Raw genomic sequence first — 57,671 nt, forward strand, 5'->3', positions numbered from 1 at the left:
CTACAAGCAAAGCAGCAATCGTCTTCCTGCTGGCCTATATAGACGCAACAACTATCCCGAATATTCCTAAGCTCGGCTTTCAAATCATCTATGAGCTATATATTCTTTTGCTGAATGCCAAACCAATTCAAATAAACCTATCTACCATAGTCAGGTAGAATATCTTCCACATCCCGCAGCAGAGGTACAAAGAAACCTAAGAAACCAACCAGCAACATACATAGCGCACAAATCACATACAACAGCGCAATTCCTGCACCACTACCAGACCCAAATAATCCTCCAAAAATGCCAACTAGAACACCCTCTGATTGCAAGGCAGGTGTAAAAACACGATCTGCTAATGGACCGGCTATTAGGTAGCCTACGGCAGATGCTATCTGTAAAAGTAGCGATCGCGCCGCAAAAACCCTTCCTTGCACATTTGGTGGTACTTTCGCTAACCAAATAGCAGTATCCGAACTGCCCTTTAAAGGGAAAGTTAAAGAAGAACAAAATTGTGCAGAAATCCAAACCCAAGGTGTTTTACCCAAACCGAAAACAATTTTACTTACGCCTGCACCTATCATCCCCAGTAAAACGCCTTTGATTTTCTGTCTGAAACCGCCCCAAGTGCTAACAATAATCGCGCCTGTCACACCACCAAAACCAGCCGCAGAAGCCAAGCTACCTAGCACTAAAGTATTATTATTAGTGCGTGACAAAATCATTGGTGTATATAGGGAATTGCCAATGTCATGGGGTAGCCAAAATAATAAGTTAATGATTAACAATGCCAGTAAGCTTTTATGGGTAGTAATGTAGCGCCAACCACATCCAAAATCTTGCCAAATACTAGCTATTTTTTCATTTTCTGTTGTTGGTGGCGGTTGAGGAATACTTACTAAAAATAAGCTGCTAATTGCTATGACAAATGTAAAGATATCAATCAGCCAAATTCCGATAAAACCAATGACTGTGTAAAGATATCCCGCTAAAGCAGGAGCGATAATTTTACTGCCGTAACCGGATAAAAATTCTAGACTACTAGCGCGGGTATAGTGTTGTTTAGGAATCATCAGTGATACTGATGCCGAGTATGCCAAAGATTGAAATTGATTAAAGGTTCCAACAATAGCACCTGTTAGATAAAAGTGCCAAATTTGTAAATTATTGGTGAGATGCAACAACACAATTATAATTGTGCTGAGAACTGCAACTGTATCACCCACCATCATTAAAAGTTTGCGGTTAAATTTGTCTACAATTACACCACTGATGGGAGTAATAATAATACTAGGTAGCAGACTAAAAAAACCTACCAGAGTAAGTGTTGTTGCTTTACCTGTAATTTCCCATGCCCAAATTTCAATCGCAAAACCGGTCATATTACTACCGATGGTAGACACTAATTGACCAAGCCAAACAATGAGAAAATTACGCATACTGGCTGGGTTTGGTTGTTGTGGCATTTTGATGTGAAGGGAGTGAGGAATAGGGAATGGGGAATTTTCTGGTATTAATATGATTTCAGTCAGTTTATGTCATGTATTGCTTGATTTGTGCAATTCGTTCTTGCGGTTGCATCAGAGGACAGTTTGTGCATTTTTCATTGCATGGAGGAATGAAGGTGTATAAGCAGCAGGTGAGTCGGACTGTGGTTGTAGTTGGTAAACCGGGTTCGTTGAGTTGTTCGGTGCGTACTAAGTTGTAGAGGGGATTGCGTCCCGGCATGACTGAACTGTAGAGTTGTTCATACAAGATGGAATAATCTGTTTGTATTGCTTCTGAATTTGTATATTGGCTGAGTTTGGCAAATTGTCTTTCAGAAGCGTTAACTGCATTACCCCACATAGTTTTTTTGGAGAGTTTGGTTAAGCTATGAACACGGTCTATCATTGGGACTAGATTATGCTGAAATAAGCCAGTAAATACAGCTTGGTGTAAAGCTTCTACGCTATTTACTATTTTTCCTGGGTAGTCTTGGGGAATGAGGATAGGCGATAGCGTACTCCTTCGGGGAAGCAAGCTACGCGCAGCGTGTCGCGCCAGCAACTCAGCTGACTGAAGGTATCGCTGAGGATAAATTACAGTACCACTCAGGTCATGAAACCATAACGCCTTGGGTTTACCGTCTTCCAACACAAAACTCACATTGTCAAGCCCAGCATCTAACCCTACCCCAGCCCAAGTCATCAAGGCTAAAACACCTGGTAATGTTTTCCAGCTATATACTTTGTTCCAGATAGATGCAGTAATGCGAATGTCTTGAGTTTTTTGGTATATATCACTTGCTTGCCATTGAGATAAAAGTCTATTTGGTTGTAGGTAATCATTCAGTGAGATCACCTCAGCACCATCAGGAGGCTCAGTCAAAATAATGCAATCTGTATAGAAACTATCTAAATTACTTTGAGCAAGAGTAAATATTTCCATTAAGAAATTCAGCACACTTTTGTTACCTAGTTGTTGAGACATTTGTTTGCACTGTTTTTCTCTCATTATGATTAACTATCATGAATTTTTCAGTAAATATTTAAACAAATCATCTAAAATAGCATTTGCTGACAGAATATTGCCAAATATCCAGTAACTAGAATCAACGGTATATACTTGGTTATTTTTAACTACATTCAACTTTTGCCATAACTGGCTATTCTGATATTTTTGAAAAGACTCTTCAGCGCCAGGGTCTAATGCTACAAATAAAATATCTGCTTCTAGTAAATCTAAACGCTCTAAACTAACTGAAACTAGAGGCTGATTTTCATTATTAGTAAGTTGATTTTGGGTCTCTGGTAGAGGTATTCCCACCTCCGTAATTAGACTGCCAGGGAATGAATACTTGGTGCGAAATTCTGTAACTTGGTTGCCAGCATAAAAGCGGCTGACGGAAACTGTTGTTTTTTTGAGGTTATGATTTATAATTGTTCGTAATTCTTGAACTCTTTGTTGATATTGCTCAAGTACTTTTTTTGCTTGTTCACTTTTACCTGTTATTTCAGCAATACGTGATAAAGCATCTTTCCAACCAGTTTGAATGTAATCAAGTGTAACTGTCGGAGCTATTTGGGAAAATAACTTATATTCCTCTCCATTAATAGAAAACCCCAAAATTAAATCTGGATTTAACTGTACTATTTTTTCTATATTCGGTTGACTATCCTTTCCTAAAGAAACTATCCCCTCAGCTTTTTGAGCAAACTTTAGTATTTTGCTACCTGCTATATTAGGCTGTGTTGCTGCTATTGGTTTTAAGTCCAGTGCCAGCAATGCTTCCATAGATGTTTCATCTACAGCAATAATGCGTTGAGGTTCTAAAGGAACACAAGTTTCTCCCCAATTATGCTTGATTACTTTGCACTCAGACGCAACTAAATTTGCCTTGGTTAATTCTGTGATTTTAGTGAAATTGCTATAGCAACCCTGTACTAAAATAACACTCAAAGTAATGAGAAAAACAAGTTTGATATAACGATAACGATGTAAGAATTTTCTCATTATCTAAATTACAGTTTAGTTTTTGTAGGGTGTGTTATGCCGGAGGCTAACGCACCGCGATAATTAGTGTTACATATTTACAGTCTCTCAAATAACTCCCTCCTTAACATACTTTTTGTCTTGGCGGTAAGCTGTTGTGCATCTACGTTATTCATCCCTAATTTGGACAACGTTCGATAATGTAAAATGGTGCGTTGCGCTACGCCACAACACACCCTACTGAAACAGGCGAATTAAAATTCCCAGCCCAATGTTAATTTTACAGTGCGAGGTGCGCCATAAAAAACACGCAAGCGATTTTCAGCCAGTTCAAAATACTCAGTATCAAACAAGTTTTGTAGATTAATAGCAGCTCGGAAGTTATTTCTGCGATAAAATAATGCTGCATCAGTGCGTAAATAACCCGGCAAACTAAAGGTATTGTTTAAATCTCCCTCCCTTTCTCCTACATAGAAAAGACCTAAACCCAATCCTAAACCTTGTAGATTACCTTGTTGAATTTCGTAGGTATTCCACAAACTAAAAGCGTGTTCTGGGACGTTATTAATGCGATTCCCCTCTGTAATATTATTGGCTTGAGTCACTTGTGCATCTGTGTAAGCATAACCACCAATTATTTTCCATCCTGGTAATATTTCACCGACAATATCTAATTCAAACCCGCGACTTCTTTGTTCTCCTGTTTGGATGGAGAAATTAGGGTTTATGGGGTCAGGTGTCAGCACATTAGAGCGTGTAATTTGATACAGAGAAACTGTTGATGAAAGTTTATTTGTCCAATCAAACTTAGCTCCTATTTCATACTGTGTTCCTCGCTCTGGTTTAAATAAACCACTATCAAAAGTTGTGCCTGTTACCTGCTGAAATGAACGGCTGTAATTAGCATAAAGTGAAACTAATTGAGTCGGCTGATAAACTATACCAATGCGAGGGCTAAATGCTGTATCTTCCTGAAAAGAAGTAACTGTACCTTCTGAGTTTTCCAGCTTTTGATTAACAATATCGAAACGTCCACCAAGTATTATTTTTAAGTTATCGCTCAGTGCAATTTGGTCTTGTAAGTAAAACCCTAAAGCTTCTGAAGTAGATGGCTCATTAGGGGATGTGGCAATTAAATTAGTGATGCTTTGAGAACCATATTCAGGATTAAATAAATCCAAAGGAGTCAGTTGAAATTGCCGACTGGTTCCTTGTGATACATCTCTAGATAAATCAAATCCCAATAACAGTTTATGTTCTATATTACCTGTTTTAACGTTACCAACAACATTCGTATCTAAGAGAAAAATTTCTCTAATTGAATCATCTGTGTTGATTGTACTACGCTGTACTGTGCGACCGTCTGCTGACAAAGATGTCAGAAAACCTGAATTTTGCTGAGAGCGTTGAAATGAAGAACGAAAGCTATTTTGTATCCGCCAATCTGGGCTAAAACGATGCTCAAGATTATAGCCTACTCGCAATACTTGGCGATTGTTCTTATCAACAGAAGGCTCGTTTACAAACCGATTTCTTGGTATTTTGCCGTTGGGGTTCGGTAAGACAGTACCAACTGCGGGTAAACCTCTGTCATTACGTTGTTGTGTGTCAAAATAATCGGCTTCTAAAGTTAGTTGAGTGTTTTGACCAATTTGCCAAGTTAAAACAGGAGCAATAAAGTAACGTTCAATGTCAACAAAATCTACGAAGGTATCTGAACTCAATGCAGAAGCATTGAGACGATACAATAGAGTTTTACTGTCATTCAGAGGCCCAGTGAAATCAACTGAACCACCAAATAAATCGTAGCTGCCAATTGTTCCTTCTATTCTATAGAAGGGTATTTGAAGAGGTTTTTTGGTGACAATATTGACAGTACCTCCGGCTCCACCTTGACCAAACAGAACCGATGCAGGCCCCCGAAGCACTTCTATCTGCTCAATGTTGGCAATTCCAGAACCAGCAGTAGCGTTAGTATCATCTCTCAAACCATTACGGATAATGTTGCGGTTGCTGAAACCTCGAATGTTGAAAAGATCAAATACATTACGTTCTGAAGAGGTAGTGATTACACCAGCCGTATTTTTTAATGCTTCACTTAATCGCTGTACTTGCTGTTCCTGAAGAACTTGCTTCGGGATTACTTGAATTGCTTGAGGAATATCGCGGATTGCAGTGTCGGTTCTTGTTCCAGCAGAGGCGTTAGGTATTCGATAACTATCCTGTTCACCTGTGACAACCAATTCAATCGGTTCATCACTCTGGGCTGTTGGTTGTTCTGGTTGAGTTAGATTTTCTGACTGGGGCGTTGGTGTGGGTTGGGTTTCTGGTTGAGAAGTGGATGCAGTTGAGGTGACACCAAAAATTAAACCGTCTTCACTATCAAATAGTTCTACTGTGGGTGTACTATCTGTTCCCGTAACCGTAACTCTAATGGTGTTGGTATTAAAGTTACTAACTGTAATATCGCTAATTCCAGCAGTCGGTTGTTTTTGGCTAACTGTATCACCATTAGGTAGATTCAGTTGCGCTGAGGGAATGTCAATAATAAATGTGTTACCGTCTTTTTTCGAGGATACTTGTAATTTGTCACCTTCTGGAGTCGCTAAGATTATTTCTAAGCCATTGGTTGTAGTGTTAAATTTAACTTCACTAATTTTGACTAATGTTTGACTTTGCTGTGGTGGATTGGTAGCAGATGCCACGGGAGCAAGTTCAAAAATTAAGCCTTTATCACCATCAAATAATTCTGCGGTGGGTAGACCTTTTTCACCTGTAACTGTTAGTTGGACGGTGTTAGCGTTAGTTTGGGTGACGCTGATATTGCTTATACCCGCAACTGGATTTTTTTGGTTAAAACTGTTTTGTTTACCCAGTGATAAGACTGTATTAGGTATCTCTACTATAAAATTGTTGCCTTGGCTTTTATTTACTGGCTTGAGTGCTTCTATATTAGGACTTTCTAAAATTACTTCAATTCCTTTATCAGTGGTATTAACTTTAATACCCGTGATTTTAGTAATTAATGTATTGCGGGTTTGTGCTAGTAATTGCGCGGCGCTGGTTGAATAATGTTCTTTGTCTTCAACGCTAGATATTTCTTTTGTTTGCTTTTCTGCATAAGCTGGTTGTACTAAGCTGCCGATAAAAGCTAGTGCTAATCCCGCCGAACGTATCTCATTCATTAACTCAAACTTCATTACCGTTGCTCCTTCCCTTACACCTGTAAACAGAGTTTTCCCTAAGTTTTGTCGTTGTGCGCTTCCACATCCAGCAGAAACTTTCACGCCATTCATCTATGACGCAAGAATTTCTTAATAGTGGATTCTCCCTTATATAGAAGATTTCTCACTAAGTAGCTGCAAGTTATTTGCAGTAAAAGCAATCGCTATTAAGAAGTATTATCATAAAGCTTTTTATAAAGCAAGTATTTTTTCCAACCGTCTATAGCTGTGCTGACTGAAGGGGACGCAATAGTACAGATGGAGAAATTGGGTTATAATCCTTATTTTACAAGGTTTTTATGCGATTGCGTAGACAAAGAACCTGTTGCTTTTAAGTGATAGCACTGTGATATGAGAGTTGATGATTTGTCTACAGAAGCAATATGGGAGGGTGTAAAAAACTTATACTTGACCGGGATAGTGATAAGAGTTATTGATTATTTTCTAGTTGTAATTTTTAGATAATTGCTATAAGGTGAGATCTGTAATTGAAAATTAATAGCAATAAATACTTGCTGACTGCAAGCAACAGACTAACTAGAGGCGAATGAAACGCTGCTAATACCTGCAAGTTGACAAGTCAGCACTGGGGCGATTGCTCTTAGAATCAGGTTTTTCAACTGGCTTCAATTCAATGTTCTTGTGTGCATCAAGGCTGTGAAAGTACAATGACTCAATCTGTCAATGATTTTTCTACCGTTGTAGAGTTACTGCGTTACAAGTGTTTAGAACAACTAAATACTGAGGCTTTTACTTTTCTGCCAGATGGAGAAGCACAAGCAACGTCCTGGACTTATGGAGAGTTGGAGCGTCAAAGTAGAGCCATAGCTTGTCAGTTGCAAGGATTAAATTTAACTGGACAAAGGGCGCTATTGCTGTACCCACCGGGCTTAGATTATTTAGCAGCGTTTTTCGGGTGTTTGTATGCAGGTGTGGTAGCTGTTCCCGCTTATCCACCGCGCAACCATCGCAACACACCAAGAATACTGTCAATTCTCAAAGATGCTCAAGCAGCAATTGTCTTGACCACAACCACGATTTTACAGCAAATACAATCTTTATTAGTCGGCAAAACAGACATTAATCTGCGTTGGTTAACGACCGATGACATACAACCTGATATAGCCTTTGACTGGCACGAACCGCCCATAAATTCAGATACTCTGGCATTTTTGCAATACACCTCCGGTTCTACAGGTACACCCAAAGGCGTGATGTTGACCCATGGCAATTTAATTCATAATGCAACCACGACTTATACTTGCATGGAACATTCCCGCCAAAGCAAGTTTATAACTTGGCTGCCTATTTATCATGATATGGGATTAATTGGTGGGGTATTGCAACCTTTATATGGTGGGTTTCCTTGCATCATGATGTCGCCGGCTGCTTTTCTCCAGCGTCCCTATCGGTGGTTAAAAGCAATTTCTGATTACAGAGGAACTACCAGTGGCGCTCCTAACTTCGCTTATGAATTGTGTATTGAAAAAATTACTCCTGAACAACGCTCTACTCTAGATTTAAGTAGTTGGAGTGTGGCTTTTAATGGTGCTGAACCAATTCGGCAAGAAACGTTAGAGCGGTTTGCTCACACGTTTGCTGAATGCGGTTTTCGTCCAGAGGCTTTTTATCCTTGTTATGGCATGGCAGAAGCAACTTTGATGGTATCTGGTACTGTTAAATCGGCCTTAGTAACAACAAAACAATTACGGAAAAACGCTTTAGAAAGTAATCATATAATTGATGCTGCTATTAATGAAGATGATTCAATTGCATTAGTAGGTTGTGGTCGAGTTGTACCGCAGCAGCAGATTGTTATTGCTGATCCAGAGACCTTAACTCGTTGCGCTACAGACGAAGTTGGGGAAATTTGGGTTTGTGGACCTAGTATTGGTCATGGTTATTGGAATCGCCCAGAGGAAACAGCACAGACCTTCCACGCATATCTGCAAGATACAGGAGAAGGGCCATTTTTGCGGACTGGAGACTTGGGCTTTTTGTATAATGGCGAGCTTTTTATTACTGGTCGAGCTAAAGATTTAATTATCATCAGAGGACGCAATCTTTACCCCCAAGATATTGAACTCACAGCAGAACGCAGCCATAAAATGTTGCGTGCGGGAAGTGTTGCGGCCTTTGCGGTGGAAGTAGAAAAAGAAGAACAGTTAGTAGTAGTACAAGAATTAGAATTTCGTGCTAAACCGAATATAGAAGAAGTTACGGCTGCTATTCGTCAAGTAATTACAGAAGAACATGAAATACAAGTTTATGCAGTTGTTTTAATTAAAGCTGGTACTATTCCTAAAACATCCAGTGGCAAAATTCAACGTCGTGCTACAAAAGCCAGATTTTTAGAAGGTAGATTAGAAGTTGTTGGTAGCAGCATTCTGGAAATTAACCAGACAATAGAACCAGAAACAGTTCTCACCCGCAGCGAATTACTAGCAGTAACATTAGAACAAAGACAACTATTATTAAATTCTCACTTACAAAAATTAGTAGCTAGGGTTTTGAGGGTAAAACCTGAGCAAGTAAATTATCAACAACCTTTGAGTAGTTTAGGTTTAGATTCTCTCAAAGTTTTTGAGTTGAAAAATCGCATAGAAGTTGATTTTGATGTAGCTATAGCTGTAGCTGAATTCTTTGATGGTGCTGGTATTGCTGAGTTAACAAACCAAATACTCAACCAAGTTAATAGCAATCGTACTCATGTATACTTGCCTATTTCTCAAGTTGAGAGAAATACTCATCAATATCCACTGACCTTTACTCAACAACAATTATGGTTTATCAATCAACTACAACCGGGTACAGCTACATATAACATTCCTGTAGCGGTTCACATTCAAGAACATTTGAATTTATCAGCATTGGTTAATAGTATTAATGCAATTATTCAAAGACACGAAATTTTACGAACCAGCTTTGAATTAGTAGATGGTGAACCTGTGCAAAAAGTTGTAGATGTTGTTAACTTAACTGTACCGCAAGTTAATTTACAGCATCTTGAAAAGCAACAGCAAGAAATTGAAATCAAAACATTCTCTTTGCAAGAAGCTCAGTCATCTTTTGATTTAGCAGTAGCACCGTTATTGCGGGCAAAGCTGCTGCACTTGCAACCAGAAAAATCCATATTAATTTTGACCCTGCATCATTTAGTTGGTGATGGTTCGTCAATCAATATTTTAGTTAAAGAACTATCTGCAATTTATCAAGCTTTCTGTGCTGGTAAACCTTCTCCTTTGTCAGAACTGCCTGTACAATACACAGATTTTATTTATTGGCAAAGGAACTACTTACAAGGGGAAGTTTTAGAACAGCATTTAGCTTATTGGCAGCAACATTTAGGCGGAACTTTGCCTGTATTACAACTACCTACATCTCGTCCTAGACCGCCTATACAAACTTTTAGAGGAGCGCAGCAGAAGTTTGTATTGTCAAAAGCTTTAACTGAAGAAATAAAACATTTCAGTAAAGGGGAAGATGCTACTTTATTTATGACCTTGTTAGCAACATTTCAAACTTTGCTATACCGCTACACAGGTCAAGAAGATATTCTTGTTGGTTCACCAATTGCTAACCGTAACCGTGCGGAACTACAACAGTTAATTGGCTGTTTTGTCAATACTTTAGTATTGCGTACCAATTTAGCGGGAAATCCCAGCTTTAAAGAATTGTTGGCACGAGTGCGGAAGGTGGCAATTGAGGCATATACTCACCAAGATTTACCTTTTGAAAAGTTAGTAGAAGCCTTACAGCCGAATCGGGATTTAAGTCATAACCCATTATTCCAAGTAATGTTTGTTTTGCAAAATCAAGCAACAGATAATGTTTGGCAAACTGAGGAACTGGAGACGGGAACTGCTGAGTTTGACATCTGTCTATCCATGATTGCTAACGGAGAAGGATTGGTAGGGACACTAGAATACAACACTGACTTATTCAATGCAGATACTATAACTAGGATGCTTGGGCATTTCCAAACATTACTAGAGAGTATAATTTGTGATTCCAACCAGCGTATTTCAGAGTTAGCAATATTAACACCTTCTGAACGCCAGACGCTACTGTGGGATTGGAATAATACTAAAGTCGATTATCCCCAAAAAGCTTGTATTCATCAATTTTTTGAAGCACAGGTAGAAAAAACACCGGATGCGATCGCGGTGAGCTTTGAAAACCAAAAACTCACCTACCAAGAATTAAACAAGCGAGCGAATCAACTGGCGTATAAGCTACTAAATTTGGGCGTGAAACCAGAAACCTTAGTTGGTATCTGCATGGAACGCTCTTTAGAAATGATTGTTGGCATACTCGCAATCATGAAGGCTGGCGGTGCTTATGTACCCTTAGACCCAGCTTATCCCCCAGAAAGGTTGGCATTCATTTTCAAGGATGCCCAGATATCAGTGCTAGTTACTCAAGAGCAATTAGTCAACAAATTAGTCAACAAACTACCCAACCACACAGCAAAGATTGTCTATGTGGATACTAACAGTTTACAGTCTGAGGTAGATGAGTATTACAACAACCCACTCAGCCAAGCCTCATCAGAAAATCTAGCTTATGTGATTTATACCTCTGGTTCTACTGGCAAGCCCAAGGGGGTAATGATACAACACAAATCCTTGGTTAACTTCACTCAAGCAGCAATTGACCACTATGAACTCAAAATTAGCGATAGCATTTTACAGTTTGCCTCTATTAGCTTTGATGCCGCTATAGAAGAAATTTTTCCTTGCTTAAGTATCGGTGCAACTCTAGTCATTCGTAGCAATGAAATGCTCGGTTCAATACCCGACTTTCTCGAAAAATGTTATCAGCAGTCAATCACAGTATTAGACTTACCCACCGCATTTTGGCATCAACTGACTTCTGGATTATCAACATATAACTTATCCTTACCAGAAACAGTAAAATTAGTAATTATTGGTGGTGAAAAAGCTTCACTACAACAACTAGCAATTTGGCATCAGAAAGTAGATACGCAAAAAGTGCGTTTGATAAATGGTTATGGACCTACTGAAACAACAGTTGTTGCAACAATCTGTGATTTATCGACAGTAAATAATCAGAGTGTTACACAGCAGGAAGTACCAATTGGCAAAGCGATCGCTAATTATCAGACTTATATATTAGATCGGCATTTACAACCATTACCAATTGGTGTAACAGGAGAATTACATATTGGTGGTTTAGGAGTAGCTAAAGGTTATTGGAATCATCCAGAGTTAACCAAAGAAAAATTTATTCCCCACCCCTTTAGCAATCAACCAGAAGCAAAGTTATATAAAACAGGAGATTTAGCTCGTTATTTACCTAATGGAAATATTGAGTATTTGGGACGGATTGATAATCAAGTTAAGATTCGTGGCTTCCGTGTTGAAATCGGAGAAATTGAAGTTAGTTTGGCACAATATCCTCATGTCCAAGCAGCGGTAGTTATTACTAGTGAAAATCGCCTAATTGCTTATGTAGTTCCTGCTCACAAAGCAGATATTTCTGTCAGTGACTTGCGGTATTTCCTGAAGGAAAAATTGCCTGAATATATGATACCTGCTGCCTTTGTATTTTTAGCAGCACTACCTCTGACTCCCAATGGAAAAGTAGACCTTCGTGCTTTACCTATACCAGAAAATTTATATCCTGAGTTGTCAGCTAATTATCAAGCTCCGCAATCTGAAATAGAAAAAACCATAGCTAAAGTTTGGAAGCAGGTACTAAAGCTAGAAAAAGTAGGTATTCATGATAATTTCTTTGACCTGGGTGGACATTCTTTGTTGGCAGTACAGATAAACAATAAACTGCGGGAGATTTTGCATCGGGATTTATCAATTGTAGAAATTTTTCAGAATCCAACTATTAAGTCACTGGCGGAACATTTAAGCCAACCATCATCAGCGCAAAAAACTTTAGAGAGAATGCGCGAAAGAGTTGATAAACAAAGAGAATCTCTGAACAACCGCAATCAATTATTAATGAAGCAACGGAAGAATATTAAGTAATTTAAAAGGTAAGTTGTCAGTCATGGAAAGTATTGCCATTATTGGTCTAGCTGGGCGTTTTCCTGGAGCTAAAAATATCACAGATTTTTGGCAGAATTTGTGTGATGGAGTTGAAGCAATTTCTCAATTTAGTGATGAGGAATTAATTGCTGCGGGAGTAGATCCATCATTACTAAGAAATCCTCACTATATAAAAGCAGGGGCTGTTTTAGAAGATATTGATTTATTTGATGCTGGTTTCTTTGGCTTTAACCCCAAAGAAGCAGAAATGACTGATCCACAACATCGTTTATTTTTAGAATCTGCTTGGGAAGCTTTAGAAAATGCGGGTTATGATGTTCAAAGATGTGAAAGTAGAATTGGAGTTTATGCGGGTTCTAGCTTCACTAACTATTCAAGTTTTGATATCAATAATGACCAAATTGGCTCGGCTCATAGTTTTCAAAAGCTAATTGGTATTGATAAAGATTTTTTGTCTACTCGCGTTTCTTATAAATTAAATCTCACAGGACCGAGTTTAACAATACAAACTGCTTGTTCTACTTCTTTAGTTTCTACTGCTTTAGCTTGCCAAAGCTTACTCAATTATCAATGTGATATGGCTTTGGCGGGTGGTGTTTCAATTCGTGTCCCCCAGAAAACAGGGTATTTACATCAAGAAGGAGGAATCCTATCACCTGACGGTCATTGTCGCGCCTTTGATGCTAAAGCCCAAGGGACAATTATTGGTAATGGTGTGGGAGTGGCGTTGTTAAAGCGTTTATCCGATGCGATCGCAGACGGTGATCATATTTATGCTGTGATTAAAGGTAGTGCCATCAATAACGATGGTTCTGGTAAAGTTGGCTACACTGCGCCTAGCGTCAACGGACAAGCAGAAGCGATCGCTGAAGCAATAGCTTTAGCAGACATTGAAGCAGAAACTATTACCTATATTGAAACCCACGGAACAGGAACAGCTTTAGGCGATCCCATTGAGATATCTGCATTAACAAATGTTTTTCGTGGGGAAACTGAGAAAAAAGGTTTCTGTGCTATTGGTTCAGTCAAAACAAATATTGGACATTTAGACGCAGCCGCAGGAGTGACAGGTTTAATTAAAACTGCTTTGGCTTTGCAACATAAATTAATTCCTCCTAGCTTAAATTTTGAACAACCTAACCCAGAAATTGACTTTGTAAATAGTCCTTTTTATGTCAATACTAAATTGACAGAATGGAATGCAACTTCTACCCCGCGTCGTGCTGGAGTTAGTTCTTTAGGTATTGGTGGTACTAATGCTCATGTGATTTTGGAAGAAGCACCCTCTTTAAGAGAGCAGGGGAGCAGGGGAGCAAGGGAGCAGGAGAGAAATTATCAGTTGTTGGTTCTTTCAGCTAAAACTGATTCTGCTTTAGAAACTGCTACCAAAAATTTGGTTCAACATCTCAAACAAAATCCTGAGTTGAATCTGACAGATGTAGCTTATACATTGCAGGTAGGAAGAAGCGTTTTTAATTATCGTCGGTTTGTAGTTTGTCAAAACATTGAAGAAGCAATAAACGTCCTAGAAAATCCAGATCATCAACAAGTATTAACTCACTTTGAGGAACCAATTCAACGCTCTATTACCTTCATGTTTCCTGGACAGGGCGCTCAATATGTGGAAATGGGTAAAGAACTTTATCAAACTAAGTCCACTTTCCGGGAACAAGTAGATAATTGTTGTTTGCTACTCGAACCATATTTAGGTTTAAATTTACGAGCAGTTATTTATCCACAAGAATCTGAAAAACAAGCAGCAACAGAACAACTAAAACAGACATCTTTAGCACAACCAGCATTGTTTGTAATTGAGTATGCTTTAGCTCAACTGTGGATCTCCTGGGGTATTTCTCCCCAAGCAATGATTGGTCATAGCATAGGAGAATATGTAGCTGCTTGTTTAGCTGGTGTCATGTCTTTAGAAGATGCCTTAGCTTTGGTTGCTGTGCGAGGAAAATTGATGCAGCAAATGTCTACAGGTGCAATGCTTTCTGTTTCTGCATCAGCCAACGAAATTAAAAATTTACTGCCTGAAAATTTAGCTTTAGCTGCTAGTAATGCACCTTCTTTGTGTGTAGTTTCAGGAAGTTATGAAGCGATAGATGAACTTCAAAAAAAGTTAACTGCATTAAAAATAGAATATCGTCGTTTGCATACTTCCCATGCTTTTCACTCCTTGATGATGGAACCGATGTTAGAACCATTTATTGCGGAAGTGAACAAAGTAAAACTTAATCCTCCTCAAATTCCTTTTATTTCTAATTTAACGGGGACTTGGATTACAAAAGAACAAGCAACATCTCCAAATTATTGGGCGCAACATTTACGGGAAACAGTACAGTTTTCATCTGGTTTATCAGTTTTATTGCAAGAAACTGAACGCATTTTATTAGAAGTTGGACCAGGACGTACCTTGTGTACTCTCGTTAAACAACATACCCAACAAGCAGCAGGACAGGTGGTTTTACCTTCTTTACGTCATCCCCAGGAAGAAAAATCAGATGTTAATTTTTTACTCAATATTTTAGGGCGGTTGTGGTTAGCAGGAGTTGAAATAAACTGGTCTAATTTTTATAATCATGAACAGCATTACCGCGTACCTTTACCGACTTATCCCTTTGAGCGTCAACGTTACTGGATTGAACCAGAAATACAAACTCAATTATCCGGTAAAGGTGAAAGCAAGCAGGGTAAAAAGCCGAATATTACAGACTGGTTTTATATTCCTTCTTGGAAACGAGTTCCTATTGTCAAAACCAAAGATATTAACTCTAGTTGCTCGTTAATTTTTGTAGACGAATCTGGTGTAGGTTCAGAACTTGGGCAGATATTACAACAACTTGGGCAGGATGTAATTACTGTAAAAGTAGGAGAAAAATTTAATCAACTTGATAGCAATACCTACACTATCAACCCAAAACAAGCAGATGATTATCATCACTTGCTGCGACAGTTACCGGAAGGTAAAATTCCGAGTACAATTATTCATTTGTGGAGTCTTACCCAATCACAAACTTTATCTTGGGAAACTACGCAAAATTTAGGTTTTTATAGTCTTGTTTACCTCGCGCAAGCTATTGGACAACAACAGATAAGTGATAAAATTCAATTTTTTGTTATTGCTAATCATCTGCATGATATCACAGGTAAGGAAGAATTATATCCTGAAAAAACAACTATCTTGGGTGCTTGTAAAGTCATTTCTCAAGAATATCAGAATATAATTTTTCGTCTGGTTGATATTGTAATACCAATATCAGCACGAGAAGATTGTATAGAGCAATTACTGGCAGAATTAAAAGCAGAATCACAAGATTCAATCATTGCTTACCGTAATGATTACCGTTGGTTGCAAACTTTTGAACCTATTTCCCTAGAACCAGCTACCACAGAGAAAATTAGATTTCGACAGAACGGAGTTTACCTAATTACAGGTGGTATGGGAGGCATGGGTTTCACTTTTGCTGAATATCTAGCCAAAACCATACAAGCTAAACTGATTTTATTAGGACGTTCTGTAACATCTGGAACTGATAAAATTAAGGAATTAGAAGCTTTAGGTGCGGAAGTATTGGTACTGGCTGCTGATGTGACAAATTATGAGCAGATGCAGAGTGCGATTGCTCAATCTTTAGAACGCTTTGGGACAATTAATGGTGTGATTCATGCTGCTGGGGTTGCTGGTGCTGGGATGATTCAACTCAAAACCCCAGAAATTGCCGAAAGTGTTTTTGCTCCTAAAGTGCAAGGAACAATAGTTTTAAATAATGTCCTCAAAAATCAGGATTTAGACTTTTTAGTTCTTTGTTCATCCTTAAGTTCAATTCAAGGAGGATTTGGACAAGTAGATTATTGTGCTGCAAATACCTTTTTAGATGCCTTTGCTCATTGGAATACACAAACAAATAACAGATTGACAATTTCTATTAACTGGGATGCTTGGCAACAAGTTGGCATGGCAGTTAATACTACTGTTCCTAATGAAATCAAAAACTGGCGCGAAACAACTTTAAAAAATGCTATTCTTCCAGTAGAAGGAATTGATGTCTTTAGCCGCATTTTAGCCAACTCTCTACCGCAGGTTATAGTTTCTACCCAAGATTTACAAACAGGAATTAAGCAGCTTAACAAATTACTTTTATCCTTATCCTTTTCTCAAAAGCCAGCAAATTCTTGTCAAGCATCTGCTAGTAGACATTCACGCACACTGCAAGAAAATACATACATAGCTCCTCGCAATGAAATTGAAGAAGCTATTGTCAACATTTGGGAAGAACTCATCGGTATTGAAAAAATAGGAATTCACGATAACTTCTTTGAATTAGGTGGACATTCTTTACTAGCAGTGCAAACAATCTCCCGAATTCGAGAAGTTTTTCAAGTCGAATTGCCACTGCATACCCTGCTCTTTGATGCTCCTACAGTTAACAAACTAGCTAATGTGATTGTCGAAAAACAACCGCAATTAGATGACAATGATGAAATAGCACAACTATTAGCAGAAATTGAAAACCTTTCTAGTGAAGAAATCAAAATACAACTTAGTAAATGAATTACGAATTAACATTAGCAATAAACTTAAATTTATTGTCTACAGTGTGAAAAGTCAATATTTATCCTTAGAGTCAGGTGAATAATGGTGAAAGATATAAATGGAAGAATAGCTGCTTTGTCTCCAGAACAACGAGCCTTATTAGAAAAGCGTTTAAAACAACAAAAAAGCCAAAATAATTTCAGAAATAATCTGAAAATCGCTCAAAGAAAAACGACTGATACTTTGTGTTTATCTTTAACTCAAGAAAAATTCTGGCTTCTCCAACAATTACAACCAGATTTGACTTTATATAACGAGTCAAATATGTTGCGGTTACAGGGAAAACTTAACATAATTATTTTAGAGAAAAGCCTTAACGAAATTATTAAGCGTCACGAAATTCTTCGCACTGCTTTTCAAGTTATAGATGAGCAAGTTTTACAAATAATTGCGCCTACTCTAACAACAGAGTTGCCAATTATAGACTTAAAAGGATGGTCAAAAACTGATCAAGAGGCAAAAGTAAAACAGCTAGCGATAGAGTATTCTAGTCAGACATTTCATCTAGATAAAACTCCACTATTCAAAATTATTATCATTCAATTACAAGAGGAAGAACATATCTTATTGTTTACCATACATCACATTATTTTTGATGGTTGGTCTAGCGGAGTTTTTTATCGAGAATTAGCAGCACTATACCAAGCATTCTGTCAGGATATTTCTACCAAATTGCCAGAATTACCAATTCAGTATGCAGACTTTGCACTGTGGCAAAGACAATATTTACATGATAAATCCCACCAGCTTAATTACTGGAAGCAGCAACTAAAAAATGCACCGCCAATTCTCAACTTACCAACAGATTACCCCCGTCCTGCACAGCAAAGCTTCCAAGGTGCGCGTGCAACTGTCATCATTCCGCAAATACTAACAGATGCACTCAAGTCTTTAAGTCAACAGGAAGGCGTTACCCCGTTCATGGTATTGCTTGCAACGTTTAAAACCTTGCTTTACCGTTATACAGGACAGACAGATTTATTAGTTGGAACTCCCGTTGCAAATCGCACTCACGGCGAAATTGAGAATTTGTTGGGATGTTTTGTTAACACGTTAGTTCTCAGAACTGATGTATCTGGAGAACTAAGTTTTCAAGATTTACTGAAACGAGTACGTGAAACAGCCTTAGCTGCTTATACTCATCAAGACCTTCCCTTTGAACAGCTAGTAAAAGAACTACAACCGGAACGGACATTAAGTCATACTCCTCTGTTTCAGGTTATGTTTGTGTTCCAAGATGCTCCAACGTTAGCCCTACAACTTCCGAATTTAACCTTGGCTCCTCTGATGATATACAACGGAACTGCTAAGTTTGATTTGAGCTTGTATGTGGAAGATACAAAGCAAGGGCTAATAGGGTTTTTGGAATACAACACCGACTTGTTCCATGCCGACACCATTAACAGGATGGTGGGACATTTTCAAACTTTATTAGCGGGTATAATTGCTAATCCCCAGCAGCATCTGGGTGAGTTACCATTGCTCACAGCTACCGAGCGTTATCAGTTATTAGAAGAGTGGAATAATACACAAGTTGATTATCCGCAAGACCAATGTATTCATCAGCTATTTGAGGCACAGGTTGAGAAAACCCCTGATGCTGTGGCTGTGGTCTTTGAGAATCAGCAATTGACCTATCGGGAATTGAACGCCAAAGCAAATCAACTTGCCCACTATCTGCAAAAACTGGGAGTAAAGCCAGAGGTATTGGTGGGGATTTATGTAGAGCGAAGCTTAGAAATAATCATCGCTCTGCTAGCAATTCTCAAAGCTGGAGGAGCATACATACCACTAGATCCTACATATCCTCAAGAACGTTTGGCATTCATGCTGGAAGACTCCCAAATCTCAGTCTTATTAACCCAGCAACATTTATTAAAAGCTCTTCCACCTAACTACGCCCAAGTTGTCTGTTTAGATAGCGACTGGGAAAGCATTGCCGCACATCAAAAAAACTCAGTTAACAGCAACGTTAATCCGAGTAATCTCAGTTATACAATTTACACTTCTGGTTCTACAGGTAAACCCAAAGGCGTACAAATTACCCATCGCAGTGTAGTAAATTTCCTTACGGCTATGCAGCAGCAGTTGCAGTTAACAAATATAGACAACCTGCTGTCAGTAACTACCCTGTCTTTTGATATTGCGGTTTTAGAAATCTTCCTTCCCTTAACAACAGGAACTAAATTAATTTTAGTCAGTCCGGAGGTAGCAACAGACGGCGTACAGTTATTACAACAACTGAATAATTCTGCTGTAACTATTATGCAAGCCACCCCTGCAACTTGGCGAATGTTATTAGATGCAGGTTGGGAAGGAAGTTCACAACTAAAAATTCTCTGTGGTGGTGAAGCCTTATCACAAAACTTAGTTCATCAATTATTACCAAGATGTTATGAATTTTGGAACTTATACGGTCCTACAGAAACAACTATTTGGTCTACAATTCATCAAATTCATGATAGTCAAAAAACAGTTTCTATCGGTCGTCCCATAGCTAATACCCAAATTTACATCCTTGATAAGCATTTACAACCATTACCCGTAGGAATTTCTGGTGAACTGTATATTGGTGGTGCGGGATTAGCACGGGGTTACTTTAAGCAGTCGGAATTAACTAAAGAAAAATTCATTCCTAACCCATTCACCCCAGAAACATTACTCTACAAAACCGGTGACTTAGCCCGTTATCTTCCTAATGGAGAAATTGAATATTTAGGACGCATTGATTATCAAGTTAAACTCCGAGGATTTCGCATTGAGTTAGGCGAAATTGAAGCGGTGTTAGAACAGCATCTCGCAGTACGTCAATGTGTGGTGATAGCGCGGGAAGATGTACCAGGAAATCAGCGTTTAATTGCTTATTTAGTTGCTGAAAACGCCGTTACTGATGAACTGCGCCAGTATTTACGGACAAAGCTACCAGAGTATATGATACCCAGTGCTTTGGTCATCTTGGATTCTCTACCTTTGACCCCTAACGGCAAAGTAAACCGCCGCGCCTTACCCGCACCAGAAAATACTGGTGGAGAATTAGCAAGCACTTTTGTTGCTACCCGCAATCCAGTCGAAGAAGTATTGGCAGGAATTTGGACTCAAGTTCTGGGTGTTTCCCAAGTTGGTATTCACGACAATTTCTTTGAATTAGGCGGACATTCTTTACTAGCAACTCAAATCATTTCTCGTATTCGCAAAACCTTTGGGGTGGATATACCGCTTCAGCGTTTATTTGAATTCCCAACCATCGCAGAACTAGCTAAGAATATTCAAGAAGCCAGCCATCAGGGTATTGCTGCCATTACACCTGTTCCCCGTGATGGGAATTTACCACTATCCTTTGCCCAAGCTAGATTATGGTTACTAGAACAGCTAAACCCTGAAAGTGATATTTACAATATGCCCGCAGCAGTTCGCTTTGTGGGTGAGTTGAATGTAGAGGTGTTAGAAGAAAGCATTAACGAAATTATTTGCCGTCATGAAGTTTTACGTACTATCTTTACTTCCGTAGATGGACAACCATTACAGGTAATTACTCCCAATGTGCAGTTACAAATACCTGTAGTTGACTTGCGGGAATTGCCGAAAGCTCAACAAGAAGCAGAAATTGAGCATTTGAGTATTAAGGAATTCCAACTCGCCTTTGATTTTACCCAAGCACCGTTGCTCAGATGTACACTTTTGCAGCTAGGGGAACAAGAACACATCTTACTATTCACTATCCACCATATCGTTTTTGATGGTTGGTCACAGGGTGTATTAATTAGTGAGATAGCAGCACTTTACTCCGGCTTTGTTGTTGGAAAACCTTCTCCTTTGCCAGCATTACCCATCCAATATGCAGACTTTGCAGTTTGGCAACGTCAATATTTACAAGGTGAAAGACGAGAAACTTTACTCATCTACTGGAAGCAGCAATTAGCAAACTTACCTGTTTTGCAACTACCCACAACCCGTCCCCGTGCAGAAGTGAAAACTAACCGGGGTGCTAGTCATACATTTTTAATACCTGTCACAATATCCCAACAATTAAAACAACTATCCCAGCAAGAAAATGTCACCTTATTTATGACACTGCTGGCAAGTTTTAAAATCTTACTGCAACGCTACACCAACCAAGATGATATTGTAGTTGGTACGGATGTTGCCAACCGCAATCAAGCAGAAATTGAACAATTAATAGGCTTCTTCATTAACTTATTAGTTTTACGCACTGACTTAACTGGTAATCCTACTTTTATAGAATTATTGCAACGGGTTCGCACCCAAACATTATCAGCTTACTCTCATCAAGATTTACCCTTTGAAGAATTAGTTAGAGAATTACAACCTGATCGTCATCTAAGTAATACAGTTCCATTATTCCAGGTGTTATTTGTCTTGCAAAATACACCAAACTCCGCCTTGGAGTTACCAGGACTCAAATTAAATTTACTGGAACTAGAAGAGAGAAATGCCAGATTCGATTTAGCCATATTCCTCACAGAAACAGAGCAAGGTCTAGAAGGTAAATGGCAATATAACGCTGATTTATTTGCTCCAAATACTATCACTAAGTTAACTAATCATTGGCAAACATTAATCAATAGAATTGTGATTCAACCTCAGAGCCGCATAAATACATTAGAAATTTTCACAGAAGCAGAAAAGGCACAACAGACCATGCAACAACAGGAACGTAAAACTGCCAAAAGACAAAAGTTTATGAATATTGCTCCAAAAGCAGTAAGTTTATCAGTAGAGCAATTAATTAAAACAGATTATCTGCAAGAGGGGCAAAAATTTCCTCTCGTGATTCAGCCTAATAATTCAGAAGTTGATTTAATATCATGGGCTGAGAATAATCGAGAATATCTGGGAACAGAATTATTTAAACATGGAGCGATTTTATTTAGAGGTTTTAATGTAAAATCAGTTTCAGAGTTTGAAAATTTTGCTCAAACAATTTGTCCCAATTTATTTGCTGAGTATGGGGACTTACCTCGCACTGGAGAAGGTGGCAAAGTTTATGGCTCCACTCCTTACCCAGCAGATAAAGCTATACTTTTCCACAATGAAAGTTCCCATTTACATTGCTTCCCCTTAAAGATTTGGTTTTACTGTGTTCAACCTGCTGAGAAAGGTGGAGAAACCCCAATAGTTGACTGTCGTAAAGCTTATCAAATACTTAGTCCTCACCTGCGAGAAAAATTAGCCACTAAACAGCTAATGTACACAAGAAATTATGCTGAAGGCTTAGATGTGAGTTGGCAGAACTTCTTTCAAACCACAGATAAAAAAGAGGTAGAAAATTATTGCCGTCAAGCAAAAATTGACTTTGAATGGTATGATGATAGTGGCTTAGTTACTCGCCAAATTCGTCCAGCTTTAGCAGTACATCCCAAAACTGGCGAACCTGTATTTTTCAACCAAATTCAATTACACCATATCTCATATTTAGATACAGATGTTAGGGAATCACTGCTATCTATATTTGGAGAGTCAAAATTACCCCGTAACGTTTACTTTGGTGACGGTACAGCAATTACAGCAGAAGAAATTGCCGAAATTAATGCAGTCTATCAGCAATCACAAACTAGCTTCCTTTGGCAAAAAGGCGACATCATCATGCTAGATAATATGCTGGCTGCTCATGCTAGAAACCCCTATTTTGGACAGCGTAAAATCGTTGTTGCAATGGCAGAAATGACTAATGGCACGGATATCAATAGTCCCTAAAACTTTGTATGGAATTCTGGTAGATACATACTCTGCGTTTACTCCGCGCTGACCTGCGCTCCTTTGCGTTTCAAAAAAAACCTCACTCAATATGCAAACTGAAACTATTAGCGGATTTCAACTCGCACCTCAACAAAAAAGACTGTGGATTTTACAAAAAAATAGTTCTGCTTTCTGCTCGCAAGCTAGTATTTTGATTGAAGGCAATCTCCAACTAGAGATTCTTCAAAAGGCTATTGAGCAAGTTGTCAATCATCATGACATCCTGAAAACAAGTTTTTATCACCCACCTGGAGTAAAAACCCCAATCATGGTAGTTGCAGATGGCAGTTACTATAATTGGGAATATCTAGATTTAAGTGATTCCTCTCAGGAAGATATTTCTGGGAAACTTGAAGAATTATTTTGGCAAGCCAGACAGGAATATCAAAATATATCTCCAGATTCACTACTGCATTTATATTTAGTTAAGCCGTCCAATAATCAGCATATTTTAATTATTTCTCTACCTGCTTTGTGTGCAGATAATAGAACAATCAAAAACTTGGTTAATCAAATTAGTCAAGGTTATGAACAATGCTGCCAAGGTAAAGAAGTAAGCGGAGAATATGTGCAGTATGTTCAATTTTCTGAATGGCAGAATCAATTACTTACAGATGAAGATGCAGAGGAAGCACAAGCATATTGGCAACAACAAAAAATCAACTCTTTATCAGCATTAAAATTACCTCATGAACGACAAAGAAAGAATCAGCAATTTGTCACTGAGCGTTATCAGTTAGTTATTAGCCAGGAATTATTTACTCAAATTGATGCTTTTGCCCAAAAGTATGAAAAAACCCCTGATGTGGTTTTACTAGCTTGTTGGCAAATATTAATTTGGCGACTCACAGGAGAGTCAGAAATTGTCATTGGTACAGCAAGCGCTCGCCGTGAATATGAAGAACTTAATGACGTACTTGGTTTGTTAGCAACTTGGCTACCAATCAAAACTAAATTTACCCCTAATTTAAACTTTATAGAAGTCTTAACAGCAGTAGCACCAACATTAGAAAATGCTACTGAATGGCAAGATTATTTTGTCCCTGAAGCTGTAGACGCTGATGGTTTTCTAGCTTTCCCTATTGGCTTTGAATTTGACAATATTTCTGCTCACAACTCTAATGATACAGAAGTTAAATTCACCTTACAGGAAATTTACAGTTTTATTGAACCTTTTAAAGTTAAACTCTCTTGTTTACAACGCAATCATAGTTTAATTGCTGAACTTTACTATGATATTAATTACTTTGATCAAGCAACAATTCAAAGACTAGCGAAAAATTTTCAAAAATTATTGATAAATGTTATCAATAATTCAGATATACCTATCAGTCAATTAGAAATACTCAGCGCCAGTGAACGTCAACAATTGTTATTTGAATTTAATCAAACAAAAGTTGATTATCAGCAAGGAAAATGTATTCATCAATTATTTACAGAACAAGCAGAAAAAACACCTGAACAGATCGCTGTAGTTTTTGAAAATGAAAAAATCACATACCAAGAATTAAACTATAAAGCGAATCAATTAGCACATTACTTACAGAAATTGGGAGTAAAACCAGAAGTAGTAGTAGGAATTTGTGTAGAGCGATCGCCAAAATTCATCATATCCTTATTAGCCGTTCTCAAAGCTGGCGGTGCTTACCTCCCACTCGATTCCACTCTTCCCCAAGAGGCGTTACAGTTCCGCTTACAAGATGCTCAAGCCTCCTTTTTAATTAGGGACTGGGGATTGGGGACTGGGGACTGGAAAAATGACGTAAATCTAGATTCTGATTGGGAAAAAATCTCTCAGGAGAGTACAGAGAACCTCATTAACAATACCAAGCTGGGAAATCTAGTTTATATCATCTATACTTCTGGTTCTACTGGTAAACCTAAAGGTATTGCGGTTGAGCATCAACAACTGCTTAATTACCTGTACGGGATTTTGCCAAAACTGCAACTTGCTACGAATGCTAGTTACGCAAGCGTTTCCACCTTCGCCGCAGATTTAGGTAATACCGTCATTTTCCCCTGTTTGTGTAGTGGTGGCAGTCTGCATATTGTATCTTGGGAACGTGCCTCTGATCCGATAGCATTAGCTGATTATTTCCGTCGTCATCCTATTGACTGTTTGAAAATAGTTCCTTCTCATTTAGCAGCTTTGTTAAGTTCCGAGTGTTGGGGAATTTTACCCCATCAGTTACTTGTTCTTGGTGGTGAAGTTGCTGATTGGAATTTGATTGAAAAAATAGAAAATAATGCACCCCATTGTCGAATACTTAATCACTATGGACCTACAGAAACAACTGTTGGTGTACTGACTTATTCAGTCAGTGGAAAAAATCAGGAAGCGGCAACAGTTCCTATTGGTAAACCTCTGGCTAACACCCAGGTTTATGTATTAGATGCACACCTACAACCAGTTCCTTTAGGTGTAGCGGGAGAACTGTATATTAGTGGTGAATCCTTAGCGCAGGGATATTTAAACAGTCCTGAATTAACGGCGGAAAGGTTTATTACTAATCCCTTCAGTGATGGTGAACAGCGATTGTACAAAACAGGCGATCGCGTCCGCTATCTGTCGGATGGTGACATAGAATTTCTCGGCCGTCTTGACGATCAAGTGAAAATTAGAGGCTATCGCATTGAATTAAGCGAAATCTCAACAGCCCTGAGTCAACACCCAGGAGTACGGGAAAGTGTAGTGATTGCTAGGGAAGAGACATCAGGAGAAAAGCGTCTTGTCGCTTACATAGTCCCTACATCTCATTCAGTATCGGATCATGATTTCCGCAACTTCCTGAAAGCAAAGTTGCCGGAGTACATGATACCCACATCCTTTGTCATCCTCAAAGCTTTACCTCTCACCGCTAACGGTAAATTAGACCGTAACGCCCTACCTACACCAGAAGAAGTAGTTAGCAGAGAAACAACCTTTATTGCTCCCCGTACTCCTGTTGAAGAAGTATTAGCAGGTATTTGGGGGCAATTATTAGGTATAACACAGATAAGTATTGACGATAATTTCTTTAATTTAGGTGGACATTCTCTCTTAGCTACTCAGGTAATTTCTCGTATTCGTACCATTTTTGGCGTAGAAATTGCCTTAGCAAAACTATTTGAATCTTCAAGTTTAGCTGCACTAGCAGCAGAGATTCAAACCGCAATGCAGGGAGAAAAACAGGAAATTACAACTATTATACCTACTCCTAGAAATCAACAATTACCCCTATCTTTTGCTCAACAAAGACTGTGGTTTTTTGATCAGTTTGAACCAGGTAGCCCATCTTATAATCTACCTAGAGCAGTGCTTTTACAGGGAAAACTGAACATAGAAGCACTTTCATCTAGTCTCAACAAAATTATGAGACGACATGAAATTTTGCGGACAAGTTTTGTCATAGCTGATGGGCAACCAATCCAGGTAATTTCTGATTCTGTAAATTTAGAATTACCAGTTGTAGATTTACAAAATCTTCCAAAAAAACAGCGAGAAACAGAACTATATCGCCTTGTTAAAGAAGAAGCACAAACAGGATTTAACCTCACCCAATCGCCATTATTACGGGCGAAACTGCTGCAATTGGATGTAGAAGAATATGTAATTTTATTGACCCTACATCATATTGTTTCTGATGGTTGGTCAACGGATATATTAATTAAGGAAATAGTTGCACTATATACAGCTTTTAGTCTTGCTAAACCTAATTTTTTGCCACAATTACTTATACAATATGCCGACTTTGCAGTTTGGCAACGACAATGGTTAGCGGGAGAAGCATTAAAAAATCAATTGGCTTATTGGCAGCAGCAATTATCAGGTGAACTCCCCATATTACAATTACCTACTGACCGTCCTCGTCCCACAGTTCAAACTTATGCTGGCAAAACCCTATCTTATATATTGCCAAAAAGTTTAGGTGAGGATTTAAGAAATCTGTCAAAACAAGAAGGTGTCACTTTATTTATGACACTGTTGGCAGGATTTAAAACTTTGCTGTATCGCTACACAAGTCAAACTGATATTTTAGTTGGTTCGCCTATCGCTAACAGGAACAGAGCAGAAATTGAAAATTTAATAGGCTTCTTTGTTAATACTTTGGTATTGCGAAGTAACCTGTCTGGTAATCCTACTTTTCGTGATTTACTCAAACAAGTGCGGGAGGTAGCGCTGGGGGCGTATGCTCATCAAGATTTGCCCTTTGAGAAGTTAGTAGAAGAAATACAACCGGAACGAAATTTGAGCCATAATCCTTTGTTCCAGGTAATGTTTGTGCTGCAAAATTCGCCAATGAAACAATTGGAGTTGCCTGGATTAAGGGTAAAACCTCTAGAAAATAACGGTACAACAGCGAAGTTTGACCTAACTTTATTTATAGAAGATGTAGAGCAGAGATTAATTGCTAATTTTGAATACAATACAGATTTATTTGATGAAATAACTATTTCGCGGTTGGCTGCGAATTTTGAAGTTTTACTGAAAGGAATTGTTGCTGAACCTGAGCGGCAGCTTGGGCAGTTACCTTTATTAACCACTACTGAAGAACAGCAGTTATTAGAGTGGAGCCAGGGTGAAATTATTGTACAACCGGAATTATGTTTGCATCAATTATTTGAAGCACAGGTAGAAAAAACCCCTGATGCTATAGCAGTAGTATTTGAAGATAAGCAACTAACATACCGGGAATTAAACCGGCAAGCTAATCAACTTGCACACTACCTGCAAAAACTGGGAGTAGGAAAAGAGGTATTAGTCGGGATTTGTGTTGAACGTTCCTTAGAAATGGTAGTCGGACTTTTAGGGATTCTCAAAGCGGGTGGTGCTTATGTACCTCTAGACCCCACCTATCCCCAAGAAAGATTATCTTTCATGTTAGAAAACTCTCAAGTTCCAGTGTTGTTAACCCAGCCAAACTTACTTGAAAGCCTACCGAATACCCAAGCTAAAGTAGTTTGTTTGGATAGCAACACGGAACCTTTAAGCCACGAAAGTATAGAAAACCCTGTTCAGAGTGTAACGCCTGAAAATTTAGCTTATGTCATCTATACTTCTGGCTCTACGGGCAGACCAAAGGGAGCGATGAATACCCATCGGGCAATCTGCAACCGCTTACTGTGGATGCAAGACTATTGCCAATTAACACCAGCAGACAGAGTTTTGCAGAAAACCCCTTTCAGTTTTGATGTATCAGTTTGGGAATTTTTCTTACCTTTGTTGGTAGGTGCGCGTTTAGTGGTAGCTCAACCAGATGGGCATAGAGACACTAATTATTTAGTCAATATAATTACACAGAAGCAAATTACCACGGTACATTTTGTACCATCAATGCTGCAAGTATTTCTGGAACAACCAGGTGTTGAGGATTGTAACTGTCTCAAACGGGTGATTTGCAGTGGTGAAGCATTATCAGTTGAACTGCAAAAACGTTTATTTACCCGCTTGGATGCTGAATTACATAATCTATATGGGCCAACAGAAGCTGCTGTAGATGTCACATTTTGGAAATGTGAACAGTATAGCTCATTAACTACAACAGTTCCCATTGGTCGTCCTATTGCCAATATCCAAATTTATCTGCTGGATAAGCATCTTAACCAAGTTCCTGTAGGAATTACAGGTGAAGTCTACATTGGCGGTGTGGGAGTGTGTAGAGGCTATTTAAATAATCCAGAACTAACAGCAGAGAAATTCATTGCTAACCCGTTTAGTAATCAACCAGGAACACGCTTGTACAAGACTGGAGACTTAGCCCGTTATCTAGCCAATGGAGACATTGAATATCTGGGACGCATTGACCATCAAGTAAAAATTCGCGGTTTCCGCATTGAACTAGGAGAAATTGAAGCAGTATTAAATCAACACCCCAGCGTGCGAGAGACTGTAGTCATAGCTCAGAAAGACAAAATGGGCAACCAGCGACTTGTCGCTTATTTTATAGCTCAGGGCTACAGACCTACCATTGATGAACTGTATAGCTTTTTACAAGAAAAGTTACCGCAATATATGGTACCTTCTAGTTTTATGCTACTAGAGGCAATGCCTTTAACGCCTAATGGTAAGGTAGACCGTAAGGTATTGCCAGTAGTAGAGTGGCAAAATTTAGAACTAGAATCCACTTTCGTAGCACCTCAAACTATTGTTGAAGCACAGTTAGCTGATATTTGGTCAAAAGTACTAGGCTTAGAAAAAGTAGGCGTAAACGATAACTTCTTTCAATTAGGTGGAGATTCTATCCTTAGCCTTCAGGTAATAGCTAAAGCCAATCAAGCAGGGCTGCATCTGACTCCTAAGCAATTGTTTCAGTACCAAACTATCGCTCAACTAGCCACCGTAGTTAGCACAAGCGCACCTATTTTAGCTGAACAAGGTATGGTCACTGGTTCATTTCCCCTGACACCTATTCAGCATTGGTTCTTTGAGCAGAATTTCCTTGATCCTCATCACTGGAATCAATCTGTAATGTTGGAAGTGAAGGAAATGCTTAATCCTCAACTATTACAGCAGGCGGTAGAGTCTTTGCTTGAGCATCACGACATTTTGCACGTGCGCTGGCAGAAATTAGAATCAGGTTGGCAACCCATAATTGATCATGTAGAAAATCGAAAATTATTCGCAGAAATTGATTTTTCTACATTACCTCCAGATGAATTAGATTGTGCGCTCGCCTCCACAATCGAGAGATTTCAAGCCAGCTTAAATCTGTCCGAGGGACTACTTTTCCGAGTTGGCTTTTTTAATCTTGGTAAACATAGGCATAGTTACTTGTTTGTGACTATTCACCACTTAATTGTAGATGGAGTTTCTTGGCGCATTTTATTAGAAGATTTGCAAACAGCTTATCACCAGATAGCACAAGATAAAGCCATTAAATTACCATCAAAAACAACTTCTTTTAAACAATGGGCTTACCGGATACAAGAGTATGCTCAGTCACCATCTGCAAGAGCAGAACTAGATTATTGGCTAACAACCTTGCGTCAACCAATTGCAAACTTACCAATAGATTATCCTGGTGGAGACAACACCGTAGCTTCAGATCAAACTGTTGCAGTTAATCTCAGCCAAGAAGAAACTCAAGCATTACTCCAAGAAGTTCCATCTGTTTATCGCACTCAAATTAATGATGTCTTACTAACAGCATTACTGTTGACATTTGCTCAATGGACAGGACAGAACACACTGCTATTTAATTTGGAAGGACACGGCAGAGAAGAACTTTTTGAGGATGTTGATTCATCGCGGACTGTAGGCTGGTTTACCTCTTTATTTCCAGTAGCCCTGAGTTGTGAGAAAACTACTGATTTAGGAGAAGCTTTGAAGACTGTTAAAGAGCAATTGCGAAGTGTTCCAAATCGGGGTATTGGCTACGGAATGCTGCGATATCTCACCAAGGATAAAGACACTTCTGAGTTATTTGATTCTTTACCCCAAGCGGAAATCAGCTTTAATTATTTAGGACAGTTTGACCAAGTTTTACCCGAATCATCGCTCTTTAAATTAGCAAACCAGTCCAGCAATTCCAACAAAAGCCAGCGCAACCATCGGTCTTATCTGCTAGATATTTACGGTGGCGTTGAATCAGGCAAGCTGCAATTCAACTGGACTTATAGCCAGAATTTACACCACAAGTCCACTATAGAAGGTTTGGCTCAAGGGTTTATTGCAAATTTGCGATCGCTTATTCACCACTGTCAATCCCCTGAAGTAGGCGGCTTTACTCCTTCTGATTTTCCTCTAGCACAGCTAGATCAAACACAACTCGATACACTTTTTGGACAAGTTTCTTTTTAAGGGAGATAAGTAAATGGTAGTGACAAAAAACATTGACGATGTTTATCCTTTATCTCCCATGCAAGCAGGGATGCTGTTTCACAGCCTTTTGGCTCCCGAATCTGGTGTTTATTGTGAACAAACCAGCTTTGAATTGCATGGAGCATTAAATGTACCTGCATTTGTTCAAGCTTGGCAGCAGGTAATAGCACGTCATCCCATCTTGCGAACAGGCTGTGTGTGGGAAAATCTAGAAAAACCCCTACAAGTCGTCGGTCGGCAGGTCAAGTTCCCTTGGCAAGAAGAAGATTGGTGGGGAGTTGAGCCAAAAGAACAACAGCAAAAATTAGCAGCTTTATTAATAGCAGATCGTCAACGAGGGTTTGAACTCTCCCAGGCTCCACTTATGCGCCTGCTCCTGATTCGGCTGAGTGAACAAGTGTATCACTTTACTTGGAGCCATCACCATATCCTACTGGATGGTTGGTCAGTACCGATAATATTTCAGGAAGTTATCACCTATTACAAGGCATTTTGCCAAAGTCAAAATATTTACTTAGAATCACCTCGTCCTTATCGAGATTATATTGCTTGGTTACAACAGCAAAATCTCAGTCAAGCTGAAGTTTTTTGGCGCAATATACTCAACGGTTTTACTACTCCTACTCCCATTGGTATTAAACCAATTACTCAGCACTTGACCGACAATGGGGAACAGGAAATTAAACTTTCTGCGGTGACAACATCCGCCCTTGAGTCTCTAGCGAAACAACATCAATTGACCCTCAACACCTTAGTACAAGGTGCTTGGGCGTTGTTGTTGAATCGTTACAGTAGTGAGGAGGATATTGTTTTTGGGGCTACAGTTTCCGGTCGTCCCCCCTGTTTACCTAAAGTTGAGGCAATGGTTGGATTATTCATTAACACATTGCCCGTGAGAGTACAAATTGACCCCGAACAATTCTTGCTTTCTTGGCTGAAGCAGCTTTTAGCTCAACAAGTAGAGGCACGTCAATACGAATATACCCCACTGTCAGAGATTCAGAAATGGAGTGATATTCCTCCTGGTTCTCCTTTGTTTGAGAGCATAGTGGTATTTGAAAATTATCCTGTAGAAGCTTCATTACTAGAGCCAGATATAAACCTGGAGATTAAAAACCGACGTAGCTTTGAAAGAACTAACTATCCTCTGACTATGAGTGCTGTACCTGGTGAAGAATTATTGCTGAAGATTGCTTATCAACAGAGCGATCTGCTTGCAGCAGCGCTTCGCTATCGCCTTGACTCTGCCACCATTAAAAGAATGCTGGGACATCTTCAGACATTGCTGGTAGGTATGGCTACTAATCCTCATCAGCGCCTTAAAGATTTATCCCTGTTAACAGCAGATGAGCAAAACCAATTATTAATAGAGTGGAATAATACTCAAATTGATTACCCTCAAGACCAGTGCATTCATCAATTATTTGAAGCACAGGTAGAGAAAACACCTAATGCTGTAGCAGTGGTATTTGAGAATGAGCAACTGACTTATCGGGAACTCAACACCAGAGCAAATCAACTCGCACACTACCTGCAAAAACTGGGAGTAATACCAGAGGTATTAGTGGGGATTTGTGTAGAGCGATCGCTTGAAATGATCATCGGACTTTTAGGCATTCTCAAAGCGGGTGGCGCTTACGTACCCATAGATCCAGCCTATCCACAAGAACGCTTAGGCTATATGTTGACAGATGCCCAGGTTTCGGTGCTGTTAACCCAAAAACATCTATTAGAAACATTACCTGCACACAACGCCCAGACTCTATATCTAGACCAAGACAAAAATTTATTCATCACGCAAAGCACAGCTAACCCAATTAGCAATACTACATCTGAAAACTTAGCTTATGTAATTTATACCTCTGGTTCCACAGGAAAGCCCAAAGGTGCAATGAACACTCACAAAGGCTTGTGTAACCGTCTATTGTGGATGCAAGATACATATCAACTAACAGCAAGCGATCGCGTTTTACAGAAAACACCATTTAGCTTTGATGTTTCGGTTTGGGAATTTTTCTGGCCATTATTAACAGGTGCGAGTTTAGTCATAGCTAAACCAGGAGGACATCAAGATAGTAGATATTTAGTTGAACTAATTGCCCAAGAAAAAATTACTACACTTCACTTTGTCCCCTCAATGTTGCAAGTGTTTTTAGAAGAAACAGACCTAGAGAAATGTGGTACTATTAAACAGGTGATTTGTAGTGGTGAAGCTCTATCTTTTGACTTACAAAAACGCTTCTTTGAACGATTAAACGCCGAGTTACACAACCTTTATGGCCCAACAGAAGCCGCAATTGACGTAACTTATTGGGCTTGTCAACTTAATAGTAATCAGAAGATAGTCCCTATTGGTCGTCCGATTGCTAATATACAGATATATATCTTAGATAAACATTTACAACCTGTTCCTATAGGTGTAAGTGGTGAGTTACATATTGGTGGAGTGGGATTAGCCCGTGGTTATTGGAATAAACCTGAATTGACTCAAGAAAAGTTTATTGCTAGCCCATTTGAATCAGCACAGTTTTTATACAGAACAGGTGATTTAGCTCGTTATTTACCTAACGGGAACATTGAATATCTTGGACGCATTGATCATCAGGTAAAAATTCGTGGTTTTCGGATTGAAGTCGGTGAAATTGAGACACTACTAGCTAAACACCCAGAGATACAGGAAAGTGTTGTTGCCCTTAAAGAAGATGATTTAGGTGAAAAACGTTTGGTCGCTTATATTGTTTCTAAGCAAAATAAGTTAACTACCAATGAATTAGCATCAAAACTACAGAAATTTTTGCAACAAAAGCTGCCAGATTACATGATACCTTCAGCTTTTGTGTTGCTAGAAGCATTACCCTTGACCCCCAATGGCAAATTAGACCGTAGGGCGCTACTTACACCAGACTGGTCACAAAGAAATTTAGAGCAAAATTATATTTCTCCCCGTACTCCAGTTGAGGAAATTATCGCCAACACCTGGACTCAAGTGCTTGGTGTTGAACAAGTAGGAGTGAATGATAACTTCTTTGAATTAGGAGGTCATTCTCTATTAGCAACTCAATTAATTTCTCGACTACGCCAAGTTTTCCAAATAGAATTACCCCTCCAGAAAATCTTTGAATTTCCCACAGTCGCAGATTTAGCAACGGCTGTGGAAGCTATCAAACAAGCAGAGGATAGTCTTTTAGCCCCTCCTATTGTGCCTGTTAGTAGAGAAAATCATCTGCCTTTATCCTTTGCCCAACAAAGACTTTGGTTTCTAGAACAATTACAAACCAATAACGCTGCATATAACATTACTAGTGCTGTCCGTGTTCTTGGTGATCTCAATATCACAGCACTCGAAGCCAGCTTAAACGAAATTATTAAACGTCATGAAGCTTTACGTACTGCCTTAATTGCGGTAGAAGGTTTGCCGATGCAGGTAATTACTGCAAATCTGCAATTATCTCTACCTATAATCGATTTGCAAGCACTTTCAAAGCCAGAACAAGAAACTCAAGTACAGCAACTTATCAATCAAGAAACTCAACAGCCATTTGATTTGAGTCAAGTACCCTTATTACGGGTAATTATTCTCAAACTAAGTTCAACAGAATATGTGATCATATTCACAATGCACCACATCATATCTGATGCCTGGTCTATGAGTGTGATTATTCGAGAAATAGTAGCCCTCTATCCAGCTTTTGCTGGGGGTAAACCTTTTGCTTTGCCAGATTTACCAATTCAATATGCAGATTTTGCTGTTTGGCAAAGACAATGGTTGCAAGGACAAGTATTAGAAAATCACCTTGCTTATTGGAAACAAAAACTAGGTGCTGCTTTACCAGTTTTAAAGTTACCCTATACCCAAAATCAAGCAGCCACTCCAAGCAATCAAGCTGGTGTCCAAACCTTCAGTTTATCAGCCGAATTATCGGAAGCACTGAAGACACTTAGCCGTCAAGAAAATGTCACTTTGTTTATGACAATGGTAGCTGCTTTAAAAACATTGTTATATCGCTACACAGGGCAAGATGACATTGTAATTGGAACAGATGTTGCTAACCGTAATCGAGGTGAAACGGAAGGTTTAATTGGCTTTTTTGTTAACTTGCTGGTATTACGCACTGATATATCCGGCTATCCCACTTTTAGAGAATTATTACAACGGGTCAGAAAAGTAACTTTAGAGGCTTATGCCCATCAAGATTTACCTTTTGACAAGTTAGTTGAAGAACTACAACCAGAACGCCATTTGAGTCATACACCTTTGTTTCAAGTGTTGTTTGTCATGGATAATGTTCCGACGCAAAACTTGCAACTACCAGAACTAACGTTGCTACCAATAGAGGTAGAAGCTAAAATAGCTAAGTTCGATTTAGCTTTATTTATATCAGAAACAGAATCGGGAATTAAGGGTGGTTGGTATTATAAAACAGACTTATTTGCGGCAAAAGAAATTTCTAGTTTGTTTGAGAATTTTCAGGAATTACTTGCAAGTATTACGACTCAATCAGATGCCCGAATTAACACTTTGGACTTGCTGACAGAAACGCAAAAACAAGAACAGTTAATTACCGAGGTTAAACATGAGCAAGGTAAACTCAAAAAGTTGATGCAAATTAAGCCCAAGGCTATGAAGTTATCTTAGAGGATGTTTGGAAAGTCATGAAGGATACTAAAAACCCCTCTCCAAACCTCTCCCCTACAAGGAGAGAGGCTTTTAAACCCCCATTCCCTTGTAGGGGGGGTTAGGTTTGAGAGACCTTGGTGTTAATAACAATACTTTTCAAACAACCTCTTAGGAACCAGCAAAAAAATTTGGAAGATTGATTAAAAACACAGAAGCACAGAGAAAAAGGAAGAAGTAATATATGACAATTTCAACTATTGAAGGTTTTCGCTTATCTCCGCAGCAAAGACATCTTTGGTTACAGCAAAAAAACGATGCCGATTATGCGGCTCAAGCTGCATTTTTAATTGCGGGTAATCTTAACGTTGAAGTATTACAAGAAGCTGTGCAAACAGTTGTTAATCGCCACGAAATTCTGCGTACAAATTTCCACACTTTACCCGGTGTGAAAATACCTGTACAAGTAATTCAAAATCATAATTTACTCGTCTGGCAGAATATCGATTTAAGTAAACATGATAGTCATGAACAGCCAACAAAAATAGAGAATTATTTAATTGCCGACAGACGATTAATAAACGAATCATGCAATGATTCTCTTTTGCGTGTGAGTTTACTTATTTTGTCAGCTAACCAGTATCTTTTAGTTTTAACGCTACCGTCTTTATGTGCTGATGTTTGGACACTGAATAATTTATTCTCGGAAATTAGTCAGACCTATGCTTTATGCTTGAAAAATCAACAGTTATTAGATGAACCAATACAATATATCCAATTTGCTGAATGGCAAAATCAATTGTTAGAGGATGAAGAAGCAGAGGAAGGAAAACAATATTGGCAACAACAGGACTTTACAAATCAACAACCGTTAATTTTCCCTTGGGAAACTAATTTAACTGGAGAAAGTAAATTTGCATCCGCAATTTATAATCAGAATATTCCTCCAGAGTTATCTGCTAAAATTTCCGGTATTGCTACTCAGTATAATACTACAACTTCTAACTTTTTACTTGCTTGTTGGCAAACACTGATATGGCGGCTAACCAAGCAGTCTAATATAGTTGTTAATACTGTATTTAATGATAGAAAATATGAAGAGTTGCTGGAACTAATGGGATTAGCTGCTAAATCCTTACCTGTGCAGTGTGTGTTTCAGAAAGACTTTAAATTTTTAGAAGTTTTAAATCAAATTAGTGACAATATCCGCCAGATTAATAAATGGCAAGAATATTTTATTTGGCAAGACAATGTAGAAGGTGTAGCGAATTACCAAGAGTTACCCATCGGGTTTGAATTTCAAGAGTTACCTGAAGATTGTTTAGCTGGTGATGTATCATTTTCTTTATTCCACCATTTTTCTTACTTTGCTCCTTTTAAATTAAAACTTAGTTGTCTGAAAAAAGAAGCCGAGATAATTCTAGAACTGCAATACAATGAAAGTTTATTATGTCATGACAATATTCAACGGTTATTTGAATATTTTTTGACTATAGTAGCAAGTGCTGTTAATAATCTTAACGCTACTGTTTCTGAATTAGTAATTATCAATAACCAAGAACGTCATCAGTTATTAATTGAATTTAATAATACGCATAAAAATCATCCAAGTTATCAATCTATTCATCAACTATTTGAGCAGCAAGTTGAAAAGACACCTGAAGATACTGCTGTAGTTTGTGAGAATAAAAAGCTGACTTATGCCCAACTGAATGCCAAAGCGAATCAGCTTGCTCATTACCTCAAACGCTTAGGGGTTGGTGCTGATGTTTTAGTAGGGTTGTATGTCGAGAAGTCTGTTGATATCATCGTTGGTATATTGGGCATTCTCAAAGCTGGTGCTGCTTATCTACCATTAGACCCAAAATTACCAGCAGAAAATCTAGCTTTTCGTTTACAAGATGCCCAAGCACCCATCTTATTAACACAGCAGTCGTTAGTGGAAAAACTTCCCCAAACGACAGCGCAAATTATCTGTTTAGATACTGACTGGGAAACTATTGATCAAGAAAATCAGGAAAATCTACAAATTTCTGTACAACCAGAAAATTTAGTTTATGCTATCTTTACTTCTGGTTCTACTGGTAAACCCAAAGCTGTAGCGATAGAACATCAACAACTTCTCAATTACCTCTACGGCATTTTAGACAGACTCAATTTACCAGCAGCAGCGAGTTTTGCCACTGTTTCCACCTTCGCCGCAGATTTAGGTAATACAGTTGTGTTTGCTGCCTTGTGTACGGGTGGATGTTTACATATATTGTCTCAAGAAAGAGCATCTGATGCACAGGCGATCGCAGATTATTTTCAACAATATCCTATAGATTGCCTAAAAATTGTTCCCTCTCACCTCACTGCACTGTTAACAGCTTCTTCCACCCAATCAATTTTACCCCGTCAATGTCTAATTTTAGGTGGTGAAGCCAGCACTTGGGATTTAATTCAAACTATCAAAAAACAAGCTCCCAACTGCCAAATATTCAACCACTATGGACCAACAGAAACTACAGTTGGTGTACTCACTTATCCAGTGGAAATTCCTCCTTCTCAAGCCAAAACAGTCCCTCTGGGACGACCTCTACCCAATACTCAGGTTTTCGTACTAGATGAACAATTACAACCTGTACCTATAGGCGTACCTGGAGAACTTTACATTGGTGGTGCTTGTTTGGCTAGAGGTTATCTCCATCGATCTGAATTAACACAGGAAAAGTTTATTCAAAACCCCTTTGTAAATTTACAATTACCAGCAGGCAAATTCAGCCAGAAAATCTATAAAACAGGTGACTTAGTTCGTTATTTACCAGATGGTAATCTAGAATTTTTAGGGCGAGTCGATAATCAAATAAAAATTCGTGGCTTCCGCATTGAATTAGGAGAAATAGAAGCCACACTCAAAGAACATATTGAGGTACAATCGGCTGTAGTTATCGCTGAAGAAAATCAGCGCTTAGTAGCATATCTAGTTCTTAGTTCTGAATCAAACCGCAACCAGAATCAGCAGTCAGAAAGCATCAATAAATTACGCAGCTTTTGTCTGCAAAAACTACCTGATTATATGGTGCCATCGGCTTTTGTGTTGCTCAAAGCATTACCACTGACACCCAACGGTAAAGTGGACATTCAAGCATTACTAGCGCTAGAAAAAACCCGTCCTGAAGTTAATCAAATTTACGTAGCAGCACGTACTCCTATAGAGAAACAGTTAGCTGAAATTTGGCTGCAACTTTTAAGATTGGAACGAGTAGGTATTCATGACAACTTTTTTGATTTGGGTGGACATTCTCTGCTAATTACGCAATTACTAGCCAAGGTAAGAAAAGTTTTCCAGATAGAATTACATTTACGTGATTTATTTGATGCACCGACTATTGCTGATTTAGCTCAAATTATTGAGGACAAAAATGCAGGTATTGTGGCTCACACTGCCAATGTAAATCTGTTAAATGAAGCTGTCTTAGATCCAAGTATTCAAGTTAACTTAGCGGTTGAATATCCGAGCAGTCCCCAAAGTATATTGTTAACAGGAGCGACTGGTTTTATTGGTGCATTTTTACTGTACGAACTATTGCAACAAACAACGGCAGATATTTATTGTTTAGTCCGTGGTGAAAATAATATTGCAGCGCAAGAAAGACTGAGTAATAGCTTAAAATCTTATTTACTCTGGGATGAAAGCTTTAGCCACAGAATTATTACTGTGAACGGAGATTTGGCTAAACCATTGTTGGGACTCAGTGAAGAGAAATTTCAATCGATGGCTAGTCAAATTGATGTTATCTATCACAATGGAGCATGGGTCAATTTTACTTACCCTTACTCTGTTCTCAAAGAAGCAAATGTACTAGGAACACAGGAAGTTTTACGTTTAGCTACACAAATTAAAGTTAAGCCAGTACATTTTATCTCCACAATTGGAGTGGCTCAAATACAAGATAAACTTGACAAAGGAGAAAAGAGTGATACTGGTTATACCCAAAGTAAATGGGTAGCTGAAAAGTTAATTAAAATTGCTGGAGAACGAGGAGTTCCGATTTCTATTTATAGACCAGGACGGATTTCTGGCGATAGTAAAACAGGTGCTTGTAATCCTGAAGATCATACTTTTAGATTGATTCGTGGCTGTATTCAATTAGGAAGTGCGCCCAAGCAAGATGTGATGGTAAATTTAACTCCTGTAGATTATGCCAGTAAAGCCATTGTTTATTTATCTCGGCAAAAAGCCTCTTTTGGTCAAGTCTTTGATATAACCAATCCTCAATCAATTTCTTGGTATGAGATGGCTAACTTAATTTGTGCATTGGGTTATCCCATAAAACAAATTTCCTACGAAGCTTGGCGAGATAAATTACTGCAAATTTCTGAAATAGAAAACGATAATGCCTTATATCCACTAATAGGAATTTTTGCAGAAAGTTCTAAAAAATCTAGCAATAAGAATATTGCTAAACACAACTCTCACAATCACCATACCCTAGCTGAGTTAGTGGAATCTGGTCTTACCTGTCCACCAGTTAATCATCAGTTGTTACAAACCTACTTTACGTATCTAATTCGTACTGGGTTCCTCAACCAACCACAATTAAGTCAAAAAATTTGACATAAATAATCTTGCTCAAATACTCATCAGTAAATAGAACAATGCCCAACCTACACACTGAAACTACCAATCCAATAACTTTACAGCGACATATGTACATACATTTGCTATTTCAAAAATAAAAATTTTCTAATTAATTAGACTCATCAAAATTGTTGACGAACATCGAAATATCACTATCACAGCCATAGAATCATGAAAATTTCAGGTAAAGCCACCTTGGAAGGAACAAAAAATTACCGAGATAAGCATATTGATAAATGTGCGCCAGAGCATTTCAGAACAAATAAAGAATTAATTGCTAGTTCTATTGGTATAGGAACTTATCTCGGTCAAGTTAATGAAGAAACTAATTACCAAGTTACCCAAGCTATAATTGAATCTGTTAGGCAAGGGATAAACTTAATTGATTCAGCAATTATTTATCGTGAACAGCAAGGAGAACGTAGTATAGGTGAAGCATTACGATATCTGATAGAATCGGGATATATATCGAGAAACGAATTAATTATCTGTACTAAAGGTGGTTCTCTTACTGAAAAAACAACAGAATATCTAAATTGGTTTAACCAAAATTACATTGAAAACAATAATTCTCAAGTCAGCACAACAGACTTAGTACAAAATTCCCACTGTATACACCCAGAATATCTACAAGACCAAATTAATTTAAGTTTAGATAATTTGGGAGTAGAAACAATCGACGTTTACTATATCCATAATCCCGAAATACTGCTTTCAGAAATTTCGCTAGATGTTTTTTACAAACGTTTGTATGCAGCATTTGAAGTGTTAGAATCAGCAGTTGAATCAGGGAAAATCGCTGCTTATGGTATTGCTACTTGGGATGGTTTGCGTATATCTCCAAATAGTCCTCAACATTTAGATTTAGCAAAGATAAAGTCAGTAGCTGCTGAAGTAGGTGGTAATAAAAATGATAGATTTCGTTTTATCGAATTTCCTTTGAATATGGGTATGCCAGAAGCTCTAATTGCTCCTACTCAAAATGTCGCAGGAGAGCTAGTTCCTGTTTTGGAAGCTGCTTATCGTTTAGGATTAACTTCAATAGCTAGTGCTTCTTTATATCAAGCACAAGTTATAGGCAGAATACCTGAAAGTGTTGTTAATGCTATTGGCAAAAATTTTAATTCTGATTCTCAACGCGCACTACAATATACTCGCAGCGCACCCGGATTGCTCTCAGCACTTGTAGGTATGAAGAAGTTAGAACATATAGAGGAAAATTTAAAAACTAAGAGTTATCCGTCTTTAACAAAAGAAGAAATTCAAGAAGTAACTTATAGAATTGTAGAAGCTTTAAAATCTATGCAATTGATTAGTGAAAATTGCAATTTTGATATATCTCGTTTATCTTCTGTAACAAATGTGTTTACTGGATGAGATTTTAATCGCAAACAAAAAAGTTTTGAATAGAAATTGTAAGGTGATTAATAATGAGTAGAGAAAATCCTGAAGATACTACAATTTACAAAGTTGTAGTTAACCATGAAGAGCAATATTCAATTTGGCCTGCTGACCGAGAAAATGCCCTTGGCTGGAAAGATGCAGGTAAAAGTGGACTCAAATCAGAATGTCTAGAATACATCAAGGAAGTCTGGACTGATATGCGGCCTCTAAGTTTAAGGAAGCAAATGGAGGAGGCTGTTAGTACAAATTAATCATCACTAAGTTCTCAATTGCTATTTGTAAAGAGGGTTAACTTATCCACAATAATTGTATTTAGGAAAAAGGCTGATTTTAATTTACATATGTTTTCTGGAGACCACTTTTTTCTGCATTCTGCCCAATCTCTTTTACTAGAAAATTTGGCTCAATATTTGCCGTATAGCTTACTAGTATAAATTTCGTATTTTCTGAAAAAACTCTCAAAAAACTGAATGAATAATAGACTCAGAAACAGCTTGATTACCAGTTCAGAATCCTTTGCTCATAACCCGATTTTATCAGGACAAAATCTAGGTAAACAAATCCAAAATCAATGGTTATGGCGAAATTTAAATTTTGAACTTTTATCAGGAGAACAAGTTGCTGTGGTTGGTGCTTCAGGTTCTGGTAAGAGTTTGTTATTAAGAGCGATCGCTCATCTTGATTCTATCCAATCAGGACAATTTTTGTTTCAAGGAAAATCTATTGATTCTCAATATATACCCCGCTATCGTTCACAAGTAATCTATCTCCATCAACGTCCTGCACTTTGGGAAGGAACTGTAGAAGATAACCTCAAACAAGTTTATCGTTTAGCAATCCATCGTCACCAAGTTTATAACCAACAATTAATTCTTGACTATTTACAACTTTTACATAAACCTATTGATTTTTTACAACGTCCTGTGAGTGCAATTTCTGGAGGTGAAGCGCAAATCGTTGCTTTTTTACGTGCTTTGCAACTTTCACCCCTAGTTTTATTACTCGATGAACCTACCGCTTCATTAGATGCAGAAACAGTCCATTGTTTAGAAGCTTTAGTAACAGCTTGGCAAAGGCAAGATCCCCAAAGAGCATATCTTTGGACAAGTCATGATTCAACTCAGTTAAAACGTATTACCAATCGTCAAATTCAGGTAAAAACTAAAGAATAATGACTAAAAGTTATATTGCTATTAGTTACGGTCAACTAGGATTATCAGCTTTATTTATTCTCATTAATATAGCTCTTTCATGGATTTTAAATTTAGGGCTGGGAAAAAATCTATTAATTGCTTCCCTGCGAATGGTAGTACAATTACTTATGGTGGGATATATACTACAATGGGTATTCACTTTACGTAATCCAGTATTAATAATATGTGTAGCTTTGGCTATGACAATTATGGCGGTGATATCGAGTGTTAATCGTACTCGTCGGCGCTTTAATAGTATTTACTGGAATAATTTTATTTCTTTATTGTGTGGTTCATTTCTAGTTACAGGCTTTACTGTTAGCGGCATTATTCAAGTCAAACCTTGGTATGATCCTCAGTATTTAATTCCTCTATTGGGGATGATTTTAGGCAATGCTTTAACAGGAACTTCTCTCACATTAGAACGCTTTACAGAAGATTTAATTAGTCGTCGTGAACAAATAGAAGCACTACTAACTTTAGGTGCAACTCGTTGGGAAGCTGCCCATCAAACCATCAGAGAAGCCTTGAGAGTCGGGATGATTCCTACTATTAATTCGATGATGGTGATGGGATTAGTAAGTTTACCAGGAATGATGACAGGACAAATTTTAGCCGGTGCGAGTCCATCTGATGCTATCCGCTACCAAATTGTGATTATTTTTGCCCAAGCATCAGGAACAGCTATCTCGACAATGGGGGTTGTATTATTGGCATTTTTGGCATTATTTAATCAAAAACATCAGATGACAGATGCTTTATCGAAACAAGGTTAGACAAAATTTTGATGGTATATATGTAAAAATCTGGCGAGGTTTAAAATTATTTAACAGACAACAAAATTGTTTTTTTAATCATTATTTTTTATCTCTACTAACAGTTCTGATAGTTGGTTATTCTTTGCCGACGATGGCATCAGCAGAAAAGTCTAATGTCGGTAACGAATTAGAACTATTACAAACCGAGATTACAAAAAATGACCTCAAAATTATCCAACAGTTAGTCAGCATTGCCGAGCGTAAGTCTTCTCAAGTTTTGGAAGCAAAAACAGCTATGGGCTGGCGTGCATTTCAGGATGTTATATCTATCGAATTATCACCCTCTCTGACTACGACAAATTACAACTCATCTGATGATCCTGAAGAAAGGGAAAGTAGTTTTTATCTGAGTATTTCTATTGATCCGATTAAGTTAATTAGTGCTTTTGAACGAAAACCGATATTGAAATCTCGTTGGCAAGAAGCCAAGCAGCAAAAAAGATTATCCGTAATTCAGAGCTACTTAGCTTATATCCAAGCTCGTCAAGCGACAAAAATCGCAGCTTATCGAATGCAAAATTTGACAAATAATGAGCGTATTGCTAGTCTTAATTCTTCAAAAATCTCTGTGGAAAAAGTTAACAGTCTTAACAATCCTGAATATGTAGCAGCAGCTACTCAAATGCTTAACACTAACGCACAAGAACAAATAGCCTTGGAAGAACTAGCAGCTTCTGTTGGTTTATCCACGCTAGCAATAATTACTATCCTCAATGGAAAATAAACCATCAAGGGGTAATTCGCAATTAATAAATTCAGATTTTATTTAGGGTTCAGGGTTTCAATCTATTGCCGAATTTTATTGAGGTTTTTATACCCTCAACACCTTCGACTTGGCAGGTTTTTTAAAGATTCCGCCACTCCATTAAAAATAGATTTTCATCACCACCCACCACTCTAAATCCCAGACGCTCATAATGTGAAGATAAAAATTTAAGCGTTTAGGGTGTGCATCCCATTTAATTTTGAATCCAGGAATTAATTTTCTCCAACCAGGCTACAAGATGATGCCAGTAATGCTGAGAATAAATAGTAGGAGACCGACTTTCTGGCTTATTAATTAAATACTTTTCGTCCTTCTAAATAAGCCTTAATTTCCTGTTTTGTTCGCCACACAGGACGCAATTTTTTATCAGCAAATAATGGCAATTGGTCGCTAATATGAGACGAACCCGGTTGAGTTGCATTTCCATAACTATTTAGCGTCATTGCGCGGACTGGTTGAGAAAATTCTACTGCTGCTACAAAAGAATCCCCACTCACAGCTTGAAAACGTCCTTCTGATGCGGGAGCAAAATCAACAACTCGAAATGTTCCCAAATATCCCTCAGCACCGTTAGCTAGTAAGTCTAAATTACCAACTCGCAGACGAAAAACTTCTCCCCAGCTAATATCTAAACTACCGTAGGTCTTTTTGATTTCCTGTGCAACTTTTTCTAATAGTTCTACAGCCTCTTGGGGGTTAGCTAAACCATCGGGGGTGGTGCGTGGTTGGTTTTCATTCCAAGGTTGACTAAATGCTTGATTAAAGTCTAATTTGTCTGCCCAAGCAGCAAACAATACCGCACCTTTACTATTAGCATTTGCTTGTCTATCCCATTTTTCTAAAACCTCAGATGCTTGTTTTGCTAATTCATTTCCTTGTTGTGCTGCCGGGATTAAATCATCAAGAATTCGGTCTGCTAATTCCATGCGTGTAGAATGCTTGTAGGTAATCATTTCCTCAAAGGAAATACTCTCATCCTCTGCTAACATTCTGGCAGAACGCTGGGCGCGGAAATTTCTTGAACCCCGTGGTGCCATATATGGTGGATAATTATCTGCTTTGATAGCGGTGGGAAAAGTAGTTGTCCAAGGTGCATCATTAGCATTTTGTAACCAACCACTGGGCGGATCAATTACTTTTGGTAAATCTTGATAAGGATGAAATTTAGTCCACAATGTTTTGGATGTGTCCCCAGGAATAATGCCTTGCCAATATTTAAAGTCTCCCTCTTTCCGCACGGGAACTAGACCGTTAAACAGGTGCATAATATGTCCTTCTCGGTCAGCATAGATGATAGTAAACATCGGCAGTTGCAACCGTTGTACTGCTTTTTCAAAGGCGGTGAGATTTTGGGATTTTGCCATATCCCACCATTGTTCTAATATGCCTGTACTCTCTTGACCGACTACCCGTAGCGCCACGGCTTTACCGTTTTTCTCGCTGACTACAGGCCCGTGAATAGAGTTTTTGACTGACAATATTTGCTCTTGGAAGGAGCCATTTTTTTGTTTGACTTTTAGTAAAAAGTTTGTTGTTTTAAAAGGGAGAACTTTGTTATCGAAAAGATAACCATCTTTTTGTAATTTTAGTTCGTAGGCATCCCAGCCATCATGGGTATTAACGGTGTGAGTCCAACCTAAATGATCATTGAAAGCGATCGCTAATACGGGAATACCCACGAGTGTTGCCCCATAAGCATCAATACCTGGTGCGGTAATTTGGGCTTCGTACCATAAAAATAAATCACCCCAAGGCAAGTGGGGATTTGCCAACAACATTGCTTTACCATCAGCAGAACGTTTTGGTGCGATCGCCCAACCATTAGAACCAGGAGCAGACTTTGTATCATTAATATCTGCCACTCTTCCAGGATCAACGACAAACGTATACAGCAGTACCCTTTGCAGGTGACTGAGTACATCCTGCGGTGTAACAGGTAGCACCACTTTTACTTGCTCGTCAATTAAATCAGGATGTTCTTTAGCATAGGCATTAATCCCCGCCGCAAAGGCATCTATATCTCTGCGAAACTCAGAATTTTGTTCTTGATACCAGGAATTAGCACGTTTGGGTACACCCATTGTCAATACCCACTTATCTGAGTCTAAATACTTCTCTCCCCAATATTCAGCCGCCCTTCCTCGTGCTTGTCCATAAAGACGTAAAAGCAAGTTACCGTGGCTTTGCATCTGCGCCCAACCAAATGCCTGAAAAGCACCCTGATGGTTATTACCGTAAATATGTGGAATGCCGTAAGTATCCCAAAGAATTTCTGTGGATTTGGGAACTGCACTAAAACTTTGACTACTCACCACCAAAGTAAAGATAATACCAAGTAAAAAAGGTAAAAATCTGCGTGATTTTTGTCGCCAGTCTAGAGAATAATCAAATTTAGTTTTTACAGCAATAAACATTGTATTCATTTGTAATAAAGCTCTCCAGATTCTTCTAGTTAATTCCTTTACCCTTACGTCCTATTGGCACACACATTGGTGTTCCCACAACCGGGTCAGCAACAACACGACAATCTAAGCCAAACACCTCTTTGACCATTTCCTCAGTCATCACCTGTTGTGGTTCTCCAGCAGTAAAAATTCTTCCTTCTTTCACAGCAACTAAATAATCAGCATAACGACAAGCTTGATTTAAATCATGCAACACCATGACAATAGTTCTGTTCTGAAATTGGTTCAAATCATACAACAAATCTAAAACTTCTATTTGATGTGCCAAATCTAAAAAAGTAGTCGGTTCATCTAATAGTAAAATATCTGTATCTTGTGCTAATGCCATGGCAATCCAAGCTCGTTGTCTTTGTCCACCTGATAAAGTATCTAATGGTCGTTCAGATAACTTGAATAAATCTGTAATTTCTAGTGCCTGGCGAACAATTTTTTCATCTTTTTCTGACCATTGCTGCAACCAACTTTGATAAGGATAACGTCCTTGAGCTACTAAATCTCTGACTGTTAAACCTTCAGGTGCTACTGGACTTTGAGGCAAAATTCCCAATTGCTGGGCTACTTCTTTTGTGGAAAGTTGAAAAATAGATTCTCCATCAAGATATACAGCACCATTACTAGGTTTAAGCAATCTTGCTAAACCTCTTAATAATGTTGATTTTCCGCAACCGTTAGCGCCAACTAAAGCAGTAATTTTTTCGTCAGGAATTGCCAAATTCAAATCACGGATAATGGTAGTACTATCGTAAGCTAAAGATAAACTTTTAGTTGATAAACCTTTCATAAAAATTTTAGATTTTAGATTTTAGATTTTAGATTTTTAATTAATAATTGGTTTTTCTCCTCCTCTCCTCCTCTCTTCACTGTCATCTGTCATCTGTTGCCTGTCACCTATTTTTCCGATTACGAATTAACAAATACAAAAAATAAGGAGCGCCGACAGCAGCAGTAACAACTCCACAGGGAATTTCAATAGGTGCAAATAGAGTTCGTCCTAATAAGTCTGCCACCACAACAATCATTCCTCCTAACAGTGCGGAAGTGGGAATCAAACCTTGATGATTTGTACCTACTAACTGTCTTCCTAAATGGGGTGAGATTAAACCGACAAAACCGATCATTCCCGCAGTCGCTACTGATGCACCTGCTAAGGCTACTGCTACCAAAAGCAGTAAACTACGCTGCCATTCCACGCGACTACCTAAACTTCTCGCTACATCATCTCCTAAATTTAAGGCGTTCAAGTGCCTGGCTAATGTCAACGCCATCGGTACAAAAATAATCAACCAAGGTAAAAAAGAAAATACCTGTTCCCAGGTACGTCCGTACACACTACCAGCCAACCACACTAAAGCATCACTAACGCTGTAAATGTCACCGAAGGTAATCATTAAACTGGTGAAGGCACTAGCGATCGCAGATAAACCCACACCCATTAAAATTAATAAAATCGGCGAACTCCCATTATTCCAAGCTAACCAGTAAATTAAACCCGCCATTAACAAAGCACCAACAAAGGCAGATAAAGGCAAGATGTAAATAGGTACTGAAGGAAATAAGACAATAACTGTAACTGCGGCTAGACTTGCGCCAGAATTGATCCCAATAATACTAGGGTCAGCTAAGGGATTCCGTGTTAAACCTTGGAAGATAGTTCCAGAAATTGCCAGCGCCACTCCCACCATAAAAGCGACAAGGGTACGAGGTAGACGCAGGGTATTAATCACGAAGAGATGGTCAGGATTTCCCGTATTTACACCCAATATAGTTTTAATAATATCTAGGGCAGAGATAGGATATTCACCCCTACCCACATTCATCACCATTGCTACCCCAATCACTGCTAGTAAAAATAACAGCATCACTGGTACACGCCGGTCTATGCGAAAAGATATTGCTGAGGAACGGATCACCAGTATTTTAGATTTTGGATTTGGGATTTTGGATTGCCAAGAATTTTCTGTATAGTCTTTTTGTTGTTCCATCTATTTGGATTTTAGATTTTGGATTTGGGATTTTGGATTGCTAAGATGTTTCTGGATAAAAGTAAACCTTCATTTTTTCACCTTTGATTTAGCCAAGTAGACAAAAAAGGGAGCGCCAACCAGTGCAGTCATCACACCTACAGGTAATTCCTGGGGTTTAAGGAGAACACGGGCTGTAATATCTGCTACTAACAGTAAAGTTGCCCCGACAACGGCGGAATAAGGCAAAATCCAGCTATAATCGGTTTTAATGAAAAATCGAACAATGTGAGGAACGACTAAACCAATAAAACCGATGGGGCCAGCAAGGGCTACGGAACTTCCTGCTAGTAAAACTACGCTAATGGCAGTAAGAATTTTTATCCAGGCTGTTTTTTGACCTAAACCTTTAGCCACATCCTCACCTAGACTCATGGTGGTAATTTGTCTACCCAAAGCCAAGGCAATTACTAAACCGATGATGACAAACGGTAGTGCGGAAAAGAGAATAGTGGCATCTCTACCAGCTAATGAACCGGCTAACCAAAATCTAATTTCTTCTAATGTACGTTGACTGATAATTAAAATGGCAGTGGTGAGGGAAGAAATTAAAGCTGTCAGTGCTGCTCCTGCTACTGTGAGATTAAGCGGGGTAGCGCCTCCCTTTCCCAGTGAACCCAGGAAGTATACTAAAATCGCTGTGATTCCTGCACCCAAAAAAGCCGCAATTGTCAAAGTAGAAATGGATGAACTACCAAACACAAAAATTGTGACAACTACGGTGAGTGCTGCTCCAGACTCGATACCCAAAATACCTGGATCTGCTAAAGGGTTGCGTGTTAAACCTTGCATCAAAGCTCCAGATACTGCCAGGGCTGCACCAACTAAAATGGCAATGAGCGATCGCGGTAATCTGATAGTTTGAATAACCAAGTGTTGATATGAACCGTCAAAGCTGACAAAGGATGTCAAAATTTGATCTAATGGTATTTCTGCTGCTCCCAAAGTGACACTAGATACCAAACAAATTAGCAGCACCACCACACACACAACCAAGCTGAATACAGGTTTAGCTGCTGAATTAATCAAAATATTAGCCTCCCACTGGTGGCGTTATCTGCCCGTTAAAAATGAAATTTATACTGTTTTATTTTTATGCTTCCTTCTTCTTTCTTCCTCCTTGACTCCTGACTCCTGACTCCTGACTCCTTGATTATTTCCGTGTGGCTATACCTAATTTCACTCCTTCTACCTGTCGCACTTTATCCATGACAGCTACCACTTGTCCGTGATTAACACCTTCATCTGCATTTAGTACCACCATCAACTGTGTTTGCGGTTCTAACTTTTCTCTCACTCCTGTTTCTAATTGTTCTAAACTAATTGCTTTTTTGTTCAAAAATATCTCTCCATTCTTATTAATTGTCACCGTCACCTGTGCAGGACGATCTGTTTTTCCCGTAGCAGCTTGAGGTAAATTAACTGGTAAACCCTCGGAACGAGTTAAATACAAAGTTGACATGATGAAAAATGTCAAAATTGCAAAGATAACATCAATCATCGGCACAATGTTAATCTGTGCTGGTATTTCCGGTTCATCTTGTAGACGCATAAGCTTTTTCTCCTCTTTCGTAGCGACGACGGTATAGTAGTTCTAACTGTCCACCATATTCTTGAATCAAAGCCATTTGCCGTTGATAAAATCCCCGGAAGGTATTAGCAAAAACAAGGGTAAAAATTGCCACAATTAACCCAGCAGCTGTAGAAACTAAGGCTTCACTAATACCGCTAGTCACCCCCGCAGTTTTTGTTCCCCCAACATCACCAAGATTGAGTGAAGCAAAAGAAGTAATTAACCCCAATACAGTACCCAGTAATCCTAACAAGGGTGCGAGTGCAATAATAGTATCAAAAATCGTATTAAACCTTTTGAACAAAGGTATTTCAGCTTGTGCTTCACTTTCTAAAGCCAAGCGAAATTCTTCTGGATTTGGTTCTTCTAACTCTAAAGCCGTCAAAAATATCCGCGCAATGGGTAAATCTGCATTCTTTCGCAGTGTATCAATTGTACTGACCACATTATCCTGACGATAGAGATTCAATACATTTCTGACTACCAGTTGCTGACGGGTACTGATTTTTACCCAAAATTTGATCCGTTCGATAATTAACCCTACCGCCAACACAGAAGAACCCAGCAGGGGCCACATTACCACACCACCTGCGATAAACAGATTTTTAATATCCATGTACGCTACTCAAGCCTTTCGGTTAAATTTACTGACTAGTTCAGCAAGATAGCTGATATAAGTTCTCAATTTAAATTAGAGCAAATGAGAATATCTGTCAATCTTTTGATACCTTTTAGGGGAAGTATACAGTCTGCCCTGGGGTCAAAATCGCTGTAATTATTGTCTAGCAAGAAATTTAGGCTAAAACTCGTAAATGCAAAAGCTCAAATTTATTGATTGACATTTGCAGATTATTTCTGTTACTCTACCAAAGCTACTGAAAATATGTAGCAACAAATATGAGTTTTTCCAGCACAGCCATAGTAGTCTGTCAACCCAAAAATGACGGGTGAAGGCAGGCAGGGGGAGCGCTTGAGGTAGAGCAAGCAGGGGAAGAATAGAATTTTTTTTCCTAGTTGCAGAACTTACAGCAGAATTCAGGAGTCAGGAGTCAGGAGTCAGGAGTCAAACTGGCTTGGTGTCTAGGTTTCAATTTAGATTCTGTACCTCATTGATCTGCAATCTGCTGTAATTACGAATTACGTATCCCTAACGGGACCGGAGGCATTATTACGAATTATTTTGAACGTGGTCATCTTTTTGTAACTTAGTTCCGCACCTTTTACAAAACACTGCATCTGCATCATGAAAAGCTAAACTGCAACCTGAACAAATTGTTTCTACCTGATTTGCAGTCTTTACTAATCGCTTAATTAAATCTCCCACTTGCCAAGGAATCAGGGCTACTCCTGTTAGAATCATCAAAACCGTGAGTAAGCGACCCAATTCAGAAACTGGTATGACATCACCAAAGCCGACAGTTGTCATCGTCACAACTGAAAAATAAAATGCATCTAAAAAAGTGCCAAAGTTTTGCGGATTAACTGGATGCTCAACTTGATAAATTAAGCCAGAATAAACAAAAATAATTGCAAATAAAGTAAATAATATCCGCGCAAAAATTACACCATCTTCGCTGCTAATACTACCAAATAAGAATTTTTTGTCTATAAACCTGATTAATCGCAAAATTCTGAACCATCGTAATAAGCGGATAAAACTGATATCTACTAAACCAATAAAAGATGGTAATATCGCCATTAAGTCAATAATTGAATAAAAACTAAAAATATACTTGATTTTGTCTTCTGCACTCCATAAACGCAGTAAATATTCGACAGCGAAAATTATTAATATGCAAGTATCTAATGCTTTTAGCTCTAGGTGAGCATCATCAGAGATATTATAAGTTTCCGCCACAAAAATTCCTGATGATAATAAAACTAGAGTTGCAATGGTTAAATTAATTGCTTTACCAATTGGTGTTTCTAGGTCTGTTAAGTAAAATTCAATTTTTTCTCGATTTAGTAACATATATAACCAAAATAAATGAACTACTTCACAGCAATAACAGCAAAAATGCGCTATTGTAGGAGATTATTCTGTTAAAATCTCCTGTAAAGATGAACCAAGAATATTTTATGCGTCTAGCGCTAGAAGCAGCAAAAAAAGGAGATGCCCTTTATGGTGCAGTGATAGTTAAAGATATTGAAGTAGTTGCAGCAGCGTATAATACCGTAAATAGAGACAGTGATCCATCTGCCCATGCGGTTATTCAATATATACGACTGGTGAACCTTGTCCAATGTGTGCTACTGCTTGTGTATGGACTGGAATATCAGAAATTATCTATGGTGCTTCAATTCAAGATTTAATTTCGATTAATCAAGCTCAGGTGAATATATCTTGCGAAGAAGTAATCGCTAAATCCTTTAGAAAAATAAAGGTATAGCAGGAGGCAGGAGGCAGAGGGCAGGAGGCAGGAGGGAAAGCCTTATTATATCTAAGTTTCAAGGATTAATAATGTCCTAATTATCCTGGCTACAGCTATAACAAAAGGGATTTTAAAGAATGAATGTCTACAATTATTTGCATAAAATAAAGCCCCGTTAGATATCCAGGGCTTGTGTATATTGCTAAATGCAACAAGTTTTCAGAACTCAGCACTAAAAACTCAGCACTGTTTTAGTCATGAATGTTGAATGCTTGCACTTACATACTAGATGCACCAGTAGCAATGAGACGTTTGAATAAAGCTTCTGACCAACCAGTTTCTCTGAGTACAGCAGAGGAAGAAACTTCTACATAAGCCTGCTCAATAAAAGCTAAATCAATCATACAAATTCTGCCCAATGCATATTGCAATTCCTCTGACTTGCCATCAACTCTGAGCTTTTTACCAACTTCATGGACGACAACTGCCATAGCTGGAACTACGTGCTGAGGGGCAATTCCAATCTTCACATGAACAAGCCCAATATGCCAACGACAATCAGCATAGTCTTTACCCCAATCATCAATTCCTGTAAACATTTGATGAAACCATTGAATAAATGTTTCATGTAGGCGGTGAATTCGTCCCTCACTTTTATTTAAAATGGCATTCATTTCTTCATCACGTCCTAGATAAGCATAGAAGTGATCAGCCATTGTTGAAGCAATTTCTTTTCCCCAATCTGCACTGGATTTAAGAATGGTTTTATCTTCGGGAGTTAAACCAATTCTTTTTTCCATTGTTGCCATAAAAACGGTAGGTTCAATAGTCATAATTAACCCTTTAAAAAGATAGATGTGGTTGAATAAACTATCAGTTATTACTGTTTAGTCTTTGTTGAATTAAGTAAGTCTTTTGTATGCTCTGTAAAAGAGTATAGTGTAAGATTACGCTCTTTGAGCAGAGTTGCAAGAATATGCACCTTGTATTATTAATTTTTTCCTAAGATAAGACACCAAAATTGCTTTTAAAATTATGAGGTTTTATTGCGTAGAAAACCAACTAAATTTTTGAGGAATGATTGACTAACAGCTGGCTTTTCTGCTGGCTTTTCTGCTGGCTTTTCTATAGGTTTAGTTGCTGGTACAAGTTCCTGCACTGGTTCTGCAAAAGTGATGGTGGGTGTAGAAGTAGAAATAGGCTCTTCTACAGTGAATGTGGGTGTAGCAGCAACCATAAAATACTCTTCTGCTAAACCAACTACGATCAGTCGGAAAGCAATTTGCTGCACAGTTGCTATGGGTATTGTCAGTTGATTGGCAATGTGCTGTAGAGAAACCTGTCCGTTGACAAATTCCCACACTTGCCATTCTTGAGCATTTAACTGCATTCTGGGTTGTTTCACCATAAACCCTGACAAACCGGAAGTTGGATCTGGGAGCTTTTCTTCTAAAGCCGTCCAATCTCGCAGCGCACGGAGTCCAATTAATATCACCTCAGTTGCAGACATACTCAAACCAGTCATTTCCCTCAAAGGCAATGATGATGTTGGCTCAAATCTAAACAGAGCATCTTTGACTTGGAATAAGGAACATACTGGACGTAGCACTTGGCTATTAAATAGCAGTTTCAATTGTTCTGGTTGTACCAGTCCTTGGGATTTTAAGCATAGCCCCAATGGTGAGTTGATAAAACAAGAAGAAATTTGAGTGACTCTAGAGATTACTCGCTCACTTATCCACCCCCTTTGGGCAATCATTGATGTTAAGCCTTGTTGGTCTAAGCGATCAGCTGCGGTGACTATACGACCTTGATGCAGCCACATATAATAAACTTGTTTTTTCCGATTTTCATCCCCTTCAGGCAAAAACTCAATATAAAGTAGTCCTGTTTTTTTTCCTTGGTCTAAAAACTGAAGTAGTTCTGGCAAGGAAAAATCGGCAAAGTTACCAGTAATAGTCATAATTTACCTCCTTCATAAAAGGATCTAAATATTAAACAAATCAGAATAAAAATATTCCGAAATTTAACCTCAAAAAATTCTTATTTAATTTAGAGAATATTCCTAAATTAACTAGGATTGATGAGATAGATTACACTGCACAACTTTCCATCAAATACTGTACTAGGGCAATGACTGCTTCTGCTACAGAGTCTCCTTCGTTGGGATTGACTCTAATCATAGGAGGTCTTTCGGCTTCATTAACGTATCCAATGGCAAGATATACATCTTCTTCAGACCAGGCTCCTGGACAATCGGTATGTGTTAGACCAATGATCATCGGAATCTGAGCGCGTTCCTGCATAAAGTTGAGAATTTTACGTGCCTGACGGAATTCTCTAGCTCGATGTGCTGCTATCAATAAAATATAAGCGTGAGCTTTGCGGATCAAAATATCCCACATGAAATCAAAGCGAGACTGACCAGGTGTTCCATAAAGGTGCAGTGCCATATCAGGGCCAAATTGCAGCCGACCAAAATCAAAAGCTACGGTGGTTCTTTGTTTCAGCAATGCTGTTTCATCAGTTGCACGGGTATCTGTATCTACGACCTCAATTTCACTAACAGAACGGATAAAAGTGGATTTACCAGATCCTACTGATCCCGTGACAATTAAGCGCATAATCTCCATGTTTATTTACTCCATAAATAAACAGATAATGAGTGATTATTCACTAGTTTAAACAAACTCCTTAATGGTTTTGATAGTTGTTTAGTATTGGGTAGAAAGTTCCCTCGCTTGACCTGTATTTTCTCTACAAGGGAACTTGTATTGAGTTGGCTTTAGTATGGATCATTTAGCTTAAAACTAGTTTTAGTTCTGCAAGAACTCGTTTGATTTCTAGCATGAGTAATCCCTGTTTTGCAGTTTCACTAGCCAATACCAGCAATACCGCATCTTCACCACAACCTGTCAAGATACCAAAGCCTTTGTTACCTTCTACAAAGATTCGGTCTACGTTTCCCCTAGCTAACTCAACCCCAATCCGTTCACCTAGGGACAGCATAGATGCTGACATTGCTGAGACACGTTCTTCATCCATCCCACCTGGTAGACTTGCGCTCAAAGGTAGACCATCGGGAGTAACAAGTGCTGCTCCTTGAACGTCAGTAGTAGCAGTCACAAAGTGCTGTAAAATCATGCTCAGTTTTTCTGTGTTGATTGCCATAATAATTTCTGCTCCAGGTTGGTTTATATTTGGGACTGAGTCAGGAATTTTTATCAATTCCTAATTCATTAAATTCTTGATCTGTAATTCAAGTTAGAGACTTTTTAGTCTAAAGGTGTAAATTCAAATACGTCGTGATTACTGCCCCTTAACACAGAATCGGTATGCACTCCTCTAAAACGCTTACCAATTACTTGTTCTAAAGCGCCCCAAACTGCACCCATTGTAAAGGTACACTTGCGTTGTGAATTTTGTGGTTCACCTGCTGAACAAACGGTTTCAGATGTGTATACTCTAATAGTCTCACCATGTGTAACAATTTTCTCAATAATACAGAGTTTAGTTCCTTCTTTACCTAATGCGTGGGACAATTTAGCTGCTACATCATCTAAGGTATTTACTGTTCCCACTAAACCCAAATCTGTCGCTAGTTTTTTCCCCCGCGATCGCCCTGCTGTGGTTAAAGCAATAGCTGTGGCTTTTTCTCCTAAGGCATCTTCCATGCCGACAATTACTGCTTTGAAGCAGACAATGCTATTGAAATCTCCTAGTTGTGGCCTTAATAAATCTGGCATATATTTACCCCGATTTTATTTTGAGGACTACAGTGTTTAAACAGGGGGAAAATTTTAACTTGGCTGTGTTTATAGCTCCTCTTTTTATTTTCACTAGAGTATGACTGTGTAAATGAATGCGTCTGGCTCAGTTCCCTATTGACTCAATTATGCTGAAATAATGGTTAATATAATACCGAGAAATTACTGAATTTAGTTTTTGTTATATCAGTCATAAGTTAAGCAAATATAAGGGATTACTATTTTTGGCTTAGGCTTTGAGACTTATACAGGGTAAAGAATGTGGGATTTAAGCTAAAGCCTACTACCGCTCTCTCGGAATTAAAACTTAAAAATTAAAACAGCAGATTACACAGGTTTTTTAGTAATTCTTAATGGTAGTTTTATTTCCGCCCTTGTGTGAGGGACTTGCAGATTCTAGTCTGTCCTTAATTATTGCGTATTAATTTAATTCAGTAATAATGCTACTACGTAAAATATAGGACGTATCCTAAGTAACTGAAATGGCAGTAATTTTTAGAAATACAGGTAATACTGAAATCAAGTATCTTGTTCCAAGTAGGATGAGAATGTATTGGCAAGAATAGCGGCTTGAGTGCGATCGCGCAAATTTAATCGGTTTAAAATATTGGTGACATGATTTTTGACTGTTCCCTCAGATATGTAGAGTTCCTGGGCGATTTCTCGATTACTAGCACCTGTAGCAATTAACCGCAAAACCTCTTTCTCTCTGGGTGTCAGTTCAGCTAAACTCGGTGGTACAGATGTTGTCGGCTTGGATAAACTGGAAGGAAATTGAGTCAACAGTTTTTTAACTATTTCTGGATCTAGTTGAGAATAGCCTTTATCAACAGCGCGAATGGCAACAGCTAACTCTTCTGAGGGTGTATCTTTGAGTAAATAACCCATTGCACCATTCTGTAAAACTGCTTTCACATATTCATCATCGTCAAAAGTTGTCAATACTAAAACTTTAGTATTAGGAAAGCGTTTTTGAATTTCTTTTGTAGCTGCAACTCCATCCATGATCGGCATTCTGATATCCATTAAAACTACATCTGGCTGTAATTGTTCAACCAAATTAATGGCATTTTCACCATTTTCTGCTTCTCCAACTATTTCTAAATCGACTTCTAATTCTAATAATGCTCTTAAACCTTGACGAATTAAACTTTGGTCATCTACAAGTAAGACTTTAATCATTATTTTG

General features: G+C 38.4%; 29 protein-coding genes and 2 pseudogenes (1 of these 31 cut by a window edge). 12 read left to right on the forward strand and 19 right to left on the reverse strand.

The features are described 5' to 3' along the window. Positions 1-137: 137 nt before the first annotated feature. From H6G68_RS01660 to H6G68_RS01675, 4 genes are all read right to left on the reverse strand, one after another. A complete protein-coding gene (locus H6G68_RS01660; RefSeq protein WP_190905034.1) occupies positions 138-1,451 on the reverse strand; it encodes an MFS transporter in 1,314 nt (437 codons plus the stop codon). 67 nt (positions 1,452-1,518) lie between these two features. Then, positions 1,519-2,457 (reverse strand): ferric iron reductase, encoded by a 939-nt coding sequence (locus tag H6G68_RS01665; RefSeq protein WP_190905035.1) that lies wholly within the window; start codon positions 2,455-2,457, stop codon positions 1,519-1,521. A 36-nt stretch (positions 2,458-2,493) separates the two neighbouring features. Then, a complete protein-coding gene (locus tag H6G68_RS01670; RefSeq protein WP_190905036.1) occupies positions 2,494-3,480 on the reverse strand; it encodes an iron-siderophore ABC transporter substrate-binding protein in 987 nt (328 codons plus the stop codon). Between the two features lie 233 nt (positions 3,481-3,713). Further along, positions 3,714-6,746 carry a TonB-dependent siderophore receptor gene (locus tag H6G68_RS01675; protein WP_190905037.1) on the reverse strand — a complete coding sequence of 1,011 codons (3,033 nt, stop codon included), beginning with the start codon at positions 6,744-6,746 and terminating at the stop codon, positions 3,714-3,716. A 605-nt stretch (positions 6,747-7,351) separates the two neighbouring features. On the opposite strand from H6G68_RS01675, the gene H6G68_RS01680 reads away from it, so the two are divergent. The 11 genes from H6G68_RS01680 to H6G68_RS01730 all read left to right on the forward strand — a co-directional run bounded on the left by H6G68_RS01680 (position 7,352) and on the right by H6G68_RS01730 (position 44,242). Next, the gene (locus H6G68_RS01680; RefSeq protein ID WP_190905038.1) at positions 7,352-12,688 is read left to right on the forward strand and encodes a non-ribosomal peptide synthetase; all 5,337 of its coding nucleotides are present in this window, start codon (positions 7,352-7,354) and stop codon (positions 12,686-12,688) included. Between the two features lie 22 nt (positions 12,689-12,710). Beyond that, a complete protein-coding gene (locus tag H6G68_RS01685) occupies positions 12,711-17,264 on the forward strand; it encodes a type I polyketide synthase (RefSeq protein ID WP_190905039.1) in 4,554 nt (1,517 codons plus the stop codon). An 84-nt stretch (positions 17,265-17,348) separates the two neighbouring features. Continuing rightward, the gene (locus H6G68_RS01690; protein ID WP_190905040.1) at positions 17,349-23,021 is read left to right on the forward strand and encodes a non-ribosomal peptide synthetase; all 5,673 of its coding nucleotides are present in this window, start codon (positions 17,349-17,351) and stop codon (positions 23,019-23,021) included. 91 nt (positions 23,022-23,112) lie between these two features. After that, positions 23,113-30,843, forward strand: coding sequence for a non-ribosomal peptide synthetase (locus tag H6G68_RS01695; protein WP_190905041.1), 7,731 nt, complete (start codon positions 23,113-23,115; stop codon positions 30,841-30,843). 13 nt (positions 30,844-30,856) lie between these two features. After that, entirely contained in the window at positions 30,857-35,500 is a 4,644-nt protein-coding gene (locus H6G68_RS01700) for a non-ribosomal peptide synthetase (RefSeq protein WP_190905042.1), read from the forward strand. A gap of 223 nt (positions 35,501-35,723) precedes the next feature. Then, positions 35,724-40,079 carry a non-ribosomal peptide synthetase gene (locus H6G68_RS01705; RefSeq protein ID WP_190905043.1) on the forward strand — a complete coding sequence of 1,452 codons (4,356 nt, stop codon included), beginning with the start codon at positions 35,724-35,726 and terminating at the stop codon, positions 40,077-40,079. A 195-nt stretch (positions 40,080-40,274) separates the two neighbouring features. After that, on the forward strand, positions 40,275-41,480 hold the full coding sequence (locus H6G68_RS01710; RefSeq protein ID WP_190905044.1) for an aldo/keto reductase: 1,206 nt from the start codon (positions 40,275-40,277) through the stop codon (positions 41,478-41,480). A 53-nt stretch (positions 41,481-41,533) separates the two neighbouring features. Further along, complete coding sequence (locus tag H6G68_RS01715; protein ID WP_190905045.1) at positions 41,534-41,758, forward strand: MbtH family protein; 225 nt, start codon at positions 41,534-41,536, stop codon at positions 41,756-41,758. Positions 41,759-41,977: 219 nt separating this feature from the next. Then, positions 41,978-42,679 carry an ABC transporter ATP-binding protein gene (locus H6G68_RS01720; protein ID WP_190905046.1) on the forward strand — a complete coding sequence of 234 codons (702 nt, stop codon included), beginning with the start codon at positions 41,978-41,980 and terminating at the stop codon, positions 42,677-42,679. After that, positions 42,679-43,476 (forward strand): ABC transporter permease, encoded by a 798-nt coding sequence (locus tag H6G68_RS01725; protein ID WP_190905047.1) that lies wholly within the window; start codon positions 42,679-42,681, stop codon positions 43,474-43,476. The genes H6G68_RS01720 and H6G68_RS01725 overlap by 1 nt, the downstream gene beginning before the upstream one ends. Positions 43,477-43,609: 133 nt before the next feature. Next, a complete protein-coding gene (locus H6G68_RS01730) occupies positions 43,610-44,242 on the forward strand; it encodes a hypothetical protein (RefSeq protein WP_242045098.1) in 633 nt (210 codons plus the stop codon). A 195-nt stretch (positions 44,243-44,437) separates the two neighbouring features. On the opposite strand, the pseudogene H6G68_RS27015 reads toward H6G68_RS01730, so the two are convergent. The 8 genes and pseudogenes from H6G68_RS27015 to H6G68_RS01765 form a co-directional block, all read right to left on the reverse strand. After that, positions 44,438-44,560: pseudogene (locus H6G68_RS27015) on the reverse strand (PepSY-associated TM helix domain-containing protein); the annotation flags it as partial. 14 nt (positions 44,561-44,574) lie between these two features. After that, complete coding sequence (locus H6G68_RS01735) at positions 44,575-46,698, reverse strand: acylase (RefSeq protein WP_190905103.1); 2,124 nt, start codon at positions 46,696-46,698, stop codon at positions 44,575-44,577. A gap of 34 nt (positions 46,699-46,732) precedes the next feature. Then, a complete protein-coding gene (locus tag H6G68_RS01740) occupies positions 46,733-47,530 on the reverse strand; it encodes an ABC transporter ATP-binding protein (protein WP_190905048.1) in 798 nt (265 codons plus the stop codon). A 103-nt stretch (positions 47,531-47,633) separates the two neighbouring features. Beyond that, positions 47,634-48,731, reverse strand: coding sequence for a FecCD family ABC transporter permease (locus H6G68_RS01745; RefSeq protein ID WP_242045099.1), 1,098 nt, complete (start codon positions 48,729-48,731; stop codon positions 47,634-47,636). A gap of 69 nt (positions 48,732-48,800) precedes the next feature. Next, a complete protein-coding gene (locus H6G68_RS01750; protein ID WP_190905105.1) occupies positions 48,801-49,796 on the reverse strand; it encodes an iron chelate uptake ABC transporter family permease subunit in 996 nt (331 codons plus the stop codon). 127 nt (positions 49,797-49,923) lie between these two features. After that, positions 49,924-50,322, reverse strand: a complete 399-nt coding sequence (locus tag H6G68_RS01755) for an ExbD/TolR family protein (protein WP_190905049.1) — start codon at positions 50,320-50,322, stop codon at positions 49,924-49,926. Further along, the gene (locus H6G68_RS01760; RefSeq protein ID WP_190905050.1) at positions 50,306-50,959 is read right to left on the reverse strand and encodes a MotA/TolQ/ExbB proton channel family protein; all 654 of its coding nucleotides are present in this window, start codon (positions 50,957-50,959) and stop codon (positions 50,306-50,308) included. Before H6G68_RS01760 ends, H6G68_RS01755 begins: the two co-directional genes overlap by 17 nt. Before the next feature lie 552 nt (positions 50,960-51,511). Next, on the reverse strand, positions 51,512-52,315 hold the full coding sequence (locus tag H6G68_RS01765; protein ID WP_190905051.1) for an ion transporter: 804 nt from the start codon (positions 52,313-52,315) through the stop codon (positions 51,512-51,514). An 89-nt stretch (positions 52,316-52,404) separates the two neighbouring features. On the opposite strand from H6G68_RS01765, the pseudogene H6G68_RS01770 reads away from it, so the two are divergent. Beyond that, positions 52,405-52,733: pseudogene (locus H6G68_RS01770) on the forward strand (nucleoside deaminase). A gap of 260 nt (positions 52,734-52,993) precedes the next feature. Here H6G68_RS01770 and H6G68_RS01775 read toward each other — a convergent pair. The 7 genes from H6G68_RS01775 to H6G68_RS01805 form a co-directional block, all read right to left on the reverse strand. Then, entirely contained in the window at positions 52,994-53,548 is a 555-nt protein-coding gene (locus H6G68_RS01775) for a protoglobin domain-containing protein (RefSeq protein ID WP_190905052.1), read from the reverse strand. A 200-nt stretch (positions 53,549-53,748) separates the two neighbouring features. Beyond that, positions 53,749-54,678: a DUF4388 domain-containing protein gene (locus H6G68_RS01780; RefSeq protein WP_190905053.1), complete on the reverse strand. Its 930-nt coding sequence runs from the start codon at positions 54,676-54,678 to the stop codon at positions 53,749-53,751. 130 nt (positions 54,679-54,808) lie between these two features. Next, positions 54,809-55,348: a GTP-binding protein gene (locus H6G68_RS01785; RefSeq protein ID WP_127052580.1), complete on the reverse strand. Its 540-nt coding sequence runs from the start codon at positions 55,346-55,348 to the stop codon at positions 54,809-54,811. 166 nt (positions 55,349-55,514) lie between these two features. Continuing rightward, positions 55,515-55,886 carry a roadblock/LC7 domain-containing protein gene (locus H6G68_RS01790; protein WP_127052581.1) on the reverse strand — a complete coding sequence of 124 codons (372 nt, stop codon included), beginning with the start codon at positions 55,884-55,886 and terminating at the stop codon, positions 55,515-55,517. A 104-nt stretch (positions 55,887-55,990) separates the two neighbouring features. Continuing rightward, positions 55,991-56,461: a hydrocarbon-binding protein gene (locus tag H6G68_RS01795; RefSeq protein ID WP_190905054.1), complete on the reverse strand. Its 471-nt coding sequence runs from the start codon at positions 56,459-56,461 to the stop codon at positions 55,991-55,993. A gap of 540 nt (positions 56,462-57,001) precedes the next feature. After that, on the reverse strand, positions 57,002-57,664 hold the full coding sequence (locus tag H6G68_RS01800; protein ID WP_190905055.1) for a response regulator: 663 nt from the start codon (positions 57,662-57,664) through the stop codon (positions 57,002-57,004). After that, positions 57,664-57,671, reverse strand: partial view of a sensor histidine kinase gene (locus H6G68_RS01805; protein WP_190905056.1) — the 3' portion only. The gene runs 1,198 nt beyond the window's last position; the window shows 8 of its 1,206 coding nt (coding positions 1,199-1,206); its start codon lies beyond the right edge, outside the window; its stop codon occupies positions 57,664-57,666. Before H6G68_RS01805 ends, H6G68_RS01800 begins: the two co-directional genes overlap by 1 nt.

Source organism: Anabaena catenula FACHB-362, from assembly GCF_014698735.1.
Lineage (GTDB): Bacteria > Cyanobacteriota > Cyanobacteriia > Cyanobacteriales > Nostocaceae > Anabaena > Anabaena variabilis_A.

What these genes read in the sequence shown, in the direction of transcription:
- H6G68_RS01660 (WP_190905034.1), bottom strand. Translation starts at nt 1,451, where the DNA reads ATGCCACAACAACCAAACCCAGCCAGTATGCGTAATTTTCTCATTGTT.
- H6G68_RS01665 (WP_190905035.1), bottom strand. Translation starts at nt 2,457, where the DNA reads ATGTCTCAACAACTAGGTAACAAAAGTGTGCTGAATTTCTTAATGGAA.
- H6G68_RS01670 (WP_190905036.1), bottom strand. Translation starts at nt 3,480, where the DNA reads ATGAGAAAATTCTTACATCGTTATCGTTATATCAAACTTGTTTTTCTC.
- H6G68_RS01680 (WP_190905038.1), top strand. Translation starts at nt 7,352, where the DNA reads ATGACTCAATCTGTCAATGATTTTTCTACCGTTGTAGAGTTACTGCGT.
- H6G68_RS01685 (WP_190905039.1), top strand. Translation starts at nt 12,711, where the DNA reads ATGGAAAGTATTGCCATTATTGGTCTAGCTGGGCGTTTTCCTGGAGCT.
- H6G68_RS01690 (WP_190905040.1), top strand. Translation starts at nt 17,349, where the DNA reads ATGGTGAAAGATATAAATGGAAGAATAGCTGCTTTGTCTCCAGAACAA.
- H6G68_RS01695 (WP_190905041.1), top strand. Translation starts at nt 23,113, where the DNA reads ATGCAAACTGAAACTATTAGCGGATTTCAACTCGCACCTCAACAAAAA.
- H6G68_RS01700 (WP_190905042.1), top strand. Translation starts at nt 30,857, where the DNA reads ATGGTAGTGACAAAAAACATTGACGATGTTTATCCTTTATCTCCCATG.
- H6G68_RS01705 (WP_190905043.1), top strand. Translation starts at nt 35,724, where the DNA reads ATGACAATTTCAACTATTGAAGGTTTTCGCTTATCTCCGCAGCAAAGA.
- H6G68_RS01710 (WP_190905044.1), top strand. Translation starts at nt 40,275, where the DNA reads ATGAAAATTTCAGGTAAAGCCACCTTGGAAGGAACAAAAAATTACCGA.
- H6G68_RS01715 (WP_190905045.1), top strand. Translation starts at nt 41,534, where the DNA reads ATGAGTAGAGAAAATCCTGAAGATACTACAATTTACAAAGTTGTAGTT.
- H6G68_RS01720 (WP_190905046.1), top strand. Translation starts at nt 41,978, where the DNA reads ATGAATAATAGACTCAGAAACAGCTTGATTACCAGTTCAGAATCCTTT.
- H6G68_RS01725 (WP_190905047.1), top strand. Translation starts at nt 42,679, where the DNA reads ATGACTAAAAGTTATATTGCTATTAGTTACGGTCAACTAGGATTATCA.
- H6G68_RS01730 (WP_242045098.1), top strand. Translation starts at nt 43,610, where the DNA reads ATGGCATCAGCAGAAAAGTCTAATGTCGGTAACGAATTAGAACTATTA.
- H6G68_RS01735 (WP_190905103.1), bottom strand. Translation starts at nt 46,698, where the DNA reads ATGTTTATTGCTGTAAAAACTAAATTTGATTATTCTCTAGACTGGCGA.
- H6G68_RS01740 (WP_190905048.1), bottom strand. Translation starts at nt 47,530, where the DNA reads ATGAAAGGTTTATCAACTAAAAGTTTATCTTTAGCTTACGATAGTACT.
- H6G68_RS01745 (WP_242045099.1), bottom strand. Translation starts at nt 48,731, where the DNA reads ATGGAACAACAAAAAGACTATACAGAAAATTCTTGGCAATCCAAAATC.
- H6G68_RS01755 (WP_190905049.1), bottom strand. Translation starts at nt 50,322, where the DNA reads ATGCGTCTACAAGATGAACCGGAAATACCAGCACAGATTAACATTGTG.
- H6G68_RS01760 (WP_190905050.1), bottom strand. Translation starts at nt 50,959, where the DNA reads ATGGATATTAAAAATCTGTTTATCGCAGGTGGTGTGGTAATGTGGCCC.
- H6G68_RS01765 (WP_190905051.1), bottom strand. Translation starts at nt 52,315, where the DNA reads ATGTTACTAAATCGAGAAAAAATTGAATTTTACTTAACAGACCTAGAA.
- H6G68_RS01775 (WP_190905052.1), bottom strand. Translation starts at nt 53,548, where the DNA reads ATGACTATTGAACCTACCGTTTTTATGGCAACAATGGAAAAAAGAATT.
- H6G68_RS01780 (WP_190905053.1), bottom strand. Translation starts at nt 54,678, where the DNA reads ATGACTATTACTGGTAACTTTGCCGATTTTTCCTTGCCAGAACTACTT.
- H6G68_RS01785 (WP_127052580.1), bottom strand. Translation starts at nt 55,348, where the DNA reads ATGGAGATTATGCGCTTAATTGTCACGGGATCAGTAGGATCTGGTAAA.
- H6G68_RS01790 (WP_127052581.1), bottom strand. Translation starts at nt 55,886, where the DNA reads ATGGCAATCAACACAGAAAAACTGAGCATGATTTTACAGCACTTTGTG.
- H6G68_RS01795 (WP_190905054.1), bottom strand. Translation starts at nt 56,461, where the DNA reads ATGCCAGATTTATTAAGGCCACAACTAGGAGATTTCAATAGCATTGTC.
- H6G68_RS01800 (WP_190905055.1), bottom strand. Translation starts at nt 57,664, where the DNA reads ATGATTAAAGTCTTACTTGTAGATGACCAAAGTTTAATTCGTCAAGGT.